Genomic DNA, 55131 nt, shown 5'->3' on the forward strand with positions numbered 1-55131 from the left:
CCTGCTGATCGGCATGGCCATCGGGGTGGCCGGCGCGGTGCGGCAGTACTCACCGTTCGACTACACGGCCACCGGCCTGGCGTTCTTCATGTTCTCCATGCCGCTGTTCTGCGTCGCGGTGATCCTCAAGTTCGGCGGCATCCAGCTGAACAACTGGCTGGAGAGCGCCGGCCTGGACCGGTGGATCGTCACCTCGGGGCCACCGGACGGCGGGTTCTCCGGCGGCTTCTTCTCGGCGATCTACTCCTACACCGGCGCGTTCCTGTTGCCGGTGCTGTCGTTGGTGGCGATCCAGTTTGCGCTGTACAGCCGGTTCCAGCGGGCGTCCATGCTGGACGTGCTGAACGCCGACTACGTGCGCACCGCCCGCGCGAAGGGGCTGACCCCGGCCCGGGTGGTGGTGCGGCACGCGCTGCGCAACGGGCTGATCCCGGTGCTCACCGTGTTCGCACTGAACCTGGGCATCCTCATCGGCGGCGCGGTGATCACCGAGACGGTGTTCGGCTGGCGCGGCATGGGGCAGCTGATCGTGGACGCGATCACCAAGAAGGAGCCCTGGATGGTGCAGGGCTGGATGATGGTGACCGCCATCGTGATTATCGCGTTCAACCTGGTCGCGGACGTCGTGTACGCCTACCTGGACCCGAGGATCCGCCTTGGTTGACACAACCGCTACTCCGACGGTGGCCGGCGTCGCGTTCGAGGTGCAGGCCCGGGCGCAGTGGCGGACCATCCTGCGCCGGTTCGTCCGGCACCGCGCCGCGCTGGCCGGCATGGTGGTGTTCGCCCTGCTGCTGCTGTTCGCGTTCGCCGGGCCGCTGGTGTGGACCGCCTCGCTGGACGCGGGGCAGGGCGGCGGCAAGCTGCCACCCAGCGCCGAGCACCCGTTCGGCACCGACCGGATCGGCCGGGACATGCTGGCCTCGGTGATCTCCGGTACCCGCTTCTCGCTGCAGATCGCGCTGGTCGTGGCGGTGGTGGCGACCGGGATGGGGGTGCTGCTCGGCGCGCTGGCCGGTTACCTGCGCGGCTGGGTGGACGCCACGGTGAGCCGCATGATTGACCTGCTGCTGTGCATCCCGCCGCTGGTGATCACCGCTGTGCTGGCGCGCAACACGTTCACCCTGGCGCCGTCGGCGCAGAACGCCAGCAACTGGCTCACCGTGGCGCTGATCATCGCGCTGTTCACCTCGTGGTTCCCGGTCGCGCGGACCATGCGCGGGATGGTGCTGTCGCTGCGGGAGAAGGAGTTCGTGGAGGCGGCCCGGGCGCTCGGGGCGTCCACGCCGAGGATCGTGTTCCGGCACATCCTGCCCAACACGGTGGACGTGATCATCGTGAATGCCACGGTGACCGTGGCCCAGGCGGTGCTGCTGGAGTCGGCGCTGTCCTTCGTGAACCTGGGTGTGCACCGGCCGGAGGCCTCGCTGGGGCTGCTGATCAACGAGAACAAGAACGAGCTGGCCACGCTGCCCTGGTTGTTCTGGTTCCCGTTCGTGTTCATCGTGCTGATCTCGCTGTCGGTGAACTTCATGGGGGACGGCCTGCGGGACGCCTTCGACCCGAGGCAACGGAGGGTCCGGGCATGACCGAGGATCTCCTCGAAGTGAAGGACCTCGAGGTGTCGTTCGGCACCGAGGACGGCACGGTGCGCGCGGTGCGCGGGGTGTCGTTCGGGCTGCGCGCCGGGGAGGTGCTCGGCGTGGTCGGCGAGTCCGGCTGCGGCAAGTCGGTCACCGCGTCGGCGATCATGGGACTGCTGCCACGCAACGCGAGCCTGGCCGGTTCGATCAAGCTGGCCGGCTCCGAGCTGGTCGGCGCGGAGGCCAAGGACCTGCGCGAGCTGCGCGGGAACCGGGTCTCGATGATCTTCCAGGACCCGATGACCTCGCTGAGCCCGGTCTACCCGGTCGGCTGGCAGCTGGCCGAGGCGTACTGCGCGCATCATGACGCGCACACCCGGGTCGGCTGGGCCGAGGCGGTGGACGCGCTGGCCCGGGTGGGCATCCCGGAACCGAGGCGGCGGGCCAAGCAGTACCCGCACGAGTTCTCCGGCGGCATGCGGCAGCGCGCGATGATCGCGATGGCGATCATCAACGACCCGGAGCTGATCATCGCCGACGAACCGACCACCGCGCTGGACGTCACCGTGCAGGCGCAGATCCTGGAGACGCTGACCGGGATCTCGGCCGACACCGGCGCGTCGATCATGCTGATCACCCACGACCTGGGCGTGGTGGCCGGGGTGGCCGACCGGGTGCAGGTGATGTACGGCGGCACGCTGGTCGAGTCGGCCGCGGTGCGCGACCTGTTCGCCGAGCCGCGCATGCCCTACACCGCCGGGCTGCTCGGCTCGGTGCCGCACCCCGAGCAGGTGGGCCGGCCGCTGGTGCCCATCCCCGGATCCCCGCCGTCGCCGCTGCGGCTGCCGCCCGGCTGCTCGTTCGGCCCGCGCTGCCCGCTGGCCCAGGACCGCTGCACCGAGGCGGAGCCGGAGCTGGTGGAGATCGACATCGACCACTGGGTGCGCTGCCTGCGCTGGTCGGAGCTGGAGCCGGCCGCGCTGGCGGAGGGGGAGGAGCGGCCCGGTGAGTAACTTTTCCACCCAACCCCTGCTGGTGGTGCGGGACCTGGTGAAGGACTTCCCGGTGCGGGGCGGGGGGATCATCCCGCGCACCGTCGGCCAGGTGCGGGCGGTGGCCGGGGTGTCGCTGGACCTGCGGCCGGGCGAGACGCTCGGGCTGGTGGGCGAGTCCGGCTGCGGGAAGTCCACGGTGGGCCGGTGCATCCTGCGGCTGCACGAGCCGACGTCCGGCTCGGTGGTGTTCGCCGGCGAGGAGCTGACCACCGCCGACCCGGCCCGGATGCGCTCGCTGCGCCGCGACCTGCAGATCGTCTTCCAGGACCCGTACGCCTCGCTGAACCCGCGCTGGACGGTGAACGACATCGTCGCCGAGCCGTTCGAGATCCACCGCCAGCTGGACGACGTGCAGTACAAGGTGGACGAGCTGCTGGAGCTGGTCGGGCTCAACCCGGAGCACCGCAACCGCTACCCGCACGAGTTCTCCGGCGGGCAGCGCCAGCGGATCGGCATCGCGCGCGCCCTGGCCCTGCGCCCCCGGCTGGTGGTGCTGGACGAGCCGGTGTCCGCGCTGGACGTGTCGGTGCAGGCCGGCGTGATCAACCTGCTGGCCTCCCTGCGCGAGCGGCTGGGCGTGGCATACCTGTTCATCGCCCACAACCTGTCGGTGGTCCGGCACATCTCGGACCGGGTCGCGGTGATGTACCTGGGCAAGATCGTGGAGACCGGCACCCGGGCGGAGATCTACGCCGGCGCGCGCCACCCGTACACCCAGGCACTGCTGTCCGCCGCGCCGGTGCCGGACCCTCTCGTGGAGCGCCGCCGGCAGCGCATCGTGCTCACCGGTGAGGTGCCCAGTCCGCTGGACCCGCCGTCCGGCTGCCGGTTCCGCACCCGTTGCTGGAAGGCCCAGGACATCTGCGCCCAGGAGGAACCCCAGCTGCTCGAGGTGGACGGATCACCGGCCAACCACCGGGCCGCCTGCCACTTCCCCGAACCCGCCGAGTCCGCCCTCCCGGTGACTTCCGCGGGCTGAGGGTGTCGGGTGCGGGTTTAACGATCGGCTTGGACGGGCCGGCTTGGGTTTCTGGCTGGTTGGGGTGCCGCCCGCCGCTCGTCACCGAGCGCTGGCTCAGTCCGGTCGACGGCGCGGTTGGACCGGACCCACCCAGCACTCGGTGAACGTAGCCGCCGACCCGCAGTCACATCTGCCCCACCCGTCGCGCCTCGGTGACTCAGAGTGAGCATCGCCTGGTCGCGCAGGCCGGCTGGGGGCGTCGAGCGTGTCGCTCGCTGAAGCCGCCCCCAACCCCACCGGCCGCAGCTACGCTCCGCACTCGCATCGCGACAGGCGGCACTCAAGCCCACAAGAAGCCCCAGCCCGCCCGTCCAAGCTGATCTTTAAACCCGCACCCGTATACCGACGCCCGCCCAGCCGCGCGGCGTCGGAATTGACGGTCAGAACTTGCGGGCTTCGCGGGCTTGTTCGGCGGCGGTGATTACCGCGGCGAGGGGTGCGCCGGTGGCGGCCAGGACGGCGGCGGCCACCGCGCCTTCCACGAAGGGGGCGTCCACGAGCACCAGGTCGGGGCGGTTGCGTTCGGCCAGCACGGCGCGCGCGGTGAGCACCGAACTGCCCAGGTCGGGCAGGACAGCCACGCCCGATCCCCGGTCCACCCGGCGAATGGCGGCGTCGATCAGGTCGTAGCTGGTGCCGAGCCCGCCGTCCTCGGTGCCACCGGCCACGGCCACCGCATCGGCCGCCACGCCCAGTTGGCCGAGTAGGTCGCGCAGTCCGGAAGCCAGTTCGGCGCTGTGGGACACGAGTACGATCCCGACAGGTTCAGCCGGTTCGACCGTATCGCTGGACATGCCGGTATGGTTTCATGGCTGAACAGCATTCGGCAATTCTGAAACGAGGTCGACGGTGGTTCAGTCCGTGCAGCGCGCCGCGCGGCTGCTCGGCCACCTGGCCGAGGGCGGCCCCCGACTGGGCCTGGCCGAGCTGGCCGAACGGCTCGGCGTGGCCAAACCCACCGTGCACGCCCTGCTCCGCACGCTGGAGGGCGAGGGCCTGGTGATGAAGGACCGGCGCACCGGCCGGTACGCGCTCGGCCCCGGCGTGCTCACCCTGGGCAACGCCTTCCTGGAGACCCACGAGCTGCGCATGCGCTCGCTGACCTGGGCCGACCTGCTCGCCATGCGGGCCGACGAGGCGGTCTGGGTGGGCGTGCTGACCGGCTCGCGGGTGCTGGTGGTGCACCACGCCTTCCGCCCGGCCGGCGCGGTGCAGATCCTGGACGTCGGGGCCAGCCTGCCCTGGCACACCTGCGCGCTGGGCAAGGCGATGGTGGCGTTCGCCCCGGCCGGCCTGCGGATGGAGCTGCTGGACGGCGAGCTGCCGCCGCTGACCGGGCACAGCCTGGTCGACAGGGCGGCGGTGTCCGGCCAGCTGGCCGAGGTGGGCAACCTCGGCTACGCCGTCGAGAACCAGGAGTGCGCGCTGGGCGACGCCGGAATCGCCGCGCCGGTGTTCGACCGGGCCGGCCTGGTGGGCGCCATCGGCGTGGTCGGTCCGGTGGAACGGGTGCTGGACCCGGAGCGCTCCCCGGAGCTGGCGGTGAAGGTGCGCGAGGTCGCCCGGCAGCTGTCCCGCGAGCTCGGCGCGGGTCGCGCGGCGTTGGTCTGAGCGGTGGTTGACAGTGATTCGGGCCACGCATACTGTTTTTATGCCGTTCAGTATTGACGAACGATGGTCAGGAGCTCTGGCATGAAGAAGCTGATCAACGCGCCGGAGTCGGTGCTGGTCGACGCCATGGCCGGCCTGGCCGCCGTGCACCCCGAGCTGCGGGTGGACCCGGAACAACGGATCATCACCCGGGCCGAAGGACCGCGCGCGGGCAAGGTCGCGCTGGTCTCCGGCGGCGGGTCCGGGCACGAACCCCTGCACGGCGGGTTCGTGGGGTACGGGATGCTGGACGGCGCCTGCCCGGGCGAGATCTTCACCTCCCCGGTGCCGGACCAGATCCTGGCCGCCGCCAAGGCCACCGACGGCGGGGCCGGCGCGCTGTTCATCGTGAAGAACTACACCGGCGACGTGATGAACTTCCAGCTCGCCGAGGAACTGGCCGGCGACGAGGGCATCACCGCGCGCGGCGTCCTGGTGAACGACGACGTGGCGGTGCGGGACTCCACCTACACCGCCGGCCGGCGGGGAACCGGCGCCACGGTGTTCGTGGAGAAGATCGCCGGCGCGCTGGCCGAGCGGGACGCGCCGCTGGACGAGGTGGCCGACGTGGCCACGCGGGTGAACGACGCCTCCCGCTCGTTCGCCGTGGCGCTCACCGCGTGCACCGTGCCGGCGTCCGGGCGGCCCGGGTTCGACCTGCCCGAGGACGAGATCGAGATCGGCGTGGGCATCCACGGCGAGCCGGGCCGCGAGCGGGGCAAGCTGCGGTCGGCCGCTGAGCTGGTCGAGCTGGCCATGGACGCGATCCTGGAGGACCTCCCGCTGGCGGCCGGTGAGCGGACGATCCTGCTGGTCAACGGCCTCGGCGGCACTCCGCTGATCGAGCTGTACCTGGTCGCGGGCGAGGTGGCGAAGATCCTCGGCGGGCGACGGGTGGAGATCGCGGCCAGCCTGGTCGGCAACTACGTGACCAGCCTGGACATGGCCGGGGTGTCGATCAGCGTGTGCCGGGCGGACGACCAGCTGCTGGACCTGTGGGCCGCGCCGGTGCAGACCCCGGCGCTGCGTTGGGGACGTTGAGAGGACCAATTGATGAAGATCGACGTGGCGCTGGCCGTTGCCTGGCTGGACCGGTTCGCCGACGCGGTGGACGCGCACCGGGACCAGCTCACCCAGCTGGACAGCGCGATCGGCGACGGTGACCACGGCAGCAACATGCAGCGCGGGTGCGACGCCGTGCGCACCGCGCTGGCCGACGCCGAGCCGGCCACCGTCGGCGCGGTGCTGGTCAAGGCGGGCGGGACGCTGATCTCCAAGGTCGGCGGGGCTTCCGGGCCGCTCTACGGGTCGGCGCTGCGGGCGGCGGGGAAAGCGCTGGGCGACGGGGAGTCGGCCAGCGCCGAGCAGCTGGTCGAGGCGCTGAACGCGGCGATCGCCGCGTTGGCCAAGCTCGGTGCGGCGCAACCCGGCGACAAGACCATGCTGGACGCGTGGACGCCCGCCGTCGCGGCCCTGGGTGAGGCGGTGGCCGGTGGCGGCGGGTTGCCGGCGGCGGCCGAGGCGGCGGCCGAGGCGGCGGAACAGGGCGCGGCGGCCACCGTGCCGCTGCAGGCCCGCAAGGGACGGGCGTCCTACCTGGGGCCGCGCAGCATCGGCCACCGGGACCCGGGGGCCAGCTCCACCGCGCTGCTGTTCGCCGCGCTCGCCGAGGCCACCCGGGACGCGCCGGGCGCCACCAAGGACGCGCCGGGCGTCACCGAGGACGCGCCGGGCGTCACCGAGGACGCGCCGGGCGTCACCGAGGACGCGCCGGGCGTCACCGAGGACGCGCCGGGCGTCACCGAGGACGCGCCGGGCGCCGCCGGGTGAGCGCGGGCGGAGTCGATCGGCTGGCCCTGGGACTGGCCGCACTGGGCCGGCCGGCGTACATCAACCTGGGCCGCGACGGCGAGCTGCCGGCCGAGCGAACCGTGGACGAGATGCGCGCGGCCAGCTGGGCGGTGCTGGACGGGGCCTACGCGGCCGGCGTGCGCTGGGTGGACGTGGCCCGTTCCTACGGGCGGGCGGAGGAGTTCCTGGCCGGCTGGCTGGCCGCCCGGGGGCAGCCGGAGCTGACCGTATCCAGCAAGTGGGGCTACGCCTACGTCGGCGAGTGGCGGATGGACGCCCAGGTGCATGAGCTGAAGGAGCACTCGGCCGCCCGGCTGCGCGAGCAGTACGCCGAGTCGCGGAAGCTGCTCGGCGACCGCCTGGACCTCTACCAGGTCCACTCGCTGACCCCGGACAGCCCGCTGTTCACCGACCGGGAGCTGCTGGGTCTGCTCGCCGAGCTGGCCGAGTCCGGCCCGCGGCTGGGTTTCTCCACGTCCGGGCCGAACCAGGCGGACGCCATCGAACGGGCGCTGGAGCTGGGCCTGTTCTCCGCGGTCCAGTCCACCTGGAACCCGCTGGAGCCCTCGGCCGGGGATGCGCTGGCCGCCGCGCACGCGGCCGGCTGCCACGTGATCGTCAAGGAGGCACTGGCCAACGGGCGGCTGGTGGTCACCGCCCCGCCGGCGGTGGACCGGTTGGCCACCGAGTACGGGGTGGGCCAGGACGCGGTCGCGCTGGCCGCCGCGCTGGCCCAGCCGTGGGCGGACACCGTGCTCCTCGGCCCGGCCGGTGTCGGGCAGCTGCGGGCCAACCTGGCCGCGCTGGACGTCCCGATCGACCGGGCGGAGCTCGCCGACCTCGCGGAAGACCCTGCGGACTACTGGAAACAACGCTCCGCCCTCGCCTGGAACTAAGCTTTCCCGGTGGGTTCGAACGCGGCGCGCCGGTTGTTGCTCGTGCACGCACATCCGGACGACGAGACCATCACCACCGGCGGGACCATCGCCCGGTACGCCTCCGACCCCGACACCCACGTGACCCTGGTCACCTGCACGCTGGGCGAGCAGGGTGAGGTGATGGTGCCCGCGCTGGCCGGGCTGGCGGCCGAGGCGGCCGACCAGCTCGGCGGTTACCGGGTCGGCGAGCTGGCCACCGCCATGGCCGCCCTGGGCCTGCGCGACCAGCGGTTCCTGGGCGGGATCGGGCGCTGGCGGGACAGCGGGATGACCGTCGTGGACGGGCGGCCCGCCGTGCCCCCGACGCTGCACCCCAGGGCGTTCTGTACCCCGGCCGACCGGGCCGAGCAGGTCGACGCGCTGGCCGCGATCATGGCGGAGACCCGGCCGCAGGTGGTGGTCGGCTACGACCCGGGCGGCGGATACGGGCATCCTGATCACGTGCGCGCACACGAGATCACCATGGCCGCCGCCGCCCGCACGCCGTCGGTGCGCAAGGTGTACTGGACCGTGGTGCCGCGCAGCGACCTGGCGGCCGGGCTGGCCGAGCTCACCGGGGCCGACCTGCCGTGGCGGCTGGGCGAACCGGGCGAGCTGGTCTGCGTACCGGACGAAACGGTGACCACCAGGCTGGACGTCGGCCGGCAGCTGCCGGCCAAGCTGGCCGCGCTGCGCGGGCACGCCACCCAGCTGACCGTGTGGGCGAACGGCGAACGCCGCGCCTTCGCGCTGACCAACGAGATCGGGCAACCGGTGTACCGCGAGGAGTGCTACGTCCTGGCCGCCGGCCGGCAAGGCATTCCCACAACGCCCGAGCGTGACCTGTTCGAGGGGATCGAGACCGCATGACCGACGACCGGACCGCGACCGGTACCGCACTCGCGCCGCTCCCGGCCGAGCCGAGGGAGCAGACCGGCGCGATCTCCGTGCTGGCGGTGCTGCTGGTGGACACGGTGTTGCTCGCGGTGCTGGAGCTGTGCTTCCTCACCCTCTACTGGGGTGCCGTCCCGATCCCGCTCAGCGCGTTGCTGGGGTTGGTCACCACCCCGTGGCTGGTGCGCAACGCCGGCGCGGTGGCCGGTGTGCCGGGGGCCGGCCTGGTGTTGGGGGCCTGGGCGGTGGTCATCTTCGGGATCGGCCTGGCCGGCCCCGGTGGTGACGTGCTGCTGCCGCTGGACCTGTTGTCCATGGCCCAGGTGATGGCCGGGCTGCTGCCCGGCGCGTTCGTCCTCGGCCGGGTCATCCGGAACGAACGCGCGGGGTCCGACTAAGGCGTGTCCGGCGGCACCAGGTAGATGTAGCGGTGGTGCTGGCGGAAGCCGAGCCGCCGGTACAGGGCCATGGCGGGCACGTTGTGCTCGGCCACCTGCAGCACGCACCACTGCGCCCCCCGGTCCAGCGCCCACCGGGCGCCGGCGCGCATCAGCGCGGAACCCACGCCGGCCTTGCGGTACTCGTGGGCCACCCACAGCCTGGCCACGTGCAGGTGCCCGTCCACCAGCGCCAGCCGCACCGCGCCGACGGCGGTGGGGCCGTCCCGTGCCACCCCGAACCCCATCGCGTCCCGGTCGGCCAGCGCGGGGGCGGTCAGGACGTGGCGGGCGGCTTCGGAGGGCTGTTGTTCCTCCACGGTGAGGCGCCACCAGTCCGCGTCCGGTCGCGGGTCGATCCTCGGCGCCACACCGGGCCACTTCGCCGGTTCGCCCGGCTCGTTGTCCGGGCCGGCGGACCGGCCGGCCAGCTGGGCCAGCTCGGTGACCTGTACGGACACCTCGGCGCCCGGTGCGTGCGACTCGTCCAACCGCCAGCCGTGTTCGGCCAGCCGCTCGTGCCACGGCGAGTCGCGCGGCACCTGTGCCCTCGGTCGTAGCCCGTGCCGGGCGGCGAAGCCGACCGCCTCGGCCAGCGCTTCCGGCGTGGGACGGCCCGGGTCGCCGACCACCAGGGTCGAGTTGGCCCGGCCGGTGAACCCGCCGGCGGCTCGCAGCCGCCACTGGCCGAGCGGCCGGTCCACCACGGCGGGCCAGGCGTCGGCGCACAGCCGTTCCAGCCGGGAAACCGCCGCCCAGGACGCCCGCCGGGCCCGGGGCTGGGGGATCTCCCGCACCGCCACCACCGCCTCCCTGGCCACCCGGACCGGACCGCGTCTGGTGTGCACCAACAGGTCCGGCCGCCCCTCGGACTCCAACTCGCCGACCGAGTCGGTGAATAACGGCCGCCCATCCCGGGTAGCCAGCCGGTGCCGCAAGGTCACCCGGCAGCCGTGTAGCCGGGCCAGCAGCTCAGCGGACCGTGCGCCGCGGATTTCCACAACATCGAGTTTGCCGCATCCGGCTTTCCGGGAGAGTGATTCAGCCAACAGAGGCCTACCTTGGTACGCGTGATGGAAACTGAGGAGACATACTGACGTCCGAGAACGTCGTTACCACCGCTGGAGAGACGCCGTGACGTATGTGATCGCCGAGCCATGTGTCGACCTGCAAGACAAGGCCTGCATAGAAGAGTGCCCGGTTGACTGCATCTATGAGGGTGGGCGGATGCTCTACATCCACCCCGATGAGTGCGTCGACTGCGGCGCCTGCGAGCCGGTCTGCCCGGTCGAGGCCATCTACTACGAGGACGACGTTCCGGATCAGTGGAAGGACTACACCAAGGCGAACGCCGACTTCTTCGAGGAGCTCGGCTCGCCGGGTGGCGCCTCCAAGGTCGGCCGGGTGGAGCGGGACGTGCCGCCGGCTTCCGGGCTGCCCCCGCAGGAACACGACGCGTGAGCACTGTTTGAGCCCGTTCATCGCCGGGCTGCCGGACTTTCCCTGGGACTCGCTCGCCGAGGCCACCGCGAAGGCGGCCGCCCACCCGGACGGCATTGTGGACCTCTCCGTCGGTACCCCCGTGGACGAGGTGCCGACGGCGATCAGGGCGGCGCTGGCCAGCGAGCCGGCGCAGGCGCCCGGCTACCCGGCCACCTGGGGAACCGCCGCCCTGCGTGGGGCCGCCTCGGCGGCGATGGGCCGGCGCTACGGGGTCGACGGGCTGAACCCGGACGCCGTGCTGCCCACCATCGGCTCCAAGGAGCTGGTCGCCTGGCTGCCCACGCTGCTCGGCCTGGGGGCGGGGGACGCCGTGGTGATCCCCGAGCTGGCCTACCCGACGTACGAGGTGGGCGCGCGCATTGCCGGCGCCGATCCGGTGCGCGCCGACTCGCTGCTCTCGGCCGGACCGGCCCGCGTGCGGCTGGTGTGGGTGAACTCGCCGTCCAACCCGACCGGGCGGGTGCTGCCGGTCGAGCACCTGCGCAAGATGGTCGACTGGACGCGCGAGCGGGGCGCGGTGCTGGCCGCCGACGAGTGCTACCTCGGGCTGTCCGGCGGTCGGCCCGAGGGCGTCTACTCGGTGCTGCACCCCGAGGTGTGCGGCGGTTCGCACGCCGGGCTGCTGGCGGTGCACTCGCTGTCCAAGACGTCCAACCTGGCCGGCTACCGGGCCGGGTTCGTGACCGGTGACCCCTCGCTGGTCGCCGGCCTGCTGGAGGTGCGCAAGCACGCCGGCATGATGATGCCGAGGCCGGTGCAGGTGGCGATGACCGCCGCGCTGGAGGACGACACGCACGTCGCCGCCCAGTGGGCGCGCTACCGCGCCCGGCGGGAGAAGCTGGCCGGCGCGTTGACCTCGGCCGGGTTGAAAATCGAGCACTCCGATAACGCGCCAGCCGGGCTCTACCTGTGGGCCACGGCCGGCGAACCGTGCCGGGCGACCGTGGACCGGCTGGCCGGGCTGGGCATCCTGGTCGCGCCGGGCGAGTTCTACGGCCCGGCCGGGGCGCGGCACGTGCGGGTGGCGCTGACCGCCACCGACGAGCGGGTGGACGCGGCGGTGCAGCGGCTCCTTTCATGAGCGCCCGCCGATGAGTCGGCCTCGCCCGGCAGCGGTGCTGGTCGGGGTCCTGCTGCTGGCGGTGAGCTTCCGCACCGCGCTGGCCGGCTACCCGCCGCTGCTGGAGATCGTCCGGGACGACCTGGGGCTTTCCGCCGGCGCGGCCGGCCTGGTGCAGGCCTCGGCGGTGGTGCTGATGGGCATTGGCTCGTTCGCCGCTCCCGCCGTGGGCGTCCGGCTGGGTTGGGAGCGCGGGCTGGCCGTGTCGGTGGCGGTCCTCTCCGCCGGCAGCCTGGTGCGCATCGTGCCGACGCTGCCCGCACTGATCTGTGGCAGTGTGCTGGTCGGCTGGGGCATCGGCACGGCCGGCGTGCTGGTCACCGGCGTGGTGAAACACCACCTGGAGGGCCGGGCCGGGGTGGTTACCGGTTCCTACGTGGTGTCCATGATGATCGGCGCCTCGGTGACCAGCGTGGTCGCCGTGCCGCTCGCCGTCGGCCTGGGTGGCTGGTCGTTCTCCCTGGCGGTGTGGGCGGTGCCCGCGCTGCTCGCGGTGGGCGCCTGGTGGTCGGTGGCGCGGTGGTGCCCGCCGGGTTCGAACGACCGGCGCGGGGCGCTGCCCTGGCGGGACGGCTTCGCCCGGCTGGCCATGTGTTTCATGGCATCCACGTCGGTGCAGTTCTACGGCTGGCTGACCTGGTTGGCCCCGTACTACCAGCACCTCGGCTGGTCGCCGCGGCGAGCGGCGCTGCTGCAGGCGCTGTGGACGTTCACCCAGATCCCGGCGGCGCTGCTGGTGTCGGCGATGGCCGAGCGACGCCGCCGGTGGGTGTTCTGGTCGTCCGCGTCGCTGGTCTGCGGGCTGGTGGGCACGGTCGGCGCGCTGTGCTGGCCGCTGCCGCCGGTGGTCGGCCCGTGGGCTTGGGCGGTGCTGGCCGCGATCGGCGTCGGCGCCGGGTTCCCCCTGGGCATCTCGGTGATCGCCTGGCGAACCCCGGACGGGGCGCGAGCCGGCGCGGTGGGCGGCCTCGCGCTGGGCGTCGGCTACCTGATGGCCGGGACGGCACCGCTGCTGATGGGCCTGCTGCTGGACCTCACCGGCGGCTACCGAGTCCCGTTCGGCGTCCTGGTACTGGCCGGCCTGACCCAGGCCCTGGCCATCCTGCTCATCGGCGACGGGCCTGAACCAACCCGCCCGACCCGACCCGACCGCCCGGCCCGGGCGGGCTAGAGGACGCTGGCGCGCGCGGCCACCCGCTGCCAGGCCGCCCACCAGAGCCCGCGCTGCTGTTCCGCGCGCGCGTACTCTCGCTCCACCAGGCGCCCGGCGACGAACGTCAGCAGTCGCGGGTCGCCGCTGGTCGCGCCCCGGTCCAGCAGCTCGCGGATCTTCTCCTGGGCGACGCAGGCGTCCTGGTGATCGCCGAGCACCTCCTGCAGGCCGGAGGTGGCGCCGAGCAGCTGGCGGACCGGCTTGCCGAGCACCGGCTCCACCAGCTCGCCGGTGTAGCGCAGCCGCTTGCCCTTGATGCGCAGCGCGTGCAGCACCTCGTCCGGCGGGTCCTCCCCGGCGCGCCGCACCGCCTTGCGCAGCATGCGGAACTCCTTGCGCACCAGCTCGACCAGCTCCGGCTGGCGTTCGGTGGCCGACGGGGTGGGCAGGGGCAGACGGACCGCGTCGGCCAGCCGTTCCAGCAGCGTGACGTAGCGGGGCGCGGCCAGCGCGTGCATCATGTCCGCCCTGGCCAGCGTGTAGTCCGCGTCCAGCGTGCTGATCAGCGCCTCGGCGGCGGCGCGCTCGTTCTCCGGCAGGTCGGCGGCCAGCCCGCGCAGCCGGGGCAACAACACGTCCAGGTCCCGGACCGGCCCCAACGAGCGCCCCAACCAACCCAGCTCGGCCCGCAGCGTGTCCGACCACTCGGCGTCCAACAGCGGCCGGGCCGCCTTCAGGGCGGCCCGCATGCGCCGGACGGAAACCCGCATCTGGTGCACGTCCTCGACGTCCCGCCCGATGCGCGCGCCCGCGTCGTGCTTGAGCAGCGCGCGTAGCCGGGTGTCCAGCGCGACCCGCACGTGGTGCACCGGGGGGTCGCTGGGCACGGCGGTGAGCGGCTCGGGCAGCCGCAGCACGGCCAGCGGTGGTGCCTCGGTGCCCCGATGGATCGGAGCGGGGTGCCGAACGGCCGTTGCGCCGGTTAAGACCATGAGACCAGTCTAAGTTTTAGTTGTTCGCGTGCAGTGCTTCGTTCAGCTCTACGGTCTGGCCGCCACGCGATCGGGCTAGTACCGCGCCGGTCTGCGAGTCCCGGATCAGCAGCAACCCGTCGTGGCCGGACAGCTCGCGGGCCTTGACCACACTGCCGTCCGGCAGCTTCACCTTGGTCCCGGCGGTGATGTACAGCCCGGCCTCCACCACGCAGTCGTCGCCGAGCGAGATGCCGATGCCGGCGTTCGCCCCGAGCAGGCAGCGCTTGCCGACCGAGATCACGTCCTTGCCGCCGCCGGACAGCGTGCCCATGATCGACGCACCGCCGCCGACGTCGGAGCCGTCGTCCACCACCACACCGGCCGAGATCCGGCCCTCCACCATCGAGTTGCCCAGCGTGCCGGCGTTGAAGTTGACGAAGCCCTCGTGCATCACGGTGGTGCCGGCGGCCAGGTGGGCGCCCAGCCGCACCCGGTCGGCGTCGGCGATGCGCACGCCGGCGGGCAGCACGTAGTCGACCATGCGCGGGAACTTGTCCAGCCCGTACACCGCGACGTTCTGCCCGGTGGCGCGCAGCCTGGCCCTGGTCAGCTCGAAGTCGGTCACCGCGCACGGGCCGGCGCTGGTCCACACCACGGTGGCGAGCAGGCCGAACATGCCGTCCAGGTTGATCGAGTGCGGCCGGGCAAGGCGGTGGCTGAGCAGGTGCAGGCGCAGGTAGACGTCGTGCGCGTCCTCCGGCGGGTCGGCCAGTGAGCCGATCTCGGTGCGCACCACGACCAGTTCGACGCCGCGCGCCTGGTCCCGACCGGCGAGCCCGGTCAGGTCGGGTTGGTCGGCCGCGCCGGCGGCCGAGCCCAGCACGGGAGCGGGGAACCAGGTGTCCAGCACGGTGCCGTCGCCCGCCACGGTGGCCAGCCCGACGCCGTACGCGCCTTCGGTGATATGCACGAGCGACACGTTAGCCGAAGCGCAGCAGGCGCCCGTCGCGGACGATTGGGATCGGTGGTTCGCTCGCCCGGTCGGACTGCATTCCCCGAACCTCCCATCGGCTGCGGGCGCGCTGGGCGTCGCGGAGCCGGCGGTCACGGTGATAGGTCTCCGGCGGGCGGGCCAGCCCGAAGCGATCGCCCCACCACTCACCGTCGCGGGGGTCGAGCACTGTGTCCAGGTGCGCGGGAAAGTGTCTGTTCGCGCCGTCCTTCGTGTTGTCCCAGGCACGCAGCGGCGGCACAACGTGTCCCTGGCCGTCCACCGCAACCAGATGGACGTCCGCGACCGCGAGCAACCGGCTCAGCATGGCGAGGCTCGGTGCGTAGCCGCCCGCCTCCACCCGGTTCACCGTGGACCGCGAGACGCCGGCCCGTGCGGCGAGTTCCCGTTGGCTGAGGTCCGCCCGCCGTCGAACGGCGCGAACCAGCCCGGCAACGCAAAACTTGAACAGTCGACGATCGGTCATTCCCCCACTCTGCGTTTCAGCGCGAGACCGGCCAACCGCTTGATGCCTGCCTGTGGATAACCCGGCAAAACCCCTGCACCTGTGGGCAACTCAAACCGGCCATCCTCGACTTGTGCTATAGGCCGCCCCTCGGGCGTCTCCTCCCCAACCCCTCCGCGGAAGGTATGGCTCTGCGTGGAAATACGCGACACGCGCCGCCGCGGCGGATCAGCTGCTCTTGACGAGCTGCGCGGCTGAGCGCGATCAGGAATGCGGGGGTTTCACCTCACGGAGTCTGCTTCTCGAATTGAGCCGTGAATTTGCGACGTGGCGCATATTTCCACGCAGAGCCATAGCGTGTTGGAGGACTCCGGAGGAGAGCGGCGGGAACCGGACGACGTGGTCGGCGTAGCGTGCGGGGTATGAGCGCTTCCGCTCGGGCGACGGTAGCCCGGGGCCCAGTTCCAGCTCTCGACCTGAGTGCCGACCCGGTCGAGCTCACCGCCGCGCTGGTCGACGTACCGAGCGTGTCCGGCGAGGAGGGAGCACTGGCGGACGCCGTGGAGGAGGCCTTGCGTGCGCAGGCGCCCACGTTCGAGCTGCTGCGCAGCGGAAACGCGGTGCTCGCGCGCACCAACGGTGACCGGCCGACCAGGGTGCTGCTGGCCGGCCACCTGGACACCGTGCCGATCGCGGACAACGTGCCGTCCCACCGCGAGGGGGACCGCATCTACGGCTGCGGCACGTCCGACATGAAGTCCGGGGACGCGATGATCGCCCACCTGGCGGCCACCATCGACGACCCGGCGCACGAGCTCACCCTCGTGTTCTACGACTGCGAGGAGGTGGAAGCCGCGCGCAACGGGCTGGGCCGGATCGAGCGGGAGCACCGGGACTGGCTCCAGGCCGACCTGGCGGTCCTGGCCGAGCCGACGGACGGCGCCGTGGAAGCCGGCTGCCAGGGCACGCTGCGCGCGGTGGTGCGCACGACCGGGCGGCGCGCCCACTCCGCCCGGTCCTGGCTGGGCGAGAACGCCATCCACGCGGCGGCCCCCATCCTGCGGCGGCTCAACGAGTACCGGCCCCGCCAGGTGGACATCGACGGCTGCGTCTACCGGGAGGGCCTGCAGGCGGTGCGCATCGAGGGCGGCGTCGCGGGCAACGTGGTGCCGGACGAGGCCTGCGTCACGGTGAACTTCCGGTTCGCCCCGGACCGCACGCCCGAGCAGGCCGCCGACCACGTGCGCGAGGTCTTCGACCATGCACCGCTGGAGATCACCGACTCGGCGGCCGGCGCGCTGCCCGGCCTGCACGCCCCGGCGGCGAAGGCGTTCCTGGCCGCGACCGGCGCGCGGCCGGTGGCCAAGTACGGCTGGACGGACGTCTCCCGGTTCGCCGCCCTGGGCATTCCGGCGATCAACTTCGGCCCCGGCGACCCGAACCTGGCGCACACCCGGGAAGAGTTCGTGAACATCGACCGAATCACCCGGTGCACGGAGTTGCTCCGCCGCTACCTGACGTCGGCCGGGCGCTAGTGTCGGTGGGGTGTCTGTCGACGACGAGCGCCCTTCAGAAAAGCTCCGAGGCCCGGTCGTGCTGCGCCGGGACCGCCGCGTAGAACCCACCACGACCGACCAGCGCCTGCTCGACTCGCGCGGTCCCTCCGACTGGGTGCACACCGACCCGTGGCGGGTGCTGCGCATCCAGGCCGAGTTCGTCGAGGGCTTCGGCATGCTGGCCGAGCTGCCCCGCGCGGTCACCGTGTTCGGCTCGGCCCGCACCAAGCGCGAGCACCCGGAGTACCAGCTGGGACGGGATCTGGGGAAGGCGCTGGCCGAGTCCGGGTTCGCGGTGATGACCGGCGGCGGCCCCGGCACCATGGAAGCGGTCAACCGGGGCTGCAACGACGCGGGCGGGCTGTCCGTCGGCCTCGGCATCGAGCTGCCCTTCGAGCAGGGCCTCAACCCCTGGGTGGACCTGGGCATCAACTTCCGCTACTTCTTCGCCCGCAAGACCATGTTCGTGAAGTACTCGCAGGCGTTCGTCTGCCTGCCCGGCGGCTTCGGCACGCTGGACGAGCTGTTCGAGGCGCTCACCCTGGTGCAGACCAAGAAGGTCACCAAGTTCCCGGTGGTGCTGCTGGGCACCGAGTACTGGGGCGGCCTCTACGAGTGGTTGAAGAACTCGGTGTTCGAAAGCGGCAAGATCGGTGAGAAGGACCTCGCCCTGGTGCACGTCACGGACGACATCGACGAGGCCGTCAAGCTGGTCAACGAGGCCTACAAGGCGTGGGAAGAGACCCATTGAGCCGCGCTGTCTGTGTCTACTGCTCGTCCTGGGACGGGGTAGACCCGAGCAACCTGGCGCTGGCCGAGGCGGTCGGTTCGGGAATCGCCGAGCGCGGCTGGACGCTGGTCTCCGGGGGTGGGCGCCGGTCCATGATGGGCGCGGTGGCCAAGGCGGCGCGGGCCGGCGGGGCTCGGACGGTCGGCGTGATCCCGCGCTCCATGGTGGAGCGGGAATGGGCCGACCACGACGCCGACGAGCTGCTCATCACCGACACGATGCGCGAGCGCAAGGCGCTGATGGACGCGCACGCCGACGCCTTCATCACCCTGCCCGGCGGCCTGGGAACCTGTGAGGAGCTGGTCGAGACGTGGAGCGCCGGGGTGCTGAACCTGCACGCCAAACCGGTGGTGCTGCTCGACCCGAACGGCCACTACGACGGCCTGATGGCCTGGATGAACGAGCTGGTGGACGCCGGGTTCGCCGGGCCGACCTCGATCAGCCGGCTGGTCCGGGCCGCCGATGTGAGCACCGCGCTGGACGCCTGCGCCGGTCCGGTCGCCGTGTAATGCTCGAAGTGTGAGGACACCACTGCGGTTCGGTACCCGGACGCCGCCGGCGGACCGGGCGCTGGTGATGGCGATCGTGAACCGCACCCCCGACTCGTTCTACGACCGGGGCGCCACGTTCGCCGAGGCGGACGCGTTGGCCGCGGTGGACGCCGCCGTCGCCGAGGGGGCGGACATCGTGGACATCGGCGGGGTCAAGGCGGGTCCGGGCAGCGACGTGGACACCGACGAGGAGATCCGGCGGGTGGTCCCGTTCATCGCCACCGTCCGGGCCCGCCATCCGGACGTGGTGATCAGCGTGGACACCTGGCGCGCCGAGGTGGGCCGGCTGGCCTGCGAGGAAGGCGCGGACCTGATCAACGACACCTGGGCCGGCGCGGATCCCAAGCTGGCCGAGGTGGCCGCCGAGTTCGAGGTCGGCGTGGTCTGCTCGCACACCGGCGGCGCGGTGCCGCGCACCCGCCCGCACCGGGTCAGCTACCCGAACCTGGTGGCGGACGTGATCGCCGAGCTGACCGGGCAGGCGGAGCGGGTGCTCGCGCTGGGCGTACCGAGGGAGGGCATCCTGATCGACCCGACCCACGACTTCGGCAAGAACACCTGGCACGGGCTGGAGCTGTTGCGCCGGTGCGACGAGCTGGCGGACACCGGTTGGCCGGTGCTGATGGCGCTCTCGCACAAGGACTTCATCGGGGAGACGCTCGGCGTCGGCCTGGAGGAACGCGGCGAGGGCACGCTCGCCGCGACCGCGCTGGCCGCCGCCGCCGGCGCGCGGGTGTTCCGGGCGCACGACGTGGCCGCCACCCGCCGCACGGTGGACATGGTGGCCAGCATCCAGGGCACCCGGCCGCCCGCCGGCTGCGTGCGGGGGCTGGCGTAGATGGAACCCGAACTGGAGCGGTGGTTCGCGCGGCGCACCTGGCAGCGGCCGGCGTGGACGGTGGACGAGCTGCGCGCGGCCAAGCGCGGGCGCACCGTCTCGGTGGTGCTGCCGGCGCTGAACGAGCAGGACACCGTGGGGCCGATCGTGGCGGCCATCGTGCCGCTCACCCGGGGCGCGGAACCGCTGGTGGACGAGCTGCTCGTGATGGACTCCGGGTCCACCGATCAGACCGGGGAGCGCGCGGCGGCGGCCGGTGCGCGGGTGGTCGGCCGTTCGGACGTGCTGCCCGAGCTGCCCCCGCTGGCCGGCAAGGGCGAGGTGCTCTGGCGCTCGCTGGCCGCCACCAGCGGTGATCTGGTGGTCTTCCTGGACTCCGACCTGGTGGACTTCGACCCCGGGTTCGTGCCGGCGTTGCTCGGCCCGCTGCTCACCGAGCCCAGGGTGGCGCTGGTCAAGGGGTTCTACCGGCGGCCGCTGCGGCTGGAGACGTCCGAGCTGGAGACCGGCGGCGGGCGGGTCACCGAGCTGCTGGTGCGGCCGTTGCTGGCCGCGTTGCGGCCGGAGCTGTCCGGGGTGGTGCAACCGCTCGGCGGGGAGTACGCGGCGACCCGCGAGCTGCTCGAGTCGGTGCCGTTCGCGGCGGGTTACGGGGTGGAGATCGGGCTGCTGCTGGACACCCACACCAACCGGGGGCTGGACGCGTTGGCGCAGGTCAACCTGGGAGTGCGCAAGCACCGCAACCGCTCGCTGCTGGCCCTGGGCGTGATGGCCAGGCAGATTCTGGCCGCCGCGCTGCACCGGTGCGCGCTGCCCGACGCGGGTGGCGCGATCACCCAGTTCCGCCAGCTCGAAGGCGAGTGGTTGCCGACCGGCCAGCGGGTCGAGGTGACCGAGCGCCCGCCGATGCGCGAGGTTGTCGGGGGCAGGCTTTAGGGTTTCCGTCGTGGGAACGGCGCTGATCTACCTGTTGGCGGTGCTGGCGGTGGCCGCCGTCTTCTTCGTGGTCGCCTCGGCGGTGTTCGGCCGGGGCGAGGAGCTCGCGCCGGTTCCGCCCGGCGCCACTCCTACCTGGCTGCCCGAGTCCGATGTGGCCGCCACCGACGTGCGCGCGGTGCGATTCCAGCAGGTGGTGCGCGGTTACAAGATGTCCGAGGTGGACTGGGTGCTGGAGCGGTTGGCCGGCGAGCTGGAGCGGGTGGGCGCGGAGCGGGACGAGCTGCGCCGCCAGGTGGACGAGCTGGCCCCCGCGCCGTCCGGCTCCACTCCCGGCTCTGGCTCAACGCCGTCGAGCCCGCCCGAAGGGGCCGCCGAATGAGCACCGTGGCGCTGTCCGAGCCGGTCGCCGCCCCGCCGGAGCGGACCTGGCGCGCGGTCACCGACTGGGCCCGCCAAGGCGAGTGGATGCTCGGCACCACGGTGGAGGTGACCGGCGGCGACGGGCGTTCGGTCGGCTCCACGCTGAGTGCCAGGACCGGCTACGGCGCTTTCGGCTTCGTGGACACCATGGAGATCACCGAGTTCGACCCGGCGGTCCGGCGCTGCGTGGTCCGGCACACCGGCTGGCTGGTCCGGGGCGAGGGCGAGTTCACCGTCTCGGGCCGGGCGGACGGTGGTTCGGAGGTGGAGTGGGTGGAGCGCCTGGAGCTCCCGTTCGGGCCCGTGGGCCGGTTCGGGTGGCCGTTCGCGCGGCCGGTGATGGCGGCCGGGGTGCGCTGGTCGCTGCGCCGGCTGGCCCGGTTCTGCGAGCAGTACCCGGAGGAGAAATGACCGCGAGCGACCTGCGGCCCGGCCCGGACGGGCAGCCGCGCTGCCCCTGGGGGCTGTCCGCGCCGGAGTACGTGGCCTACCACGACGAGGAGTGGGGGCGGCCGCTGCGCGGGGTGCGGCAGATGTTCGAGCGGGTATCCCTGGAGGCCTTCCAGTCCGGGCTGTCCTGGCTGGTCATCCTGCGTAAACGGGAGTCGTTCCGGGCCGCGTTCGCCAACTTCGAGCCGTCCGAGGTGGCCGAGTTCGACGACGCCGACGTGGCCCGGCTGCTCGCCGATCCCGGCATCGTGCGGAACCGGGCGAAGATCGACGCAACGCTGCGCAACGCCCGCGCGGTGCTGGCCATGGACACCCCGTTGGACGAGCTGCTCTGGTCGTTCGCCCCGGACCCGGACTCCCGGCCGCGCCCGCGCACGCTGGCCGAGGTGCCGGCGGTGACCCCCGAGTCCAAGGCGATGGCCAAGGAACTCAAGCGACGCGGGTTCAGCTTCGTGGGGCCGACCACGTGTTACGCGTTGATGCAGGCGACCGGGCTGGTAAACGATCACCTAGCGGGTTGTGCCGCCGCGATTGCTGACGGTGAGCGTTCAGCTCAATGATCGCCTCGGTTGCACTCCTGATTCGGCAATAGGGGAGAATAAACACAGGCGGGCCCGGGTCACCCCGGCGCGGCGCACTAGGCAGCCCCGCGCCGGGCCCCGACTTCCCCGAGCCCGGGGACCTGTTCGGCGATGGAGGGAGCTCGACATGGCGGCCATGAAGCCCCGGACCGGCGACGGTCCCCTCGAAGTGACCAAGGAGGGCCGGGGCATCGTCATGCGCGTCCCGTTAGAAGGCGGTGGCCGGCTGGTGGTCGAGATGTCGGCGGAAGAGGCGAGTGACCTCGGCGACGCTTTGAAGGCGGCATCGGGCTGAGTACGGCGGCAACCGGCTTCGGGGAGCCGGCCGGGCGGAGCGTGGGTGACGTGTTCCCGCGCGTTCCGACCCCCCTGCTAAAGGTGACCGCGGCGACCGGGCCGGACCCGGGGGCGCCACGCGTCGTCACGCTCGACGAGCAGGGAAACCAGCGGGGCTGGCCCGCCGAGCCGGTGGCCAGCGAGTTGATCACCCTGCTCGGGGCCACCGGCAAGCCCGGTGAGCTGCATCGACTGCCGGACGGGAGTTGGCTGCTCGGCATCGGGGACGGCGCCGACGAGGGCGGACTGCGGCACGCCGGGGCGACCCTCTCCGCCGGCATGGGCGCCCGCGCGGACCGGACGGAAGCGTCTTCGGCGGAAGGGGTTTCGGACGCCGGACGGGCCTCGCTGGACGCCTCCGGGATGTCCGAGGCCGCCCGGGTGGCCCTGGCCGTCGGGCTGATCCTGGGCTCGCACCGGTTCAAGGTGACCCGGAAGCAGCCGCCGCCACCGGGTGAGGTGCTGCTGGTCGTGCCGGCCGGCGAGCTGGCGGCGGCCGGTGAGCAGCTGGCGCGGGCGAGCGCGCTCGCCGGGGCGACCGCGCTCGCCCGTGACCTGGCCAGTGCCCCCTCCGACGTGAAGAGCCCGACCTGGCTGGTGGAGACCGCCGCCGCGCTGGCCGAGGACGTGCCGGGCCTGGCCGCGTCGGTGCGCCCGCACGAGTGGCTGGTGGCCAACGGCTTCGGCGGCATGCTCGCCGTGGGTGGCGGGTCGTCCCGCCCGCCGGCGTTGTTGCGCCTCACCTGGACGCCCCCCGGTGCCACGAAGCACCTGGTCCTGGTGGGCAAGGGCATCACCTTCGACACCGGTGGCATCTCCATCAAACCGGCCGACGGCATGCACCTGATGCGCACCGACATGGCCGGCGGCGCGGCGGTGATCGGCGCGATGCTGGCCATCGCCCGGCTGGAGCTGCCGATCAAGGTGACCGGGCTGGTCCCGGCGGCGGAGAACCACGTGTCCGGCTCGGCCTACCGGCCGGGTGACGTGGTGCGGCACTACGACGGCCAGACCACCGAGGTGACCAACACCGACGCCGAGGGCCGGATGGTGCTGGCCGACGCGATCGGCTACGCCGTTCGCGAGCTGGAGCCCGACCTGATCGTGGACGTGGCCACGCTGACCGGCGCCATGAAGGTGAGCCTGGGTTTGCGCACCGGCGGCCTGTTCGCCACCGACGACCCGCTGGCCGAGGCGTTGCTGGCGGCCGGGGAGCGCACCGGTGAGCAGCTGTGGCGGATGCCCCTGCTGGACCACGTCGCCGAGGAGGTGCCGTCGGACATCGCCGACCTGCGGCAGATTCCGAAGGGGCCGAGCGGCATCGGCGCGGCGCTGTTCCTGCGCGCGTTCACCGCCGGGCTGCCCTGGGCGCACCTGGACATCGCCGGCCCGGCGCGCTGCGAGAAGCCGTACCGAGAGGTCGCCGCCGGGGCGACCGGTTTCGCCGCGCGCACGCTCACCGTGCTGGCCGAGGCGATGTCTGCCGGCTAGGGTCGGCCGGGGGGTGAGCGGATGCGGATGAACGCACCGGGCAACGTGCTGGGCATCGTGCTTGCCGGCGGTGAGGGGAAGCGGCTGTGGCCGCTCACCGCCGACCGGGCGAAACCGGCCGTGCCGTTCGGCGGCAACTACCGCCTTATCGACTTCGTGCTCTCCAACCTGGTCAACGCCGGGATGCACCGGATCTGCGTGCTCACCCAGTACAAGTCCCACTCGCTGGACCGGCACATCTCCACCACCTGGCGTTTGTCCAGCGTGTTGGGCCAGTACATCACCCCGGTGCCGGCGCAGCAGCGGCTCGGCCGGCGCTGGTACACCGGTTCGGCGGACGCCATCTTCCAGAGCCTGAACCTGGTCTACGACGAGCGCCCGGACTACATCGCGGTGTTCGGCGCGGACCACGTGTACCGCATGGACCCGTCGCAGATGCTGGAGCGCCACGTCACCAGCGGGGCCGGGGTCACCGTCGCCGGCATCCGGGTGCCCCGCACCGAGGCCAAGGGTTTCGGTTGCATCTCGGCGAACGCGGACGGGCGCATCGTCGACTTCCTGGAGAAACCTTCCGACCCGCCGGGCACCCCCGACGACCCGGACGTCACGTTCGCCTCGATGGGCAACTACCTGTTCTCCACCGACGTGCTGCTGGACGCGCTGCACGCGGACGCCGAGGACGCCGACTCCGACCACGACATGGGCGGCGACATCATCCCGCGCCTGGTGCGGGCGGGTGAGGCGGCGGTGTACGACTTCGCGGACAACGTGGTGCCCGGGGCCACCGACCGGGACATCGGCTACTGGCGCGACGTCGGGACGCTGGACGCCTACTACGAGGCGCACGTTGACCTGGTGTCCGTGCACCCGATCTTCAACCTGTACAACGACAAGTGGCCGATCCGCACCGCCACGCCGCCCCTGCCGCCGGCCAAGTTCGTGGTGTCCGGTCGGGCCGAGGACTCCATCGTCGGTCCCGGCACGATCATCTCCGGCGGCCTGGTCACCCGCTCGGTGGTGAGCAACGGGGTACTGGTGGAGGCCGGCGCCGAGGTGTCCGACTCGGTCCTGCTGCCCGGGGTGCGCATCGGCAAGGGCGCGGAGGTGCGGCGGGCCATCCTGGACAAGAACGTGGTGGTGCCGGACGGCGCCCAACTGGGCGTTGACCTGGCCCTGGACCGCGCGCGCTACACCGTCAGCACCGGTGGTGTGGTGGTGCTGGGCAAGGGCGTCAGCGCCAGCTAGAGCGCCTTGGCCGCGACCAGCAGCACCGAGTCCAACCCGGGCAGCGGCACCAGGCGCTCGTCCTCCCGGCAGGTCCGCGACACCTGGAGCAGCGCCCGTGCGTCCCGGTTGTTGCCGTAGGACTCCAGCTCCTCGTCGCCGAGCACGCCGCACAGGGCGACCACTCCGCCGGGCCGCAGCAGCCGGATGGCCGCCTCCAGGTAACGCGGGTACTCCATCGGCACCGCGTCCACGAAGACCAGGTCGTAGCCCCCGTCGGCCAGCCGGGGCAGCACGTCCAGCGCATGCCCGTTGATCAGGCGGAACCGGGAGCTCGGGTAACCGGCGGCGCGGAAGCAGGCGCGGGCGGCGCGCTGGTACTCCGACTCCAGGTCGATCGAGGTCAGCACCCCGTCGGGGGCCATGCCGCGCAGCAGCCACAGCCCGCTCACCCCGGAGCCGGTGCCGATCTCCACCACCGTCCTGGCCCGCAGAGTGGTCGCCAGGAAGCGCAGCGTGGCCCCGTCGGTCGGCTCGATCGGCTCGCAGCCGAAGTCGACCCCGCGCACCCGGGCGTCCCGCAGCGGCTGGTCCTCGTCCAGGTAGTGATGGGCGAGCCCGGTTGCCGCGCCGGCGGGCGCGGTGGCGGGGCGAGGACCGATCACCTGAGCGAGGTTACTGCTTAGACCTCCTCCGATCGGGTATTGACGGCTCCGCGTCGAGGTTCTTAACCACCTCTCAGCATGAACTAACCTCCGCCTAACCGGCGTGGTCCAAGGTGGGAGGCAGCGAAAAAAGGAACAACGCGGGCTGCCGGGGAGTTCATACTCCTAGGACAACCCGCCCAGGAGGTGCGAACCGTCGCCATGGTCGACCGACCCAGCGCTCCGGCTGCCAACCGGCCCAGCGCTCCCGCCGCGTTGCCGGACGCCGCGTCCAGCTGGACGCCGCCGAGCTGGGACGAGGTCGTCCGCGAGCACGCCGACCGCGTGTACCGGCTGGCCTACCGGCTGACCGGCAACGCCCACGACGCGGAGGACCTCACCCAGGAGACGTTCATCCGGGTGTTCCGCTCGCTGGCCTCGTATCAGCCGGGCACCTTCGAGGGCTGGCTGCACCGCATCACCACGAACCTGTTCCTGGACATGGTGCGCCGGCGCGGCCGGCTGCGCATGGAGGGCCTGCCCGAGGACAGCGACCGCATCCCCGGCGGCGGGCCGGAGCCCGAGCAGGTCTACTCGGAGACCCACCTGGACCCCGCCCTGCAGGCCGCGTTGGACGAGCTGGCGCCCGAGTTCCGGGCGGCCGTGGTGCTCTGTGACATTGAAGGCCTGTCATATGAGGAAATCGGCGCTACCCTCGGAGTAAAGCTAGGCACCGTGCGGAGCAGGATTCACCGGGGCCGGGCGGCGCTGCGCGCGTCGCTGGAACGGCACCGGGAGCTGCGCGGCGACGGGGCAAGCTCAGCGGAGTCGCTGCAAGCCGTGGGAGGTTAGTGCATGACCGAGCTCCGGGCGCGGCACGTGGCGCGGCCGGCGTGGGGCGGGAACGGTGGTAGCCACCTCGCCCTCGACGCCATCGTGGCCTACGTCGACGAGGAGCTGACGCCGGGCGCACGCCGACGGGCATTGGAACACCTGGCCCGATGCACGGACTGCGCATCCGAGGTGGTGGCCCAGACCCAGGCCCGGTGGCTGTTGCGCGCCTCGGCGGCCCCCAGCCTGCCGTCCTCCCTGCTCTCCAGCCTGCGCGCGATCCCGCAGGAGACCGAGCTGCCCGAACCGCCCGCCGGCCTGGCAGTCGGGCCGGACGGCGAGCTGGTCTCCGTGCTTCGCCCCGCCCGGTCCAAGGCCGCGCCCGAGCGCGTCGACCGGCGGGCCGTGTTCGGCTTCGACCGCCGGGTGCTGCTCGGCGCGGGCGCCGCCATGTCCGGTCTTGCGCTCAGCGCGCTGGCCGTCGCGGGCGACGCCGACCCGGGCACCGCCACGCCGGTCGCCTCGCTGAACGGCGGCGGCCCCACGACCCCGGCGTCCACCGTGTGGGCGCGGCACGAGCACGCCCCCCGGTACGACAGCTCCATGGTCAACGCCGTCGGGCTGCCCTCGGTGGCCGGCAAGCCGGACCCGGTCGAGGCAGCGATCCTCCGCCCGGGAAAGTAGTCCCCTGACAGGGGTTTCACTCGGCACAGGGCAAGCTGATCTGGATGACTGAGACGCAGACCGAGTCGAGCGGCGGAAAGCCGGATGGCGGCGAGCCGCCCCGGCTCGGTCCGCGCCCGTTGGACCGTCCCTCGGTGGACGCGGACAGCGCCGAGCGGTTCGGTCGCCCGTCGGGCGTCGGCGGCTCGTTCGCGCCGGTCCCGAAGCAGGGTGCGGCCGCCGCGCTGGCCGACACCCGGCTGACCCCGCCGCCGCACCACGCCCTGGTCAGTGCCTTCGGCCGGCCCGAGAGCGGGTCGACGGGCACCGGTGGCCTGCAGCGCCCGCCGGACGGCGGGCCGCGCTCGGACGAGCCGGACCCGTTCTGGGAGGGCGGCACACGCGACCCGTGGCGGGATCCCGAGGCTTCCGTGCGGCTGGGGCCGCCGGCGGTGAACGGTGAGCCCAAGCAGCGCCCGACGCTGCCCGAGGGCGCCCGGCTGAGCGTGCGCGAGCTGGTTTTCGGCAACCGGGTGAAGCCCACCGCGCTGGCCGTGCTCGGGGTGATCGCGCTGCTCGTCGGCGCGGTCGGCGGGCTGGTCGGCAAGGCGATCAGCGACAGCTCCTCGGCACTGACCGACCCGAGCGCCACGCTCTCCTCCGCCGAACCGGGCAAGGAGCGCCCGCCGGGCTCGGTGGCCGGCATCGCCGGCCGGGTGCTCCCGGCCGTGGTGTCGCTGCAGATCCGGGTGGGCGACCAGGGCGGCAACGGTTCCGGGGTGATGATCGACCCGGGCGGCTACATCCTGACCAACAACCACGTGGTCGCGCCGGCCGCCGGGGTGGCCGGGGCCAAGGTGGAGGCGGTCTTCCACGACGGCACCCGGGTGGCCGGCCGGATCGTCGGCCGGGACCCGAAGACCGACATCGCCGTGGTGAAGGTGAACGTGCCGAACCCCACGGTGATCGCGCTGGGCAGCTCGGCGCAGCTCGCGGTCGGCGACGAGGTGATCGCCATCGGCTCGCCGCTCGGCCTGGAGAGCACGGTCACCAACGGAATCGTGAGCGCGCTGAACCGGGCGGTCCGGCTGTCCGGTGAGGGCTCGGACACCAACGCGGTGATCGACGCCATCCAGACCGACGCGGCGATCAACCCCGGCAACTCGGGCGGCCCGCTGGTGGACTCCACCGGCGCACTGGTCGGGCTGAACACGGCGATCCGCACCGACGGCGGCGGTTCGATCGGGCTCGGTTTCGCCATCCCGATCGACTACGCGCGCAGCATCGCGGAGAAGCTCATCCAGGGCGGCGTGGTCAAGCACACGGAGCTGGGCATCAACGCGGCCAAGCCGGTCACCGACGGCAGCATCGACGGTGCTGAGGTGAAGAACGTGCGGCCGGGCAGCTCGGGCAGCGAGGCGGGTATTCTCGAGCAGGATGTGATCGTGAAGGTCGGCGACCGACCGATCCGTTCGGCGAACGAGCTGTACGTGGCGATCCAGGAGCACGGGATCGGCGAACGGGTGCCGATCCAGCTGATCCGGCAGGGTCGGCCGCTGACCGTGACCGCCACGCTGCGGTCCGACTGATTCACTCGAGCGGAGGCCGGGGTGTTCGACAGCGTGGGCTGGGGCGAGATCCTGGTGCTGCTCGTCGCCGGCCTTTTCATCCTGGGGCCGGAGCGCCTGCCCGAGGCCGCCGCCTGGCTGGGCAAGACCATCCGCCAGGTCAAGGACTTCGCCACCGGTGCCCGTGACCAGCTGCGCAGCGAGATCGGCCCCGAGTTCGACGAGCTGCGCAAGCCGCTGGACGACCTGCGCCAGCCGCTGCAAGAGCTGCGCGGCCTGCGCGATCCCAAGCGGGCCATGATGCGCTCCCTGCTCGACGACCAGCCCACCAAACCCCAGTCCGCCAGCCCGACCCCGCCACCCCCATCCCGCGCGCTGGCCCCCAACGAGCGGCCCCCGATCGACCCCGACGCCACCTGATCTCCCGTCGTGGCCCGGCCCGATGCGCGCATCGCATTAATCTGGACATCATATAACCAGGATTGCTAGCATCCTGATTATGCGGATGAGCGAAGGGGTCGAGTGGGCGCTGCACAGCCTGCTCACCCTGGCCTGGCTGGGGGATGACCAGCCGGTGCCCACCGCCCGCTTCGCGTCCGGCCACGACCTGCCCAAGGCGTACCTGAACAAACAGCTGCAGGCGCTGGTGCGGGCCGGCCTGCTCACCTCCACGCCCGGCGCGCGCGGCGGTTACGTCCTCGCCCGCCCGCCGGAGAAGATCACGTTGATGGACGTGGTGACCGCGATCGAGGGGTCGGAGCGCGCGTTCCGGTGCGCCGACATCCGCCGGCGCGGCCCGGGCGCCACGGCGCCGGCCCGCGAGTACGCCGAACCGTGCGCCATCGACAGCGCGATGCGCCGGGCCGAGCTGGCCTGGCGCCGTGAACTGGCCGCGCAGACCATCGCCGACATCCGCGCCGCCGCCGACGCGCACGCGCCGAACGCGGCCGAGCGGGTGCGCCGCTGGCACGGCCGGGACTGAAACCTGATGAACACGACGGAAGCACACGACTAGGGAGAATCTGGATGTCTAATGTCCTGATTATTGGTGGCGGCTTCGCCGGGGTGTGGAGCGCGGCGGCGGCCGTCCGGCTGCGGGAGTCCGCCGGGGTGAGCGAGCGGGACCTGTCGGTGACGCTGGTCAGCGCCGGCGACGACATGGTCATCCGGCCCCGGCTCTACCAGGCCGAACCGGAGAAGATGCGGGTGTCGCTGGACCGCGTGCTGGGCCCGCTGGGGGTGCGCAGGGTGGCCGCCACGGTGACCGGGGTGGACACCGGGCGCCGGGAGGTCACCGCCGTCGGCCGCGACGGCCGGCCCACCGCGATCGGCTACGACCGGCTGGTGCTGGCCACCGGCAGCCAGCTGGTGCGCCCCGAACTGCCGGGCGCCGAGCACCTGCACAACGTGGACACCATGCCCGCCGCTGCCGCACTGGACGCCCACCTGCACCGGTTGCCGACCCGCCCGGACGCGCCCGGCCGGTTCACCGCCGCGGTGGTCGGCGCCGGGTTCACCGGGTTGGAGATCGCCACCGAGCTGGTGGACCGGCTGCGGGTCATCGCCCGGCCGCACGGTGCCGAGGACCAGGTGCGGGTGGTGCTGGTGGAGCGCGCGGACGCGGTCGGCCCCGAGCTCGGCGCCGGCCCCCGGCCGGACATCACCAAGGCCCTGGACGCCCTGGGCGTGGAGCCCCGGGTGGGCGTGAGCGTGACCGAGGTGCGCGCCGACGGCGTGCGCCTGACCGACGGCACCGACCTGGCCGCCGACACCGTGGTGTGGACGGCCGGCATGCTGGCCAGTCCGCTGACCGCCGACATCCCCGCCGGGCGCGACCGGCTGGGCCGGCTGGACGTGGACGAGTACCTGCGGGTGGCTGGCGTGCCCGGGGTCTACGCGGCCGGCGACACCGCCGCCGCCCGCGCCGAGGAGGGCCACTTCGTGACCCAGAGCTGCCAGCACGCCGGGCAGCTGGGCAAGCTGGCCGGGCACAACGTGGCCGCCGAGCTGCTCGGCGTGGACCTGGAGGCGTTCGACCCGATCCCGTACGTGACCTGCCTGGACCTGGGCTCGGCCGGCGCGGTGTTCAGCACCGGCTGGGAGCGCACGGTGGAGTCCACCGGCGAGACCGCCAAGGCGCGCAAGCGCATGATCAACGAAGTGGTCATCTACCCGCCGGTGGACGACCCGGAGGAGACGCTGCGGCGCGCCGACTTCCGTATTTCGCACCGTGATCTGCTGGAGCCTCAGGCAAGCTGAGGGCTATGACCCCTTCACTGGACGGGCGCAGTTTCGCCGCCGTGGGCGACACGGTCGAGGGCGAGGTGGGCGAGGGAACGGTGTTCGCCTACCACGAGAACGACGGTGAGATCTGGGCGCACTACTCGGGTGGTGCGGTCCGGCGCGGGTACCTGGTCGGTACCCGCGCCGGTGATCGCCTGGACTTTCGCTACTCCCAGCTCAACGCCCGGGGCGAGACCTCCAGCGGGCACTGCGTCTCCTCGGTCAGCCAGCTCGCCGACGGCCGGCTGCGGATGGACGAGACCTGGGAGTGGGAGTCCCGCCCCGGCGCCGGCACCAGCGCCGTCGAAGAGATCACCTGAGCAGGGTCGGCTGGCGGGTGTGCCAGTCGGTGGCCTGCTGGAAGGCGTGCGCGGCCGCCAGCACCTGCGCGTCGGCGTGCCGGGGACCGATGATCTGCAGCCCGATCGGCAGCCCTGACGAGGTGAAGCAGCAGTTCACGCTGGCCGCCGGTTGCTGGGTCATGTTGAACGGGTAGGTGAACGGGGTCCAGCCGGTCCACCGAGGTGACGCCGAACCGGCCGGCGCCTCCACACCGGCCTCGAACGCCGGGATCGGCATGGTCGGCGTCAGCAGCAGCGGGTAGCGCTCGTGGAAGGCGCCCATCAGCGTGCCCATGTCGTTGCGCACCGCCATCGCGGTGAGGAAGTCGATCGCGGAGTACTCGCGGCCGGCCGCGACGATCTCGGCCAGCCCGGGGTCCAGCTTGGCCAGTCCCTCGTCGTCCAGGTGCTCCACGCACTTGGCCGCGCCGGCGAACCACAGCACGTGGAACGGGTCCACCGGGTCGGCGAACCCGGGGTCCTCCTCGGTGACCTCGGCGCCCAGCGCGGCGAACACCCGCACCGCCTCGGCGAACGCGGCGGCCACCTCCGGGTGCACCGACACGTAGCCCAGCGTCGGGCTGGCCGCGATCTTCAGCCCGCGCAGCGCGGAGGTGGCGCCGGAGAGCGCCGGCACGCACGGCCGGGTGACCGGCGGCAGCGCCCACGGGTCCCGGGTGTCGGTGCCGGAGATGACGTCCAGCAGCAGCGCCGCGTCGGCCGCGGTGCGGGTCATCGGGCCGACGTGCGCCAGCGTGCCGAACGGGCTGCCCGGGTGGTGCGGCACCAGCCCGTAGGTGGGCTTGTGCGCGACGATCCCGCTGAACGAGGCGGGGATGCGCACCGAACCGCCGCCGTCCGTGCCCAGGCTGCCGGCGCCCATGCCCAGCGCCACCGCCGACGCGCTGCCGCCCGAGGAGCCGCCGGCGGTCAGTGAGGGGTCCCAGGCGTTGCGGGTGATGCCGTGCCGGGGTGAGTCGGTGACGCCCTTCCAGGCCAGCTCGGGGGTGGTCACCTTGCCCAGCAGCACGGCGCCGGCGGCGCGAACCCGGGCCACCGGCGGGCCGTCCACCTCCCACGGGCCGGTCGCGTCGACGGTCAGCGAGCCGCGCAGGGTCGGCCAGCCCTTGGTGAGCAGGATGTCCTTGATGGAGATCGGCACCCCGTCCAGCGGGCCGACCGGCCGGCCGTCCCGCCAGCGCGCCTCGGACGCCCGCGCGGCCCGCAGCGCGCCGGCCGCGTCCACCAGGCAGTAGGCGTTTACCTGCTGGTTCAGCGCCTCGATCCGGTCCAGCGCGTCCTGGGTGGCCCGCACCGGGGAGAGTTCGCCGGAGCGGTATCCGGCCAGCAGCTCGGTCGCGGAGAAATCGGCGGTGGAGACTGCTGTGCTGGTCATGCTCGGCTCCCGGCGGGTTCAGCTGTGTCGGAACGTACGTATCCGGAGTGCTTGTCGACCACGTTGCGCAGGGTCTGCCCGGCGCGGTAGCGGTCCAGGTTCTCGGTGAACAGCTCGGCCAGCGAGTCCCGCCAGCCGATCGCGTCCCCGGACATGTGCGGCGAGACGATCACGTTGGGCAGCGCCCACAGCGGGGAGTCCTCGGGCAGCGGCTCGCGCTCGAAGACGTCCAGCGCCGCGCCGGCCAGCCGGCCCTCGGTCAGCGCCTCCACCAGGTCGGACTCCACCACCAGCGGTCCCCGGCCGACGTTGACCAGCCGCGCCCGCGCGGGCAGCCGCGCCAGCAGCGAGGCGTTCACCATGCCCCTGGTCTGCTCGGTCAGCGGTGCGGCGAGCACCAGGTAGTCGGTGTCCGGGAGCAGGCCGTCCAGCTCTTCGATGCCGTGCACGCCCGGCCGGGCGGTGCGCCCGACCAGGTGGCTGCGCAGGCCGGCGGCGTTCAGCAACGCCGAGGTGGCCGCACCGATCGGGCCGCCGCCGACCACCACCGCCCGCTTGCCGGCGATCGTCTCGGTCTCCCGGTGCCGCCACTCGCGGTCGTTCTGCTGGCGCAGCGTGCCGGGCAGGTCCTTGGCGAACGCCAGCACCATGGCCAGCACGTACTCGGCGATCGGCGCATCGAACACCCCGCGCGAGTTGGTCAGCACCACGTCGGAGGCGACCATCTCCGGGAAGGTCAGCCGGTCCACCCCGGCGCTGGACGTGTGCACCCAGCGCAGCGCGTCGGCGGCCGGCCACGCCTGGTGCAGGGCGTCGCCGACGGTGAACTCCCACACGAACAGCACGTCCGCGCCGGGCAGCGCGCCGGCCAGTTCACCCGGTGTGGCGTAAAGAACGCTGGCCGGGGTATCCAGCCTCGGTCGAGGGTCGGCGGGGTTATCGCCGAGCAACACCACGACCGTCGGATCGGCACTCTGAGCTGGGAGAAGTGTCAACGTTGGGTTACCTCGTGACGTCTGGGTAAAAACTGCCGGGAATGGCCTGAGCGAGGCCTGTCAAGACATTGACACGCTAGGAACCCCTCGTATGATTGTCAACAATCCGCAGTCGTTGCTGGCCGGAGATCTAAGTTGAGAGGGCCGGTGGCGGCGGGTTTGCTGCTGGCCCCATCTGTTGTTTGAGGAGGGGAGCCATGGCACGCCGGATCAAGATCACACTCGCCAAGCGCGGGGTGTCCTGCATCGCCGAACTGCTGGAGAAGCAGGCGCCGCGTACCTGCGCCGCGGTCTGGGCCGCACTGCCGCGGGGCGGTGACGCCCAGCATGCGAAGTACGCGCGCAACGAGGTGTACACGATGGTTCCCCGGTTCGCCGAGGAAGAAGTCGGCATGGAGAACCCGACGGTCACCCCGATCCCCGGTGACGTGGTCTACTTCTCGTTCCCCGGCGGCATGCTGGACGAGGAGTTCAAGAAGGACCAGGGCGTCGAACACCTGCCCGGCGTGGTCGACCTGGCGATCTTCTACGGCCGGAACAACCTGTTGCTGAACGGGGACGTCGGCTGGGTCCCGGGCAACGTGTACGCCACCATCACCGAGGGCCTCGAGCAGATGGCTCAGGCCTGCCACGACGTGTGGCGCTCGGGCAGCGTGGGCGAACGACTGGTTTACGAACGGCACTCCGAGGCCTAGGGCACGCACGCACATGCCCACCGAGCTGTCCGTCGGCTTCACCGGTGGTCTGGCCGATGCCGACAACGACCATCGCGGGATCGGCGTGGTTGCGCCGTTCGACTTTGCGCTGGACCGCGAGCTGTGGCGTTGGGTACCCGACAACGTGTCGCTGTACCTGACCCGCATGCCGTTCTTCACCACCCCGGTCACCGTGGAGATGGCCTCGGCGGTGAGCGAGCGGTCGGTGGTCCGGCGGGCCACCATGGATGTGCTCACCCCGGAGCCGGACGTGGTCGTCTACGCGTGCACGTCCGGCTCCTTCGTCGGCGGCATTCTCGGGGAGAAGCTGCTGGTCCGGACCATGGTGGACGCCGGGGCGCCGGCCGCGTGCACGACCTCCGGCGCGCTGATCGAGGCGCTGGAGCTGCTCGGCGTGCGCAAGCTGGCCATCGCCACGCCCTACGTGGACGAGATCACCTCACTGCTGGTGGCCTACCTGGCGGAGAACGGGGTGCGGACCGTGGCCAGCAGTGGCCTCGGCCTGCTCGGCCACATCTGGCGGGTGCCGTACCAGACCGTGGTGGACATCGTCCGCTCGGTGGACGTGCCGGACGCCGACGCACTCTTCATCAGCTGCACCAACCTGCCCACCTACGACGTCATCGAGCCCCTGGAGAAAGCCCTCGGCAAACCGGTGCTCACCGCGAACCAGGTGACGATGTGGTCCGCCCTGCGGGCGATGGGCCTGGGCGGCATCGGCGCCGGCCAGTCGCTGCTGAACACCGGTGAGGCTCCGGCGGCTTGACTTTCTCTTGACCCTCGCCGTGCGCGGCTTAACACGTTAGGATTGTTGACAATCATGCAAAGCATCGGATTCCTGTACCCCGGTTACAGCGCCGAGGACGACTACCCGACGGCGCAGGCCCTGCTGGGCGCCGACGCGCCCCGCCTGCTGGTCACCCACACCGAGATGCGGGAGGACGCGCACCGGGTGGACGCGCTGCTCGATATCGGCTCCGACGACGTGCTCGCGGCCGGCGCCCGGGAGCTCAAGGAGCAGTGTGACGCGGTGATCTGGGCCTGCACCTCGGGCAGCTTCGTGTTCGGCCGGGACGGTGCCGAGGCCCAGGTCCGCGCGCTCGGCGAGGCCGCCGGCGTGCCCGCGTCCAGCACGTCCTTCGCGTTCACCGACGCCTGCGCCCGGCTGGGCGTCACCCGGGTGGCCGTGGCCGCCACCTACCCGGACGACGTGGCCGAGCGGTTCGTCGCGTTCCTGGCCAGCGAGGGGGTGGAGGTGGTGCGGCTGTCCACGCTCGGCATCATCACCGCCGCCGAGGTCGGCACGCTCGAGCGGGACCGGGTGCTCGAGGTCGCCGAGGCCGGCGACCACCCGGACGCCGAGGCGGTGCTGCTGCCGGACACCGCGCTGCACACCATGGGCTGGCTGGACGACCTGGAGCGGCGCCTGGGCAAGCCGGTGCTCACCGCGAACCAGGTCAGCATCTGGCAGGGCTTGCGCCTGGCCGGCGACCGTACCCCGAGGAACGGCCTCGGTACGCTACTGCGCACCCCGCCCTCTCAGGAGAAATAAACCATGATCCCGGGCAGCGTCGAGCTGGAACCGGTGGACCGGAAATCCACCCCCGCCCTGGTCGCCGACCAGCTGCGGTCCGCCATCATGCGCGGCACGCTGCCGCCCGGCGCGCAGCTGGGTGAGGTGGAACTGGCCGGCCAGCTCGGCGTCAGCCGGGGTCCGCTGCGGGAGGCCATGCAGCGCCTGGTGGCCGAGGGGCTGCTGCGCAGCGAGCGGCACCGCGGCATCTTCGTCCGCGACCTGGACGGCGCCGACGTGCGGGACGTCTACTCCGTGCGGCTCGCCGTGGAGGGCGCCGCCGGCCGGCTGATCCTGGCCGAGGGCGGCTCCGCGGCGGCCGCCGGGCTGCTCACCGACGTGCTGCGGGTGATGGAGGAGGCCGCGCGGGTCGGCGACCCGGTCGCGCTGGCCGACGCCGACCAGGCGTTCCACTCCACGCTGGTGGCCGCGTCCGGCAGCCCCCGGCTGAAGCGCATCGCGGACGGCCTGCTGGTCGAGACCCGGATGTGCCTGACCGCGCTGCAGGACACCGCGCCGCCGCCGGACGAGCTGGTGGCCGAGCACCGCCTGCTGCGTGACGCGCTGCTCGCCGGCGACCCGGCGCACCTGCTGGCCGTCCTGGAAGACCACATGACCTCCGCCGTGGACCGCATAGTCGGCACCCCCGCCTCATCCCCCGCCGCCCCCATAGCCGGCTAACCCATATCGCAAGCCCCACCAGCCCATATCGCGGGTTCCACCAGCCCATGTCGCGGGTTTCGCCTGCTTGTCTCGCGGATTCGGTCGGTTCTCGAGATCTCGTGCCGTGGACGTGCTGCGCCGGAGGCTCGCCCGCTTCCGCGCCGAGCCGTTTGATCGACATCACTGGTCGGGTCATGCGAGGAAGCGGAGCCGGCGACACCGAGCGACACGGGCCGGCGAAACCCGCGACACGGGCCGGCGAGACCCGCGACACGGGCTGGTGGAACCCGCGATATGGGCTGGTGGGGCTAGCGATATGGGCAAGGGGGCTCGCGATGTGGGGTGGGGAGGGGGTGGACAGGACGGGTGGGCGGGTGGTCCAATGGGATTGTCGACAATCAGACAAGAGTGAGAAATGGAGTGCGTGATGGCGCGGTTGTCCCCGGTGCTCAAGCAGGCCACCCCGGTTCGGGCGACACGGGGCGAGGGCGTGTACCTCTATGACGCCGACGATCGGCGGTACCTTGACTTCACCGCCGGCATCGGCGTGGTCAGCACCGGGCACTGCCACCCGAAGGTGGTCGAGGCCGCGCAGCGCCAGGTCGGCACGCTGATCCACGGCCAGTACACGACGATCATGCACCAGCCGCTGCTCACGCTCACCGACAAGCTGGGCGAGGTGCTCCCGCCGCGCCTGGACAGCGTCTTCTACATGAACTCCGGCAGCGAGGCGGTCGAGGCGTCGGTCCGCCTGGCCCGGCACGCCACCGGCCGGCCGGGGGTCATCTCGTTCTCCGGCGGTTTCCACGGCCGCAGCATGGGCGCGGCCGCGCTGACCACGTCCGGCGGCAAGATCCGCGCCGGCCTCGGCCCGCTGATGCCGGGGGTCTCCGTGGCGCCGTTCCCGTACGCGTTCCGCTACGGCTGGTCGGTGCCGCAGGCCGTTGAATTTGCACTGCGTGAGCTCGACTACCTGCTCATCACCGCCGCTCCGGCGGCGGACCAGGCGGCGTTCATCGTCGAGCCGGTGCTGGGCGAGGGCGGCTACGTGCCCACCCCGCCGGAGTTCCTGGCCGGGCTGCGCGAGCGCGCCGACCGGCACGGCATCCTGCTGATCGCCGACGAGGTGCAGACCGGAGTCGGTCGCACCGGCCGGTTCTGGGGCCACCAGCACACCACCGTCACCCCGGACATCATGGTGATCGCCAAGGGCATCGCCTCCGGCTTCCCGATCTCCGCGATCGCCGCGCCGACCGACATCATGTCCAAGGCGTGGCCGGGCTCGCAGGGCGGCACCTACGGCGGCAACGCGGTGGCCTGCGCGGCCGCCGCCGCCACGCTGGACGTGGTCCGCGAGGAGAACCTGGTGCAGAACGCGGCCGAGCAGGGCACCCGCCTGCTGGAGGGCCTGCGCAAGGTGGCCGCCGACCACCCGGGTATCGGCGACGTGCGCGGCCTCGGCCTGATGGTCGGCAACGAGTTCGTCACGCCGGCCGGTGACCCGGACCCGACGGCCGCCGCCCGGGCGCACGCCGCCGCCGCCGAGCGTGGCCTGCTCCTGCTGACCTGCGGCGCGACCGGCAACGTGGTGCGGATGATCCCGCCGCTGGTGGTCAACTCCGCCCAGATCGACGACGGCATCGCCCTCTGGGCGGACGCGCTCGCGGCCGCGACCGGCTGACCACCGGCGCCGCCCGAGCAGGCAGGGCCGCCCACGCGACGGATCGAAACCGGGTGGGCGGTTCCGCCGTCGGTCGTTGCGGAATGCCGCGTCAGGCCGACCAGCGCCACAAACGTCGCGCCTGGCCAAATTCCGGCCGGTACGCCAAAGAAGCCGACCTCGACCGGCTGCTTGTTCCGTTGGTTGTTCCGTTTGGCCGCCCTGATAACCATCATCAATGCTATAGAGAGTGCGGTCGCGAAAATGGCGAGCATGACACCGGTGACTATGTTTCCGGTCAATCCGTCCAACGCGATTTGCCGCCCGGCCGCGGAGATTTCGGGGAACTCGATTCACCCTTACGGGTTGCCTAATCACGAATTGAGTGGCAGCTTAGTCGGATGAGTACCGAGGGGCGACACGTCGAGGGGGAGGGCGCCGGGTCGGCGGACACGGCGACCGCGCAGGGGCTGAGTCAGGGCCTTCGGCAGCGGCATGTGCGCATGATCGCGCTGGGCGGGATCATCGGCGCGAGCCTGTTCATCGGCAGCGGTTCGGTGATCAATACCGTGGGGCCGGCGGCGGTGCTGTCCTATGCGCTGGGCGGGCTGCTCGTGGTGCTGGTGATGCGCATGCTCGGCGAGATGGCGAACGCCTCGCCGAAGCTGGGCTCGTTCATGGAGTACGCGCGCGAGTCGCTGGGCGGCTGGGCGGGCTTCACCGTCGGCTGGCTGTACTGGTACTTCTGGGTCGGCGTGGTCGCGTTCGAGGCGGTGGCCGGGCCGAAGATCCTCAGCCACTGGTTCCCGGCCATCCCCGCGTGGGCGATGTCCCTGGTGCTCATGTTGCTGCTGACCATCACCAACCTGGTCTCCGTGCGCTCCTTCGGCGAGACGGAGTTCTGGCTGGCCTCGGTGAAGGTGGCCACGATCACGGTGTTCCTGGTGATCGGCACGCTGTTCGCGCTCGGCCTGTGGCCGGGGGCGACCTTCTCCGTGCCCAACATCGCGCAGGACGGCTTCCTGGCTCACGGCTGGGCCACCGTCATCCAGGGCGTGGTGATCGTGATCTTCTCCTACTTCGGCGCCGAGATCGTCACCATCGCCGCGGCGGAGTCCCAGGAGCCGGGCAAGGCCATCCGCAAGGCCACCGCCACGGTCGCCTGGCGGGTGGTGCTGTTCTACGTGGGCTCGATCGCCCTGCTGGTGATGATCACGCCCTGGCGCGACGTGCCGCACGACGGTACGACCAGCCCGTTCGCCGCCGCGTTCACCCGCTTCGGGCTCCCGGCGGCCGAGACGATCGTGAACCTGGTGGTGCTCACCGCGGTGCTGTCCGTGCTCAACTCGGGCCTGTACACCGCGTCGCGGATGCTGTTCGCGCTGAACCGGCACGGTTGGGCACCGGGCTGGGTCCGGGACACCAATCGGCGGGGCGTGCCGTGGAAGGCGATCCTGCTGTCCGCCGCCGGCGGGTACGTCGCCGTGATCATGAACTACGTCGCGCCCAAGCAGATCTTCGACTTCATCATGAACTCCTCCGGCGCGGTCGCGCTGTTCGTCTACGCCATCATCGCCGGCTCGCAGCTGCGCATGCGGCGGCGGCTGGAGCGGGACAACCCGGAGGCGCTCACCCTGCGCATGTGGGGCTACCCCTGGCTGAGCTGGCTGACCCTGGCCGGCACGCTGTTCGTGGTGGCCTCCATGGCGTTCGTGGAGAGCGCACGCAGCCAGTTGTGGCTGACCCTGATCAGCGTCGCGGTGGTGCTGATCGCCTACCTACTGGTGCGGCGAAGGGTCCCGGCTACCTCTGAACCGCACTAAATCAGTATCAGCTTGGTTTCGATCACCCGAAAGAGTGTGTCCTGCTTCACTCTCGGCGGTAGCGTCCGCGCACCGACTCGCCCGGGAGAGACCATGACCGAGCCAGCACCGAGCAACGCGACGCCGGCAGCCCCGTCCGTCCCGATGAGCAGGATCGCCGGGGCATCCTTCGCCGGGACCACGATCGAGTTCTACGACTTCTTCATCTACGGCACCGCGGCGGCGCTGGTGTTCGGGCCGGTGTTCTTCCCCACGCTCGGCCCGGCCGCCGGCACGGTCGCCGCGTTCGCCACGTTCGGCGTGGCGTTCTTCTTCCGGCCGCTGGGCTCGATCGTGTTCGGGCACCTCGGTGACCGCCTCGGCCGCAAACGCACGCTGATCTACACGTTGCTGCTGATGGGCATCTCGACCTTCGCCATCGGGCTGATACCGACCGCCGAGTCGATCGGTCCGGCGGCGCCGCTGATCCTGGTGGTGCTGCGCGCGCTGCAGGGTGTCGCGGTGGGTGGCGAGTGGGCCGGCGCGGCGCTGCTGACCACCGAGTTCGCCCCGGCCGGCCAGCGCGGCCGGTACAGCATGTTCCCGCAGCTCGGACCGTCCATCGCGTTCGGCCTCTCCAGCGCGACGTTCCTGGTCACCGCGCTGACCATGAGCCCGGCCAGTTTCGCCGCCTGGGGCTGGCGGCTGCCGTTCCTGCTCAGCATCGTGTTGGTCGGAATCGGCCTCTACATCCGGTTGAAGATCACCGAGACGCCGGTGTTCGCCCAGGCGCTGGCCCGCAGGGAGCCGGTGAAGCTGCCGTTCAAGGACGTGTTCCGCCACCAGTGGCGCGAGGTGCTGCTCGCCGGCGGCACGCTGACCATGGTGTTCGGCTTCTTCTACATCAGCACCGTGTACCTGACCAGCTACGCCGGGCAGGCGAAGGGCGTCGGGGTGCTCGGGCTGTCGCGGCCCACCGTGCTGGTCGGCGGGATCGTCGGCGCGGCCGGATTCGCGCTGGCCTGCGTGGTCTCGGCGACGCTGTCCGACCGGCTCGGCCGGCGACGCCTGGTCGTGGCGGGCAACCTGGCGGCCGTGGTCGTCGGCCCGTTGGCGTTCCTGATCATGCAGCCGGGCAACGCGGCGTCGTTCTTCCTCGGGATCACGTTGCTGCTGGTGGTGGTGGGGATCCCGTACGGCCCGGCCGCCGCCTACCTGCCCGAGCTGTTCCAGACGCGCTATCGCTATACCGGGGCCGGCATGGGCTACAACCTGGCCGGCATCCTCGGTGGCGCGCTGCCACTGGCCATCGCCGCGCCGCTGACCGCCGCCTACGGCGGAATCGGGGTCGGGGCCTACCTGGCGCTGCTCGGGCTGCTCAGCACGCTGTGCGTGCTGGCCCTGCGGGAGACCAGGGACGTGGTGATCGACGCGGCACCGGCGGCGGCGACCGCCTGAGCCCCGCTACTTCCGAGTCGGAGTGATCCCCAGGCTCATCCCGGCCAGGCCCCGCGCCCGGCTGGTGAGCCGGTCGGCCACGCCGGAGAGCGCCTTCGCCGCGTCGGTCTCCGGGGCGGAAAGCACCAGCGGGTTGCCCGCGTCGCCGGCCTCGCGCAGCTTCGGGTCCAGCGGGATCTGGCCGAGCAGCGGCACCGGGGCGCCCAGCGCCTGGGACAGCGAGTCGGAGACCTGCTGCCCGCCGCCGGTGCCGAACACCTCCATCCGGCCGCCGTCCGGGGTGACCAGCCAGGACATGTTCTCCACCACACCGACCAGGCGCTGGTGGGTCTGCAGGGCGATCGAGCCGGCCCGCTCGGCCACCTCGGCGGCGGCCTGCTGCGGCGTGGTGACCACCAGGATCTCCGCGTTCGGGATCAGCTGCGCGCAGGAGATGGCCACGTCACCGGTGCCCGGCGGGAGGTCCAGCAGCAGCACGTCCAGGTCGCCCCAGAACACGTCGGCCAGGAACTGCTGCAGTGCCCGGTGCAACATCGGGCCACGCCAGGTGACGGCGGCGTTGCCCTGGGTGAACATGCCGATGGAGATGACCTTCACGTCATGCGCCTGCGGCGGCATGATCATGTCGTCCACCTTGGTCGGGCGGGTGTTCGCGCCCAGCATGCGCGGCACGGAGTGCCCGTAGATGTCGGCGTCCAGCACGCCGACCGAGAGCCCGCGCGCGGCCATCGCCGCCGCCAGGTTCACCGTGACCGAGGACTTGCCCACCCCGCCCTTGCCGGACGCGACGCAGTAGACCCTGGTCAGCGAGCCCGGCTGGGCGAACGGGATGACCGGCTCCTTGGAGTCGCCGCGCAGCGAACGGCGCAGCTCGGTGCGCTGTTCGTCGCTCATGACATCTAGCTCGACCCGCACCTCGCGCACGCCCGGCACCTCGGAGACGGCCGCGCGCACCCGGGAGGTGATCGTTTCTCGCATCGGGCAGCCGGCCACGGTGAGGTACACGGCCACGTCGACCGTGCCGTCGGCGCCGATGGCTACCTGTTTGACCATGCCGAGCTCGGTGATCGGCCGATGGATCTCCGGGTCCTCGACGCGCGCCAGCGCGGCGCGGACGGCGTCCTCGCTGATGGCGGTGTGCGATGTCGTGGTCATCCAGGCCATGGTACGTGCGGGTGCATGGCGGGCGCCGCCTGGTGGCGCTACGAAAATTCGGCGACGGGTTGTAATATCTGATCTCATGGCGGCCGTCGCGGCAATCGAAAGCGATCCTGTGGACGCGTCCGCTGGTGCGGAGCCTGACCCGGTGGCGCCCACCGTCGAGTCGGGAGAGCTCTCCGCGTGGCGCAGCTACCTACGCGGCCATGCCACGGTGACCCGCGCCCTGGAGGCCGAGCTGATCGCCGAGCACGGCCTTTCGCTGGCCGCCTACGACGTGCTGGCGCAGCTCGCCGAGGCGCCGGGCCGCCGGCTGCGCATGACCGAGCTGGCCGGGGCGGTGCTGCTGTCCCGCTCCGGGGTGACCAGGCTGATCGACCGGCTGGAGCGTCTCGGGCTGGTCGGGCGCTGCCGGGTACGGGAGGACGGCCGGGGCGTGGCGGCGACGCTCACCGAGCGCGGGTTGGACGCCCTGCGGCGCGCATCGCGGCTGTACGTGAACGGCGTGGCCAGGCATTTCGCCGAGCGGCTCGGCCCGGCCGAACTGCGCCAGCTGCGCCGGATCAGCCAGACGCTGGCCGAAGCCGGTCCCCGGCCGGACGCCGAGCCCGAGGTCCTCGAGTAGGCCCGGTTCTCGAGCGGGTCAGCGCTTGCGCGATCGTTCGTTGGTGGGCAGCCGCTCGGCCAGCTTCTCCAGCTCTCCCCGCAGGTAGTCGCGGGTGGCCACCTCCCCGATGGCGACGCGCAACGCGGCCAGCTCGCGGGCCAGGTACTCGGTGTCCGCCTTGGTCTGCGCGGCCCGGTTGCGGTCCTCCTCGAGCGACACCCGGTCCCGGTCGTCCTGGCGGTTCTGCGCGAGCAGGATGAGCGGCGCCGCGTAGGCGGCCTGGGTGGAGAAGGCCAGGTTGAGCAGGATGAACGGATAGGGGTCCCACTGCCAGCTGAACGCGGCCAGGTTCAGCGCGATCCACACGATCACGATGACGGTCTGGATGCCCAGGTAGCGGCCGGTGCCCAGGAACCGCGCGACGCGTTCGGAGAGGCGGGCGAACGCGTCCGGGTCCAGCGCGAGGCGCGGCGAGCGGCGGCCGGCGCGGGGCTGGTCCAGCCGGCGGTTGGAGTGCAGCTCAGGCATCGCGTGGTACCACCTCGGGGTCGTCGCTGTCCCGGCTGTCCTGGCCGCCGTCGGTCCCGTTCGCGCCATCGCCGTTCGCGCCGTTGCCGTTCGGGCCGTTGCCGTTTGCGCCGACGCCGCCGATCTCCCGCTCGCGCCAGCCGGGGGGCAGCAGGTGATCCAACACGTCGTCCACGGTGACCGCGCCGAGCAGGTGGTCCGCGTCGTCCACCACCGGCCCGCAGACCAGGTTGTAGCTGGCGAAGTACCGGGTCACCTCGCCCAGCGTGGCCTCCGGGTGCAGCCAGGTCAGCTCGGCGTCCACGATCCCCGCGACCAGTTCGGCCGGGGGCTCGCGCAGCAGCCGCTGGATGTGCACGACCCCCAGGTAGCGGCCGGTGGGCGTGGAGGTCGGCGGCCGGCAGACGAACACCATGCTGGCCAGCGCGGGCGGCACGTCCGGGTTGCGGACCCTCGCCAGTGCCTCGGCCACCGTGGCATCCGGCTGGACGATCAGCGGCTCCGACGTCATCAGGCCGCCGGCCGTGTCCGCCGAGTAGGAGAGCAGCCGTCGCAGCGGCGCGGACTCCTCCGGCTCCATCAGCTCGAGCAGCCGGTCCGACTCGGCGGTATCCAGCTCGCCGAGCAGGTCGGCGGCGTCGTCCGGGTCCATCGCCTCCAGGACGTCGGCGGCCCGGTCCGGGTCCAGGTGGTGCAGCAGATCCCGCTGGTCGACCTCGGGCAGCTCCTGGAACACGTCGGCCAGCCGCTCGTCGTGCAGCGCGTCGACCACCTCGTGCCGGCGTTTCTCCGGCAGCTCACGCAGCGCGGCGGCGACGTCGGCGGCCCGCATGCCGTCGAACACCGCGAGCAGCCGCTCGGTGCCCTGGTCCTCCTCGGAGACGGTCAGTCCGGACACCTCGGACCAGTCCACCACCCGCACCTGTCCGCGCCGGGCGAGCCGGCCCCGGCGCCGCTCGCGCACGGCGACCCGGCCGATCACCCAGTCCCGCGAGCGGGTCCGTTCGATGCCCGCGTCCACCACGATGAACTCGGCCGTGCCCTCCTGCTCGGGCAGCCGCACCCGCGCGTCGAGCAGCTCGCCGACCACCAGCGTCTCGTTCGGCCGCTGGGAGAACCGCCGCAGGTTCACCACCCCGGTGGTGAGCGTGACCGCCCCCGGGTCGATCGCGGTCACCCGCAGCATCGGGACGAAGATCCGCTGGCGGGTGAGCAGCTCGACAACCAACCCGAGCACCCTCGGCGCCAGTTGGTCCACGCGCAACGCGGTGACCGCGTCCCGGACCTTGCCGATGCGCTCCCCATCCGGCCCGAACACGGCGAGGCCCACCATCTGAGCCACGAACACTCTCGCCGTTCCCATGGTCCAAGTGTCCCGCACTCGGTGCCGGCTTCCTTGCACCGCCGGTCAGACGGGTGGGCGGCAGGGAGACGCTGACGTCATGCGACGGTGGTTCGTGGCTCTCGTTCCTTAAATCAGTGTAAAATTTAAAGGAACGGCGCGGCGCCCGATTGACTCGCTGACCTTAAAATGATAATTAGAGTATACTGAAATGTGCTTCTGCGCAGGGGGACGCTGCATGCACGTCAGAACTGGCGCCCGCATTATCCGGGTTGATCTGGTGGCGGCGAGTGAAGTAGCCGGGTCTACCCGACGGACGAATCTTGAAGTGGTTGACAACTGGTTGCGCACCAGGATTGCCGCGCGCAACCCGGAGCTCGGCCGCCCTGGGGACGTGTGTCCGTTCGTGGGTGGGGCGCTGGTCAACGGTACGGTGACCTACGCGCTGGTGGCCGGCGCCGACCTGACCGCCCTCAACGTGGCCGCCGTGGTCGGCTCGCTCGGAACCAGCTTCGACCGGGTGCGCAGGGAATCGCACCGACCCGACCTGGAAACGGTCATAGTTCTGTTTCCGGACATGGCCGAGGCAATTCTCAAAGAAATCGTCCTCGAGGTTCACCGTACCCTCAAGGACTCCTTTGTCCGGGCGCATCGAATGCTCGGCGAGTTCCTACCGGGATACGAGTCGCCGGGTGTCCACAACCCTCGGTTCCGGCCACTGGCCTCCCCGGTGCCGCTGCTGGTGATCCGGTCGATGGTCGGCAACGACGCGATCTTTCTCCGGGACAGCGAGGACTGGCTGCGCGAGCACCGCAGGCTGCGGATGGGCGAGCTGAAGGAGGGGGCCTGATGAGTGCGGACCTCGGCTACGGCGCCGACGTGATCACCGACGGCCAGTACACGGAGTACATGCGGGTGCGGGAGCTGCTGTCCCTGCAGCGCACGCCGGACGAGGTCGTGCACCGCGACGAGCTGCTGTTCCAGACCGTGCACCAGGCAACCGAGCTGCTGCTCAAGCTGGCCTGCCACGAGGTTCGGGAGGCCGCCGACAGCGCCGAGGCCGGCGAGCACGATCGGGCTGTCCGGCTGCTCGGCCGGGCCGGCCTCGGAATCCAGCAGGTCACCGGACTGTTGGAGCTGCTCGCGCAGATCAGCCCGGGGGAGTTCCAGCGAATCCGGGTCGCGCTGGGGAACGGCTCGGGTGCCGAGTCGCCCGGCTGGCGTGCGGTGCGCAAGGCCAGTGAGCGGCTGAACGACGCCTTCGTCCCGCTGTGCCCCGACCAGGGGTCGCTGGTCGAGTTGTACGCGGGCAGCCCGGACGCGCCGCTGTACCGACTGGCCGAGGCGATGCTGGAATGGGACCAGCGGATAGCGTTGTGGCGCGCCCGGCATTACGAGGTCGCCGCACGGCTGCTCGGGGAGGGCCAGGGCATCGTCGGGACCGCCGGCACGTCCGTCGATGTCATCAGGCAACGCATTCACAAGCGGTTCTTCCCGCGTCTGTGGCAGGCCAGGGCCGCATTGACCGCGTCGGCGAGCTCTTCCCCATAGGGTCGGCGTGTCGAGCTCGAGGGCGACCGGGTCGCCGACGAGCGCTTCGCCCGCGCGGTGGAGATGCTGGGCAACGAGGCAGCGCAGGTACGGGTCGGGGCGCTGCACGCGCTCGCCTCGCCGGCCGGACGACGAACCGCTATCGACAGATCTCCTTCAAGAACGCCGAGTTCGGCGGCGAGGTGGCCTGGGACGGTGCCGAGGTGGGTAGGTTCGTTGATGTGCGAACCGCCGCTCCCGCCGCCCAGGCCGGCGCGCCGCGGATCGGCGCCGACACCGAGGTCCGGGGCGACCCGGCCGGCTGGCACCTCACCACCTCCGAACCGACGGAAGGACGCCCGTGACCGATTCGCTGCGCTTCGATGTGGTCGACGTGTTCGCCGACCGGGCCTTCGCCGGCAACCCGCTGGCCGTGGTGCACGGCGCGGACAAGCTGGACACCGGACAGATGCAGGCCATCGCGCGCGAGTTCAACCTCTCCGAGACCGTGTTCCCGCTGCCGCCGACGCAGCCCGGCGCGAGCTACCTGGCCCGGATCTTCACGCCGGTGGAGGAGCTGCCGTTCGCCGGGCACCCCAGCGTGGGTGTGGCCTGGGTGCTGGCCCGGGACGGGGTGATCCCGGCCGGCGACGCGGTGCAGGAGTGTGGCGCGGGGCTCCTGCCGGTATGGACCGACGCGGCGGGCGCCCGGGTGACCGGCGGCGCGCCGAACGTCGGGCCGGAGCTGGACGCGGTGGCACTGGCCGGTGCGGTCGGGCTGACCGGTGGGGATGTCGACCCGGTCGCGGCGCCCGGGGTCGCCGGGGCCGGGCTGGACCACGTGTTCCTGCCCGTCCGGGCGGACGCGGTGGCCCGGGCGGCGGTGCCGGAGACGGAGACGCTGCGCGCGGCCGCCGGCGGCCGGGGCATGGTCACCGTGATCTCCCTCGACCTGGCCAACTCGCGGGTGCACGCGCGCATGTTCGGCCCCGGCACCGGGGTGCCGGAGGACCCGGCGACCGGTTCGGCCGCCGTAGGCATGGCGGTTTACCTGGTGGACCGGGGGCTGCTGCCGGCGGACGGGGAGTCCAGGTTCACCATCACCCAGGGCGTGGAGATGGGCCGTCCGTCGCGCCTGGAGGTCGGGGTGACCGCCGGGGCCGGCCGGACCACGTCCACCAGCGTCGCCGGCCCGGTGGTCGCCGTCTCCTCCGGACAGATCGTCGCGCCGTAATACATACCGCGACCTCGCGTGGGTGAGAAACCAATCACCTCGGTGGGTCAACCGGGGGAACTCGTGGAAGCATCCACCCGAGAACAGTCGCCGACGACTCAGGAGGCCGAGACCCGTGAGCAGCCCCCGCCCCCGTCGATCCTGCCTGGCGGTCCCCGGATCCAGCCAGAAGTTCATCGACAAGGCCCGCACGCTGCCGGTGGACCAGGTGTTCCTGGACCTCGAGGACGCCTGCGCGCCGCTGGCCAAGCCCGGCGCGCGCAAGACCATCGTCGCCGCGCTGAACGAGGGCGGCTGGGGAGACCGGATCCGGGTGGTCCGGGTGAACGACTGGACCACCGAGTGGACCTACCGGGACGTGGTCGAGGTGGTCGAGGGCGCCGGCGCCAACCTGGACGCGATCATGCTGCCCAAGGTGCAGACCGCCGAGCAGGTCATCGCGCTGGACCTGCTGATCACCCAGATCGAGAAGACCCTGGGCTACGAGCAGGGCCGCATCGGCATCGAGGCGCAGATCGAGAACGCGCTCGGCCTGACCAACGTGAACGCCATCGCCACCGCGTCCCCCCGGGTGGAGACGATCATCTTCGGGCCGGCCGACTTCATGGCCAGCATCAACATGAAGTCGCTGGTCGTCGGCGAGCAGCCGCCGGGTTACGACGTCGGTGACGCCTACCACCACATCCTGATGAGCATCCTGATGGCCGCGCGGGCGCACGACAAGCAGGCCATCGACGGCCCGTACCTGCAGATCAAGGACGTGGACGGGTTCCGCCGGGTGGCCGGTCGGAGCGCGGCGCTGGGCTTCGACGGCAAGTGGGTGCTGCACCCCGGCCAGATCGAGGCGGCCAACGAGGTCTACCGCCCCAGTCAGGCCGACTACGACCACGCCGAGAACATCCTGGACGCCTACGAGTGGTACACCTCCGAGGCGGGCGGCAAGCGCGGCGCGGCGATGCTGGGCGACGAGATGATCGACGAGGCGTCCCGGAAGATGGCGCTGGTGATCTCCGGCAAGGGCCGCGCGGCGGGCATGGCCCGGGGCGACCGCTGGACCCCGCCGGAGGACTGACACGATCCGCACCGCCCGGGTGCGGATCGTGCGCGGCGCCGGTCCGAAGGACGGCCCTGGATGGCGCCGTCCGGGTGGTCTCCCGTGCCTTGGGCTCGGCCCGTTGCGGCTCCGGCCGGGATGCTGGGACGCCGACGCGAGCAGTGGTCATGGTCAAGTAGCCGTCAGAGACGTTGTTCGCCGGTAGAACGTCTCCCGCCGCTACCTGACCAAGAAGTCTTCACCGTCAGGTTGATGTCGATCTCGGATGCAATCTCCACCATGTACCACTCATGAAACGGGTGGGGAAGATGGGCTTTGGGGGTTCTACGGAGGGCCTGTCCATGATCATCAGGGCATGATGGTCGCCTCGAGGCGCTTCCCGCGGCCCTTATTTCCTGATGATCACGAATCGGGGATCGCTCCCGTAACCCCGGTCCGAGCCAAGCCGCAAAGGCAACGGCCGCACTCGAGCCGCGGCAGACCAACCCGGCCGCGGCCGTCCAAGCGATCTTTGGAACCGGCGCCGCACCCTCGCGCCGAATGGCGGCCGGAACCACGGAGCGCGGAAAAGGATCACTCGGTGAGGGTTCCGTTGTAGGAGGCGAAGTACTCGACGGTGGCGGCGGTGGCGCGGATGTTGTGGTCGAGTGCGGTGCGGTTGATGTTCTTGATGGTGTCGCAGGACTTGTGGTAGCACTTGTCGAACACCTCGTCGACCGTGCCGCCCCATGACTTGGCCTGCTCCGAGGTCTTCTCCTTCTCGTCGCCGGTGAACGGCGCGGCGGACGGGATGCCCGCCTTGACGAACGGGTCGTAGTCGGAGTCCTCGACGAAGGGGATCGGCTGGACGGTCACGCCGGTCTTGGTCAGCTGCTCGGACATGACGCGGGCCACGGTCGCCGTGCCCGCGGGTCCGGCTTCCCGGTTCTTCTTCCCGCGCCCGCCGTGCACGAAGTAGCCGGCGTTGGGGGAGGCCACCATGTCCAGGTTCAGGTACAGCATGATCTGCCGGCGTTGCTGGCTGGACAGGTTGTCCACGTAGTAGTCGGAACCGACCATGCCGTCCTCCTCCGAGCCCCAGAACGCGAAGCGCACCGCGTTGGGGAGGTTCGGGGAGCCACCGAGCCGGGTGGCGATCTCCAGCAGCGCGGCGACCCCGGAGCCGTTGTCGTTGATGCCCGGCCCCTCCTTCACCGAGTCGAGGTGCGCACCGAGGAAGACCGTCCGGTTCGGGTCGCCGGTGCGGCTCTGGGCGATGACGTTGCGGTAGCTGCCCTGGCCGCGCCGCGCGCGGTCGCCGTCCGAGTCCGAGGAGTCCGAGTCGGAGGACGGCCGGTAGGTGGGGGTGCTCACCTCGTAGCCGGCGTCGCGCAGCACCTTGACCACGTACTCGACGCTCGCGTCGTAGCCGGGGCTCGGCGTCACCCGGGTGCCGCCGTTGTCGTCGGCGATCTTCTGCAGCGCCTCCAGGTGGGTGTAGGCGGCGGCCTCGCCGACCGCCCTGGACAGCTGGCCGTCGGCGGCCTTCGCCGTTGTCGTCGGTGGTGACGCCGTGCCGCCGCACGCGGCGAGCGTGCCGAGCGCGACCAGTCCGACGCAGAACCGTTTGGCGAGCAGTCGTCCGGCGAGCGGGGTCCTCACCTGGTGTCCCTTCAGCGCAGTTCGGTGGCGGGGTTTCCGACCCAGCGGGTGCGGGGGCTGATCTGCTCGCCCTTCATCAGGAAGCCGTCGGTCTCGAGCACGGAGTCGTGGCCGAGCTCGGTGCCGTAGTGCACCATCGCGCTGACGCCCAGTGTGCACCCGTTGCCGATGGTGATGTAGTCGGATTTGAAGGTTCCGTCTTCCTGCGAGTGGGCCTGGATCTTGGCGTTGGCGTTGAGTGTGACGTCGTCGCCGATGGTGGCCATGGACTTCTCGGAGATGGCGGCTCCGTCGTCGTACAGCCTCTTGCCGACGCGGCCGCCGCCGAGCCGCAGTACGAAGCCCGCGAACGGGGTGCCGCTGTAGGGGGCCAGGTAGTTGACGGTGGTGAGTTTCCAGTACCGCTCGTGGCGCCAGAAGTCGTACTGGTAGATCGAGCAGAACTTCGGCTCCAGCCGGCGGAACCGGGTGGCGGCGCGTTCGACCAGCGCCCAGTAGAGCGTGGTGAAGGCCAACCCGACCACGCCGGCCGCCGCGACGACGGGCACGCCGACGGATCGGTAGAGGTCGGCGGTCAGGGCGGCCAGCGCGACGAGCACCAGGAAATGGATCAGCCGGGTGAGCAGGAACAGGCCCATGGTGGCCTGGTTGTGCAGGTTCTTCGCCCGCAGCCGGATCCGGAACTCCTCGCCGTCGTGCAGGTGGTCGAACCTGCTGTCCCGTTCCACCGAGCGGGGGATCTCGAACGCCGGTGAGCCGAGCAGCCCGACGCCCTGGCGGACCGGTCCGAAGAGGGGGACGGCGACCTTGGTGGCCAGCAGGCAGTTGGCGCCGGTGCGGCCGCCGACCGGGTAGGCAATGTGGTTGCCGAAGTAGTTGTCCGGGCCGATGCTGACCTCGCGGACGCCGAACGAGGTGTGCGAGTAGCCGGCGTTGATCACCGAAAGGCCGTCGGCGATCATCGTGCCGGTGCCGATCTTGGTCAGGTGCGAGTTGTCGTGCTTGAGCTCGGAGCCGAAGTTGGAACCGCTCTGCACCACCGGACGGCCCAGGTCGTAGCCGGCCCAGCGCAGGTAGCCGGTGATGTAGGAGCTGTCGCCGTACAGCTGCTGGAAGAACTTGATGTTGGTCATCCGGGTGATGGTCCGGTGCACCCAGTAGCGGATTCCGTAGAGCGGGTAGAGCCGGTCGGGCGGCAGCAGCGGGCGCAGCATGCGCGGGAGGATGCCCACGGCGAGCAGGCCCAGGAAGATCGAGATGAAGAACCCCTGGATCGCCACGAGCAGGACCTCGGCGTAGTAGGTGGCGCTGTGCACCCCCAGCACCCCCGGGCGGGGCACGGACGGCAGGGTGAACCCGCTGCCGAGCATGACCTCCACCACGGTGAACATCGCGGCCAGCATCGGCGGGCCGAACAGCGCCAGCCGCAGCACCTGCCACACCGAGTAGAAGAACCGGCGGGCGGCGACCCGGTGGGCCGGCGGCACGGTCTGGTAGTTCGCCCGGCTGGGCCGGGCCGGGCAGCCGTGCCAGCGCCGCTGGGGCGGCACGGTCTGGCCCGGGTGCAGCGAGGAGGAGTGGCCCAGCTGTGACCCGTCGCCCATGCGGGTGTTGATGTCGATCACCGTGTTCTCGCCGACGAACACCCGGGCGCCGAGGGAGATCCGGCCGGTGGTGATGACGCCGGCGTGCGCCCGGTAGCCGTTGAAGTACGACTCCTTGCGGATGACCGTGTTCGCGCCGATGGTGAGCAGGTCGGTGCACAGCGGGACGTGCCGGGACAGGATGACCACACCCCGCCCGATCTTCGCGCCCAGCGCCCGCAGGTAGAACAGGTACAGCGGCGAGCCCACGAACAGGACCATCGGGCTGGTCCGCATCAGCGTCTTGACCAGCCAGAACCGCAGGTAGGTCAGGCTCCACAGGCGAATCTGGGCCGGCTTCCAGCGGCCGATGAGCATCCACTTGGCCAGGATCGGCAGCAGGCAGTACGCGGCCAGGCTGCCCAGGCTGAACACCACCGCGCGCTCGTAGACGTTGACCCAGCCCTCGCCGGTGGAGATCCACTCGAAGCCCCGGACCAGCACGAACGCGCCCAGGTAGGCGGCGCCGAGGAAGAACATCAGCTGCAGCGCGCCGCACAGCAGGTAGCTGCGCCGGCTCACCGGCACGATCTCCGGGAGCAGCGGCCGGGCGGGCCGGCGGGGTTGGCTCGGCTCCGGGGCGATCGCCTTGGCCAGGCTCCGGATCGTCGAGTGCTTGTAGACGTCCTTCATCGAGATGGACGGCAGGTCGTCGCTCTTGCGGATGCGGGCGCAGAAGTGCGCCATGCGCAGGGAGTCGGCGTCCAGGTCGTTGAAGAAGTGGCTGTTCACCGACACCCGGGACAGCTGCGCGACCTCGGCGAAGATCTCGCCCAGGGCGCGCTCGAGGTCGGTCGACGCGTCCACGCACCGGACCACCGCCGGTGCCGCCGAAGCCGCGGCCACGGCCGGCACCGCCGGCGCCGGCTCCACCGGCGGCCGGGGGCGGTTATCCGGCAGGACGTTGGCGGACTGGCCAGCCATTCGAGCTCCCCGTGTGAGTGGAGCCAACCGCCGCGGGCTCCAGGTCGCCGTACAGGTCTTGCACCCAGTTGGTCTGGTAGATCGTGTCCAGGTAGCGCTCGCCGAAGTCCGGGGCGATGGCCACCGAGGTCAGGTTGCGCGTGCCGTGCCGGGCGTACCAGTCCATTGCGCCGCTGATCACGGTGCCGGTGGAACCGCCGAACAGGTACCCGGCCCGGGCCAGCCGCCGACAGGTGCGGATGGTGTCCGCCTCGCCGACGTACAGCACCTCGTCCACGTAGGACGCGTCGAGCAACGCCGGCCGGACGCTGGTGCCCAGGCCGGGAATCATCCGCCGGCCCGGCTCGCCGCCGAAGGTCACCGAACCCTCCACGTCGACCGCGACGATCCGTACCCGGGGGTGGCGCTGCTTGAAGTAGCGGGCGCAGCCCATCAGGGTTCCCGTGGTGCCCGCCCCGACGAACAGCACGTCCAGCTGGGGGAACGCCTCGGCGATGGCCGGCGCGGTGGTGCGGTAGTGGGCCAGCCAGCTGTTCGGGTTGGCGTACTGGTTGAGCCACAGGTACCGGGAGTCGGCCGCGCACAGCGCCCGCACGTAGTCCAGCCGGGCGCCGAGGAAACCACCCTCCGCGCTGGGTTCCTTGATCACGTGCACCTGGCTGCCCAGCGCCTCCATCAGCCGCCGCGCCGGCAGGTTGCACCGCGCGTCGGTGACGCACAGGAAGCGGTAGCCCTTGCTGGCCGCGACCATGGCCAGGGCCACGCCGAGGTTCCCGGACGAGGACTCCAGCAGCACGGTGTCCGGGGTGATCAGGCCGTCGCGCTCGGCGGCCTCCACCATCTCCCGGGCGGCCTTGAGCTTGATCGAGCCGGCGAAGTTGAACCCCTCGCACTTCAGGTACAGCGATTGCCCCAGTACCGGCTGGAGGTCAACGTAGAGATCCTCCTCGTTGTACTGGAACGGGACGGAAATGACGGTCACGATCGAGCCCCCTCGGCTCGTGGCGGAACGGTTGTCGGGGTGTTCACCCGTACCGCCGCAGTTCATGGAAGAAGTCGGGTATCAGGTGGGCCTGGCCGGCACTGGTCACCTCGTCGTAGATGAACTTGCCGACGGCCAGGTCGAGTACGCCCAGCCCGAACGGGGAGAACACCAACGGCCGGTCGGCCGGCGGCCTGACCCGGCCGGTCATGACGTCGTCGAGCGTGCCGGTGACGAAGTCGCGGTTGCCGGTGAGCTGTTCGGCCAGGTGCGGGCTGGTGTTCGCCTTGAGGCAGTGCTCGACGTCGTCGAGGATGTTGGTCGAGGCGAGCACGATCTCCGGTGACAGGTCGCGCAGCGACACGTGCAGCACCAGCGGGTTGTGGTCGAACCAGGCCGGGTCGTGCACGTGCGGTTCGCCGGCGATGGTGGCGAACACCACCAGGTCGCTCTCGCGGATCAGTTCCTCGGCGGTGTCGCGCACGGTGATCCGGCCGGTCTCGCCGGTCCCTGCCAGGTAGCCGTGGAAACCTTCGGCGCTGTCGGGTGCGGTGTCGTAGATGCCGATCTGGTCGAACGACCAGTTGGTGCCGGCCAGGTACTGGTGGATGTAGCGGGCGATGAGTCCGGTGCCGAAGAAGCCCACCCGCCGGGGCCGGTCCCGGTCCCGGGTGAGCCAGTCGGCGGCCAGGGCCGCCGAGGCCGCGGTGCGGGTGGCGCTGATGATCGAGCTCTCCAGGCAGGCGATCGGGTAGCCGGTGGCGTGGTCGTTGAGGATCAGCACCGCCGACGCCCTGGGGATGCCGGCGGCCACGTTCTCCGGGAAGCTGGAGATCCACTTCAGCCCGTCCACCCCGATGTCGCCGCCGATGGACGCGGGCAGCGCGATGATCCGCGAGGACGGGCGGTCCGGGAAGCGCAGGAAGTAGGACGGCGGGTTCACCGAGTCGCCGGCGCCGTGCAGCCGGTACGCGTGTTCGATCAGCTCCACGACCTGGTGGTGGCGGTCGCGCAGCGCCTCCTGCACCTGGGCGCCGGAGATCACCGTGAACGGTGCCACCTCGTGCGCGGCGGACTCGGCGTCCCGCGTGGTCGGTTCGGTCG

At 71.7% G+C, this 55131-nt stretch carries 59 protein-coding genes (2 of these 59 cut by a window edge); 44 read left to right on the forward strand and 15 right to left on the reverse strand.

Going from position 1 to position 55131, the window contains the following annotated elements; genetic code table 11:
- The 4 genes in view from ABEB12_RS03795 to ABEB12_RS03810 are tightly spaced (each overlapping or abutting the next) and all read left to right on the forward strand, a layout consistent with a single transcriptional unit that may run on beyond the window.
- A protein-coding gene (locus ABEB12_RS03795; protein ID WP_185058973.1) for an ABC transporter permease subunit crosses the window boundary here: on the forward strand, positions 1 to 664 show its 3' portion. The gene continues 335 nt to the left of window position 1, outside the view; only the last 664 of its 999 coding nucleotides appear in the window; its start codon lies beyond the left edge, outside the window; its stop codon occupies positions 662 to 664.
- Positions 657 to 1589, forward strand: a complete 933-nt coding sequence (locus ABEB12_RS03800) for an ABC transporter permease (protein WP_345702511.1) — start codon at positions 657 to 659, stop codon at positions 1587 to 1589. The genes ABEB12_RS03795 and ABEB12_RS03800 overlap by 8 nt, the downstream gene beginning before the upstream one ends.
- Positions 1586 to 2596, forward strand: a complete 1011-nt coding sequence (locus ABEB12_RS03805; RefSeq protein WP_185058974.1) for an oligopeptide/dipeptide ABC transporter ATP-binding protein — start codon at positions 1586 to 1588, stop codon at positions 2594 to 2596. Before ABEB12_RS03800 ends, ABEB12_RS03805 begins: the two co-directional genes overlap by 4 nt.
- Positions 2589 to 3617: a dipeptide ABC transporter ATP-binding protein gene (locus ABEB12_RS03810; RefSeq protein WP_185058975.1), complete on the forward strand. Its 1029-nt coding sequence runs from the start codon at positions 2589 to 2591 to the stop codon at positions 3615 to 3617. The genes ABEB12_RS03805 and ABEB12_RS03810 overlap by 8 nt, the downstream gene beginning before the upstream one ends.
- Positions 3618 to 4039: 422 nt before the next feature.
- On the opposite strand, the gene dhaM is transcribed toward ABEB12_RS03810, so the two are convergent.
- Entirely contained in the window at positions 4040 to 4453 is a 414-nt protein-coding gene (gene dhaM / locus ABEB12_RS03815) for a dihydroxyacetone kinase phosphoryl donor subunit DhaM (protein WP_185058976.1), read from the reverse strand.
- A 55-nt stretch (positions 4454 to 4508) separates the two neighbouring features.
- Between dhaM and ABEB12_RS03820 the strand changes: the two genes are divergently transcribed.
- From ABEB12_RS03820 to ABEB12_RS03845, 6 genes are all read left to right on the forward strand, one after another.
- The gene (locus ABEB12_RS03820) at positions 4509 to 5270 is read left to right on the forward strand and encodes an IclR family transcriptional regulator domain-containing protein (RefSeq protein WP_185058977.1); all 762 of its coding nucleotides are present in this window, start codon (positions 4509 to 4511) and stop codon (positions 5268 to 5270) included.
- An 81-nt stretch (positions 5271 to 5351) separates the two neighbouring features.
- A complete protein-coding gene (dhaK, locus tag ABEB12_RS03825; RefSeq protein WP_185058978.1) occupies positions 5352 to 6350 on the forward strand; it encodes a dihydroxyacetone kinase subunit DhaK in 999 nt (332 codons plus the stop codon).
- Positions 6351 to 6362: 12 nt separating this feature from the next.
- A complete protein-coding gene (gene dhaL, locus ABEB12_RS03830; protein ID WP_185058979.1) occupies positions 6363 to 7139 on the forward strand; it encodes a dihydroxyacetone kinase subunit DhaL in 777 nt (258 codons plus the stop codon).
- Positions 7136 to 8056, forward strand: coding sequence for an aldo/keto reductase (locus ABEB12_RS03835; protein WP_185058980.1), 921 nt, complete (start codon positions 7136 to 7138; stop codon positions 8054 to 8056). The genes dhaL and ABEB12_RS03835 overlap by 4 nt, the downstream gene beginning before the upstream one ends.
- Positions 8057 to 8065: 9 nt before the next feature.
- A complete protein-coding gene (gene mshB, locus ABEB12_RS03840; RefSeq protein ID WP_345702512.1) occupies positions 8066 to 8947 on the forward strand; it encodes an N-acetyl-1-D-myo-inositol-2-amino-2-deoxy-alpha-D-glucopyranoside deacetylase in 882 nt (293 codons plus the stop codon).
- Positions 8944 to 9369, forward strand: coding sequence for a hypothetical protein (locus ABEB12_RS03845; protein WP_345702513.1), 426 nt, complete (start codon positions 8944 to 8946; stop codon positions 9367 to 9369). The genes mshB and ABEB12_RS03845 overlap by 4 nt, the downstream gene beginning before the upstream one ends.
- Here ABEB12_RS03845 and ABEB12_RS03850 read toward each other — a convergent pair.
- Positions 9366 to 10409 carry a GNAT family N-acetyltransferase gene (locus ABEB12_RS03850; protein ID WP_345702514.1) on the reverse strand — a complete coding sequence of 348 codons (1044 nt, stop codon included), beginning with the start codon at positions 10407 to 10409 and terminating at the stop codon, positions 9366 to 9368. The genes ABEB12_RS03845 and ABEB12_RS03850 overlap by 4 nt on opposite strands.
- Before the next feature lie 133 nt (positions 10410 to 10542).
- On the opposite strand from ABEB12_RS03850, the gene fdxA reads away from it, so the two are divergent.
- From fdxA to ABEB12_RS03865, 3 genes are read left to right on the forward strand one after another with little or no spacing between them, the layout of a single operon-like run.
- On the forward strand, positions 10543 to 10869 hold the full coding sequence (gene fdxA / locus ABEB12_RS03855; protein ID WP_185058981.1) for a ferredoxin: 327 nt from the start codon (positions 10543 to 10545) through the stop codon (positions 10867 to 10869).
- 7 nt (positions 10870 to 10876) lie between these two features.
- Positions 10877 to 11992 (forward strand): succinyldiaminopimelate transaminase, encoded by a 1116-nt coding sequence (gene dapC, locus ABEB12_RS03860; protein WP_221497545.1) that lies wholly within the window; start codon positions 10877 to 10879, stop codon positions 11990 to 11992.
- A gap of 10 nt (positions 11993 to 12002) precedes the next feature.
- Entirely contained in the window at positions 12003 to 13202 is a 1200-nt protein-coding gene (locus ABEB12_RS03865; protein ID WP_185058982.1) for an MFS transporter, read from the forward strand.
- On the opposite strand, the gene ABEB12_RS03870 is transcribed toward ABEB12_RS03865, so the two are convergent.
- From ABEB12_RS03870 to ABEB12_RS03880, 3 genes are read right to left on the reverse strand one after another with little or no spacing between them, the layout of a single operon-like run.
- A complete protein-coding gene (locus ABEB12_RS03870) occupies positions 13199 to 14176 on the reverse strand; it encodes a CHAD domain-containing protein (protein ID WP_185058983.1) in 978 nt (325 codons plus the stop codon). The genes ABEB12_RS03865 and ABEB12_RS03870 overlap by 4 nt on opposite strands.
- Before the next feature lie 16 nt (positions 14177 to 14192).
- Positions 14193 to 15137, reverse strand: coding sequence for a 2,3,4,5-tetrahydropyridine-2,6-dicarboxylate N-succinyltransferase (dapD, locus tag ABEB12_RS03875; protein WP_425572196.1), 945 nt, complete (start codon positions 15135 to 15137; stop codon positions 14193 to 14195).
- A gap of 1 nt (position 15138) precedes the next feature.
- The gene (locus tag ABEB12_RS03880) at positions 15139 to 15636 is read right to left on the reverse strand and encodes a helix-turn-helix transcriptional regulator (protein WP_345702515.1); all 498 of its coding nucleotides are present in this window, start codon (positions 15634 to 15636) and stop codon (positions 15139 to 15141) included.
- A 401-nt stretch (positions 15637 to 16037) separates the two neighbouring features.
- Here ABEB12_RS03880 and dapE point away from each other — a divergent pair, with 401 nt between their 5' ends.
- From dapE to glgC, 11 genes are all read left to right on the forward strand, one after another.
- Entirely contained in the window at positions 16038 to 17150 is a 1113-nt protein-coding gene (dapE, locus tag ABEB12_RS03885) for a succinyl-diaminopimelate desuccinylase (RefSeq protein WP_185058984.1), read from the forward strand.
- 10 nt (positions 17151 to 17160) lie between these two features.
- On the forward strand, positions 17161 to 17922 hold the full coding sequence (locus ABEB12_RS03890) for a TIGR00730 family Rossman fold protein (RefSeq protein ID WP_185058985.1): 762 nt from the start codon (positions 17161 to 17163) through the stop codon (positions 17920 to 17922).
- The gene (locus ABEB12_RS03895) at positions 17919 to 18470 is read left to right on the forward strand and encodes a TIGR00730 family Rossman fold protein (protein ID WP_221497546.1); all 552 of its coding nucleotides are present in this window, start codon (positions 17919 to 17921) and stop codon (positions 18468 to 18470) included. Before ABEB12_RS03890 ends, ABEB12_RS03895 begins: the two co-directional genes overlap by 4 nt.
- 67 nt (positions 18471 to 18537) lie before the next feature.
- Entirely contained in the window at positions 18538 to 19350 is an 813-nt protein-coding gene (gene folP, locus ABEB12_RS03900) for a dihydropteroate synthase (protein WP_185061110.1), read from the forward strand.
- Positions 19351 to 20286, forward strand: a complete 936-nt coding sequence (locus ABEB12_RS03905; RefSeq protein ID WP_185058987.1) for a glucosyl-3-phosphoglycerate synthase — start codon at positions 19351 to 19353, stop codon at positions 20284 to 20286.
- A 10-nt stretch (positions 20287 to 20296) separates the two neighbouring features.
- Positions 20297 to 20668, forward strand: a complete 372-nt coding sequence (locus tag ABEB12_RS03910; RefSeq protein ID WP_185058988.1) for a DivIVA domain-containing protein — start codon at positions 20297 to 20299, stop codon at positions 20666 to 20668.
- The gene (locus ABEB12_RS03915) at positions 20665 to 21120 is read left to right on the forward strand and encodes an SRPBCC family protein (RefSeq protein WP_185058989.1); all 456 of its coding nucleotides are present in this window, start codon (positions 20665 to 20667) and stop codon (positions 21118 to 21120) included. The genes ABEB12_RS03910 and ABEB12_RS03915 overlap by 4 nt, the downstream gene beginning before the upstream one ends.
- Positions 21117 to 21719: a DNA-3-methyladenine glycosylase I gene (locus ABEB12_RS03920; protein ID WP_185058990.1), complete on the forward strand. Its 603-nt coding sequence runs from the start codon at positions 21117 to 21119 to the stop codon at positions 21717 to 21719. Before ABEB12_RS03915 ends, ABEB12_RS03920 begins: the two co-directional genes overlap by 4 nt.
- 148 nt (positions 21720 to 21867) lie before the next feature.
- Entirely contained in the window at positions 21868 to 22035 is a 168-nt protein-coding gene (locus ABEB12_RS03925) for a DUF3117 domain-containing protein (protein ID WP_084211001.1), read from the forward strand.
- 83 nt (positions 22036 to 22118) lie between these two features.
- Positions 22119 to 23567: a leucyl aminopeptidase family protein gene (locus ABEB12_RS03930; protein ID WP_345702516.1), complete on the forward strand. Its 1449-nt coding sequence runs from the start codon at positions 22119 to 22121 to the stop codon at positions 23565 to 23567.
- 27 nt (positions 23568 to 23594) lie between these two features.
- The gene (gene glgC, locus ABEB12_RS03935; protein WP_185061112.1) at positions 23595 to 24812 is read left to right on the forward strand and encodes a glucose-1-phosphate adenylyltransferase; all 1218 of its coding nucleotides are present in this window, start codon (positions 23595 to 23597) and stop codon (positions 24810 to 24812) included.
- On the opposite strand, the gene ABEB12_RS03940 is transcribed toward glgC, so the two are convergent.
- Positions 24809 to 25453, reverse strand: a complete 645-nt coding sequence (locus ABEB12_RS03940) for an O-methyltransferase (RefSeq protein WP_185061113.1) — start codon at positions 25451 to 25453, stop codon at positions 24809 to 24811. The genes glgC and ABEB12_RS03940 overlap by 4 nt on opposite strands.
- A 204-nt stretch (positions 25454 to 25657) precedes the next feature.
- Here ABEB12_RS03940 and sigE point away from each other — a divergent pair, with 204 nt between their 5' ends.
- The 7 genes from sigE (at position 25658) to ABEB12_RS03975 (ending at position 31100) form a co-directional block, all read left to right on the forward strand.
- A complete protein-coding gene (gene sigE, locus ABEB12_RS03945) occupies positions 25658 to 26287 on the forward strand; it encodes an RNA polymerase sigma factor SigE (RefSeq protein ID WP_185058991.1) in 630 nt (209 codons plus the stop codon).
- 3 nt (positions 26288 to 26290) lie between these two features.
- Positions 26291 to 26950, forward strand: a complete 660-nt coding sequence (locus ABEB12_RS03950) for a zf-HC2 domain-containing protein (protein WP_185058992.1) — start codon at positions 26291 to 26293, stop codon at positions 26948 to 26950.
- Between the two features lie 44 nt (positions 26951 to 26994).
- Positions 26995 to 28518, forward strand: a complete 1524-nt coding sequence (locus ABEB12_RS03955) for a trypsin-like peptidase domain-containing protein (RefSeq protein ID WP_185058993.1) — start codon at positions 26995 to 26997, stop codon at positions 28516 to 28518.
- A gap of 21 nt (positions 28519 to 28539) precedes the next feature.
- Positions 28540 to 28917 carry a Sec-independent protein translocase protein TatB gene (gene tatB, locus ABEB12_RS03960; protein WP_185058994.1) on the forward strand — a complete coding sequence of 126 codons (378 nt, stop codon included), beginning with the start codon at positions 28540 to 28542 and terminating at the stop codon, positions 28915 to 28917.
- Between the two features lie 79 nt (positions 28918 to 28996).
- Positions 28997 to 29479, forward strand: a complete 483-nt coding sequence (locus ABEB12_RS03965) for an Rrf2 family transcriptional regulator (protein ID WP_185058995.1) — start codon at positions 28997 to 28999, stop codon at positions 29477 to 29479.
- Positions 29480 to 29523: 44 nt separating this feature from the next.
- Positions 29524 to 30756 (forward strand): FAD-dependent oxidoreductase, encoded by a 1233-nt coding sequence (locus tag ABEB12_RS03970; protein ID WP_185058996.1) that lies wholly within the window; start codon positions 29524 to 29526, stop codon positions 30754 to 30756.
- Positions 30757 to 30761: 5 nt separating this feature from the next.
- Complete coding sequence (locus tag ABEB12_RS03975) at positions 30762 to 31100, forward strand: hypothetical protein (protein ID WP_185058997.1); 339 nt, start codon at positions 30762 to 30764, stop codon at positions 31098 to 31100.
- On the opposite strand, the gene ABEB12_RS03980 is transcribed toward ABEB12_RS03975, so the two are convergent.
- Both ABEB12_RS03980 and ABEB12_RS03985 read right to left on the reverse strand, forming a co-directional pair.
- Positions 31093 to 32517 carry an amidase gene (locus ABEB12_RS03980; RefSeq protein WP_185058998.1) on the reverse strand — a complete coding sequence of 475 codons (1425 nt, stop codon included), beginning with the start codon at positions 32515 to 32517 and terminating at the stop codon, positions 31093 to 31095. The two genes, ABEB12_RS03975 and ABEB12_RS03980, sit on opposite strands and share 8 nt — an antisense overlap.
- The gene (locus ABEB12_RS03985; protein ID WP_345702518.1) at positions 32514 to 33467 is read right to left on the reverse strand and encodes a D-2-hydroxyacid dehydrogenase; all 954 of its coding nucleotides are present in this window, start codon (positions 33465 to 33467) and stop codon (positions 32514 to 32516) included. Before ABEB12_RS03985 ends, ABEB12_RS03980 begins: the two co-directional genes overlap by 4 nt.
- A 242-nt stretch (positions 33468 to 33709) precedes the next feature.
- Here ABEB12_RS03985 and ABEB12_RS03990 point away from each other — a divergent pair, with 242 nt between their 5' ends.
- The 7 genes from ABEB12_RS03990 to ABEB12_RS04020 all read left to right on the forward strand — a co-directional run bounded on the left by ABEB12_RS03990 (position 33710) and on the right by ABEB12_RS04020 (position 41384).
- Positions 33710 to 34207: a DUF3830 family protein gene (locus ABEB12_RS03990; protein ID WP_185059000.1), complete on the forward strand. Its 498-nt coding sequence runs from the start codon at positions 33710 to 33712 to the stop codon at positions 34205 to 34207.
- 13 nt (positions 34208 to 34220) lie between these two features.
- On the forward strand, positions 34221 to 34994 hold the full coding sequence (locus ABEB12_RS03995) for an aspartate racemase/maleate isomerase family protein (protein ID WP_185059001.1): 774 nt from the start codon (positions 34221 to 34223) through the stop codon (positions 34992 to 34994).
- 54 nt (positions 34995 to 35048) lie between these two features.
- The gene (locus tag ABEB12_RS04000) at positions 35049 to 35780 is read left to right on the forward strand and encodes an aspartate racemase/maleate isomerase family protein (protein ID WP_185059002.1); all 732 of its coding nucleotides are present in this window, start codon (positions 35049 to 35051) and stop codon (positions 35778 to 35780) included.
- A 3-nt stretch (positions 35781 to 35783) separates the two neighbouring features.
- Positions 35784 to 36482 carry an FCD domain-containing protein gene (locus tag ABEB12_RS04005; RefSeq protein ID WP_185059003.1) on the forward strand — a complete coding sequence of 233 codons (699 nt, stop codon included), beginning with the start codon at positions 35784 to 35786 and terminating at the stop codon, positions 36480 to 36482.
- Positions 36483 to 36891: 409 nt separating this feature from the next.
- Entirely contained in the window at positions 36892 to 38145 is a 1254-nt protein-coding gene (locus ABEB12_RS04010; protein ID WP_185059004.1) for an aminotransferase class III-fold pyridoxal phosphate-dependent enzyme, read from the forward strand.
- Between the two features lie 380 nt (positions 38146 to 38525).
- Positions 38526 to 39947, forward strand: a complete 1422-nt coding sequence (locus ABEB12_RS04015) for an amino acid permease (RefSeq protein ID WP_185059005.1) — start codon at positions 38526 to 38528, stop codon at positions 39945 to 39947.
- A 93-nt stretch (positions 39948 to 40040) separates the two neighbouring features.
- Positions 40041 to 41384 carry an MFS transporter gene (locus tag ABEB12_RS04020; protein WP_221497548.1) on the forward strand — a complete coding sequence of 448 codons (1344 nt, stop codon included), beginning with the start codon at positions 40041 to 40043 and terminating at the stop codon, positions 41382 to 41384.
- A gap of 6 nt (positions 41385 to 41390) precedes the next feature.
- Here ABEB12_RS04020 and ABEB12_RS04025 read toward each other — a convergent pair whose 3' ends face one another.
- Positions 41391 to 42539, reverse strand: coding sequence for a P-loop NTPase (locus tag ABEB12_RS04025; RefSeq protein WP_185059006.1), 1149 nt, complete (start codon positions 42537 to 42539; stop codon positions 41391 to 41393).
- Between the two features lie 151 nt (positions 42540 to 42690).
- Between ABEB12_RS04025 and ABEB12_RS04030 the strand changes: the two genes are divergently transcribed.
- On the forward strand, positions 42691 to 43167 hold the full coding sequence (locus tag ABEB12_RS04030; protein WP_345702519.1) for a MarR family winged helix-turn-helix transcriptional regulator: 477 nt from the start codon (positions 42691 to 42693) through the stop codon (positions 43165 to 43167).
- 18 nt (positions 43168 to 43185) lie between these two features.
- Here ABEB12_RS04030 and ABEB12_RS04035 read toward each other — a convergent pair whose 3' ends face one another.
- Positions 43186 to 43677: a DUF1003 domain-containing protein gene (locus tag ABEB12_RS04035; RefSeq protein WP_185059008.1), complete on the reverse strand. Its 492-nt coding sequence runs from the start codon at positions 43675 to 43677 to the stop codon at positions 43186 to 43188.
- A complete protein-coding gene (locus tag ABEB12_RS04040; RefSeq protein WP_185059009.1) occupies positions 43670 to 45040 on the reverse strand; it encodes a magnesium transporter MgtE N-terminal domain-containing protein in 1371 nt (456 codons plus the stop codon). The genes ABEB12_RS04035 and ABEB12_RS04040 overlap by 8 nt, the downstream gene beginning before the upstream one ends.
- A gap of 307 nt (positions 45041 to 45347) precedes the next feature.
- On the opposite strand from ABEB12_RS04040, the gene ABEB12_RS04045 reads away from it, so the two are divergent.
- From ABEB12_RS04045 to ABEB12_RS04065, 5 genes are all read left to right on the forward strand, one after another.
- The gene (locus ABEB12_RS04045; protein WP_185059010.1) at positions 45348 to 45869 is read left to right on the forward strand and encodes a DUF6875 domain-containing protein; all 522 of its coding nucleotides are present in this window, start codon (positions 45348 to 45350) and stop codon (positions 45867 to 45869) included.
- Positions 45869 to 46570, forward strand: coding sequence for a tryptophan 2,3-dioxygenase family protein (locus ABEB12_RS04050; RefSeq protein WP_221497549.1), 702 nt, complete (start codon positions 45869 to 45871; stop codon positions 46568 to 46570). The genes ABEB12_RS04045 and ABEB12_RS04050 overlap by 1 nt, the downstream gene beginning before the upstream one ends.
- Positions 46571 to 46791: 221 nt before the next feature.
- Positions 46792 to 46914, forward strand: coding sequence for a hypothetical protein (locus ABEB12_RS04055; protein WP_345702520.1), 123 nt, complete (start codon positions 46792 to 46794; stop codon positions 46912 to 46914).
- Positions 46911 to 47783, forward strand: coding sequence for a PhzF family phenazine biosynthesis protein (locus ABEB12_RS04060; RefSeq protein ID WP_345702521.1), 873 nt, complete (start codon positions 46911 to 46913; stop codon positions 47781 to 47783). Before ABEB12_RS04055 ends, ABEB12_RS04060 begins: the two co-directional genes overlap by 4 nt.
- Positions 47784 to 47898: 115 nt before the next feature.
- On the forward strand, positions 47899 to 48855 hold the full coding sequence (locus ABEB12_RS04065) for an aldolase/citrate lyase family protein (protein ID WP_185059011.1): 957 nt from the start codon (positions 47899 to 47901) through the stop codon (positions 48853 to 48855).
- Between the two features lie 555 nt (positions 48856 to 49410).
- Here ABEB12_RS04065 and ABEB12_RS04070 read toward each other — a convergent pair.
- The 4 genes in view from ABEB12_RS04070 to sbnB are tightly spaced (at most 43 nt apart) and all read right to left on the reverse strand, a layout consistent with a single transcriptional unit that may run on beyond the window.
- Positions 49411 to 50478 (reverse strand): M20/M25/M40 family metallo-hydrolase, encoded by a 1068-nt coding sequence (locus tag ABEB12_RS04070; protein ID WP_345702522.1) that lies wholly within the window; start codon positions 50476 to 50478, stop codon positions 49411 to 49413.
- An 11-nt stretch (positions 50479 to 50489) separates the two neighbouring features.
- Positions 50490 to 53045, reverse strand: a complete 2556-nt coding sequence (locus tag ABEB12_RS04075) for a Pls/PosA family non-ribosomal peptide synthetase (RefSeq protein ID WP_185059012.1) — start codon at positions 53043 to 53045, stop codon at positions 50490 to 50492.
- Positions 53011 to 54027, reverse strand: coding sequence for a 2,3-diaminopropionate biosynthesis protein SbnA (gene sbnA, locus ABEB12_RS04080; RefSeq protein ID WP_185059013.1), 1017 nt, complete (start codon positions 54025 to 54027; stop codon positions 53011 to 53013). Before sbnA ends, ABEB12_RS04075 begins: the two co-directional genes overlap by 35 nt.
- Positions 54028 to 54070: 43 nt before the next feature.
- On the reverse strand, positions 54071 to 55131 hold the 3' portion of the coding sequence (gene sbnB, locus ABEB12_RS04085) for a 2,3-diaminopropionate biosynthesis protein SbnB (protein WP_185059014.1). The gene runs 7 nt beyond the window's last position; only the last 1061 of its 1068 coding nucleotides appear in the window; the start codon falls outside the window, past its right edge; its stop codon occupies positions 54071 to 54073.

This window comes from Actinospineispora eucalypti, from assembly GCF_039543365.1.
Lineage (GTDB): Bacteria > Actinomycetota > Actinomycetes > Mycobacteriales > Pseudonocardiaceae > Pseudonocardia > Pseudonocardia eucalypti.

Bases quoted from the DNA above. Each gene is read 5' to 3' on its own strand.
- ABEB12_RS03805 (WP_185058974.1), top strand. From the start codon at position 1,586: ATGACCGAGGATCTCCTCGAAGTGAAGGACCTCGAGGTGTCGTTCGGC.
- dhaM (WP_185058976.1), bottom strand. From the start codon at position 4,453: ATGTCCAGCGATACGGTCGAACCGGCTGAACCTGTCGGGATCGTACTC.
- dhaK (WP_185058978.1), top strand. From the start codon at position 5,352: ATGAAGAAGCTGATCAACGCGCCGGAGTCGGTGCTGGTCGACGCCATG.
- dhaL (WP_185058979.1), top strand. From the start codon at position 6,363: ATGAAGATCGACGTGGCGCTGGCCGTTGCCTGGCTGGACCGGTTCGCC.
- ABEB12_RS03845 (WP_345702513.1), top strand. From the start codon at position 8,944: ATGACCGACGACCGGACCGCGACCGGTACCGCACTCGCGCCGCTCCCG.
- ABEB12_RS03865 (WP_185058982.1), top strand. From the start codon at position 12,003: ATGAGTCGGCCTCGCCCGGCAGCGGTGCTGGTCGGGGTCCTGCTGCTG.
- ABEB12_RS03870 (WP_185058983.1), bottom strand. From the start codon at position 14,176: ATGGTCTTAACCGGCGCAACGGCCGTTCGGCACCCCGCTCCGATCCAT.
- ABEB12_RS03880 (WP_345702515.1), bottom strand. From the start codon at position 15,636: ATGACCGATCGTCGACTGTTCAAGTTTTGCGTTGCCGGGCTGGTTCGC.
- dapE (WP_185058984.1), top strand. From the start codon at position 16,038: ATGAGCGCTTCCGCTCGGGCGACGGTAGCCCGGGGCCCAGTTCCAGCT.
- folP (WP_185061110.1), top strand. From the start codon at position 18,538: ATGGCGATCGTGAACCGCACCCCCGACTCGTTCTACGACCGGGGCGCC.
- ABEB12_RS03905 (WP_185058987.1), top strand. From the start codon at position 19,351: ATGGAACCCGAACTGGAGCGGTGGTTCGCGCGGCGCACCTGGCAGCGG.
- ABEB12_RS03915 (WP_185058989.1), top strand. From the start codon at position 20,665: ATGAGCACCGTGGCGCTGTCCGAGCCGGTCGCCGCCCCGCCGGAGCGG.
- ABEB12_RS03920 (WP_185058990.1), top strand. From the start codon at position 21,117: ATGACCGCGAGCGACCTGCGGCCCGGCCCGGACGGGCAGCCGCGCTGC.
- ABEB12_RS03925 (WP_084211001.1), top strand. From the start codon at position 21,868: ATGGCGGCCATGAAGCCCCGGACCGGCGACGGTCCCCTCGAAGTGACC.
- glgC (WP_185061112.1), top strand. From the start codon at position 23,595: ATGAACGCACCGGGCAACGTGCTGGGCATCGTGCTTGCCGGCGGTGAG.
- sigE (WP_185058991.1), top strand. From the start codon at position 25,658: ATGGTCGACCGACCCAGCGCTCCGGCTGCCAACCGGCCCAGCGCTCCC.
- ABEB12_RS03950 (WP_185058992.1), top strand. From the start codon at position 26,291: ATGACCGAGCTCCGGGCGCGGCACGTGGCGCGGCCGGCGTGGGGCGGG.
- ABEB12_RS03955 (WP_185058993.1), top strand. From the start codon at position 26,995: ATGACTGAGACGCAGACCGAGTCGAGCGGCGGAAAGCCGGATGGCGGC.
- ABEB12_RS03965 (WP_185058995.1), top strand. From the start codon at position 28,997: ATGCGGATGAGCGAAGGGGTCGAGTGGGCGCTGCACAGCCTGCTCACC.
- ABEB12_RS03970 (WP_185058996.1), top strand. From the start codon at position 29,524: ATGTCTAATGTCCTGATTATTGGTGGCGGCTTCGCCGGGGTGTGGAGC.
- ABEB12_RS03975 (WP_185058997.1), top strand. From the start codon at position 30,762: ATGACCCCTTCACTGGACGGGCGCAGTTTCGCCGCCGTGGGCGACACG.
- ABEB12_RS03980 (WP_185058998.1), bottom strand. From the start codon at position 32,517: ATGACCAGCACAGCAGTCTCCACCGCCGATTTCTCCGCGACCGAGCTG.
- ABEB12_RS03990 (WP_185059000.1), top strand. From the start codon at position 33,710: ATGGCACGCCGGATCAAGATCACACTCGCCAAGCGCGGGGTGTCCTGC.
- ABEB12_RS03995 (WP_185059001.1), top strand. From the start codon at position 34,221: ATGCCCACCGAGCTGTCCGTCGGCTTCACCGGTGGTCTGGCCGATGCC.
- ABEB12_RS04000 (WP_185059002.1), top strand. From the start codon at position 35,049: ATGCAAAGCATCGGATTCCTGTACCCCGGTTACAGCGCCGAGGACGAC.
- ABEB12_RS04005 (WP_185059003.1), top strand. From the start codon at position 35,784: ATGATCCCGGGCAGCGTCGAGCTGGAACCGGTGGACCGGAAATCCACC.
- ABEB12_RS04010 (WP_185059004.1), top strand. From the start codon at position 36,892: ATGGCGCGGTTGTCCCCGGTGCTCAAGCAGGCCACCCCGGTTCGGGCG.
- ABEB12_RS04015 (WP_185059005.1), top strand. From the start codon at position 38,526: ATGAGTACCGAGGGGCGACACGTCGAGGGGGAGGGCGCCGGGTCGGCG.
- ABEB12_RS04020 (WP_221497548.1), top strand. From the start codon at position 40,041: ATGACCGAGCCAGCACCGAGCAACGCGACGCCGGCAGCCCCGTCCGTC.
- ABEB12_RS04025 (WP_185059006.1), bottom strand. From the start codon at position 42,539: ATGACCACGACATCGCACACCGCCATCAGCGAGGACGCCGTCCGCGCC.
- ABEB12_RS04035 (WP_185059008.1), bottom strand. From the start codon at position 43,677: ATGCCTGAGCTGCACTCCAACCGCCGGCTGGACCAGCCCCGCGCCGGC.
- ABEB12_RS04040 (WP_185059009.1), bottom strand. From the start codon at position 45,040: ATGGGAACGGCGAGAGTGTTCGTGGCTCAGATGGTGGGCCTCGCCGTG.
- ABEB12_RS04050 (WP_221497549.1), top strand. From the start codon at position 45,869: ATGAGTGCGGACCTCGGCTACGGCGCCGACGTGATCACCGACGGCCAG.
- ABEB12_RS04075 (WP_185059012.1), bottom strand. From the start codon at position 53,045: ATGGCTGGCCAGTCCGCCAACGTCCTGCCGGATAACCGCCCCCGGCCG.